Below are 57,671 nucleotides of genomic sequence, written 5' to 3' on the forward strand. Positions count from 1 at the left end.
TTTTAAGCCATGTAGCCACTGTACCTTCTTCCATTGTATCACTTAAACGTGGCATTGTTACAACAATAACACCTTCTGGCAATTCAGTTTTAGCTGGAGTTTCTTCTTTTGCAGGAGACGCTTCTGCAGTTTCTTTTTTATCAGATGCTTCTTCTTTTGGCTTAGAGGCAGTAGCTTCTTTAGGTGCGTTTCCTCCACCATTTAATAAACCTGAAATATCTTCACCTTCTTCACCAATGATGGCTAAAAGCTCATCAACCTTAGTGGTTTCTCCTTCTTGAACTCCAATATGAAGCAATGTACCCTCATGAAACGATTCAAATTCCATGGTTGCCTTATCTGTTTCAATTTCAGCTAAAATATCACCTTCACTAATTTTATCACCAACTTTTTTTAACCAGGTAGCGACCGTTCCTTCTTCCATCGTATCGCTTAAACGCGGCATATTAATAATTTCTGCCATAACTTATATTTTGTGTTTAATAAATGGATAATCTTCTTGTTCGTAAACCATATCATAAAGTTGTTGTGGTTCTGGATACGGAGATTCCTCAGCAAATTTTTCACATTCAGCCACTAAATCTTTCACACGTTTATCAATAACTTTAATGTCATCTTCAGATGCGTATTTCTTTTCTAGAATAATGTCTTTAACCTGAGTAATTGGGTCAATTTTTTTGTATTCTTCAACTTCGTCTTTTGTTCTATAATGTTGAGCATCACTCATAGAATGACCTCTATAACGGTATGTTTTCAATTCTAAGAATGTTGGTCCATCACCACGACGCGCACGCTGAATGGCTTCATCAAACGCTTCTGCTACTTTGATAGGGTTCATACCATCAACAGGACCACATGGCATATTATAACCTAAACCTAATTTCCAAATTTCGGTATGGTTTGCAGTACGCTCTACTGATGTTCCCATGGCATATCCGTTGTTTTCACAAACAAATACTACTGGAAGATTCCAAAGCATCGCTAAATTGAATGTTTCGTGAAGCGACCCTTGTCTTGCAGCACCATCACCAAAGCAACATAAAGTTACCCCATCAACACCGTGATATTTATCACCAAAGGCAATACCAGCACCCAAAGGAATTTGACCACCAACAATACCATGACCACCGTAAAAACGGAATTCTTTAGAAAAAATATGCATAGAACCACCCATACCTTTGGAAGTACCTGTTACTTTTCCATATAATTCTGCCATAACACGTCTAGGATCTTCTCCCATTCCAATTGGTTGTACGTGATTTCTATAAGCAGTAATCATTTTATCTTTAGTCAAATCCATAGCATGTAAAGCACCTGCTAAAACAGCTTCTTGACCATTGTATAAATGAAGAAATCCTCTTACTTTTTGTTGAATGTATACCGCAGCTAGTTTATCTTCAAACTTTCTCCAGAATAACATGTCTTCGTACCATTTGAGGTATACCTCTTTTGTGATTTTTTGCATCGATTCCTATTAAATTTTAATTACGTGAAACATCCATAAAAAAATCTTGTTACCCAAGATATGATTATTTGTATGTACCATGTGTTCATTGAAATAACAAAATTTATTAACACATGAAATACAAAAGTAATACATTGTGGCTTATTGCAAAAATGCAATTCGCTTAAAGTCTAAAAAATATAAAAAAAAACAGCACATTACGTACTTAATTGTTTATTTATCAATTTTTGATAATAAATATTGATGTTTTAAAGATTTCAAACGTTTAAATAATTCGAAAAACTATGAAAATCGCAAAATATTACAATACAGATTTATCAAAAACTAAGGGCAACAAGTTTGCTAAGGAACCAGATTTTGCAATTTTACCTATTTCACCCATAAAATAAATTTCGATGGGCGAATCTTGCTTCACTTCATATTCTGCAATAGCTTGCCTACAAGCACCACAAGGTGGAATAGGATTTGATGTTGGTTTATTTTTTGAAGTTGCTGAAATTGCCATTCGAACCACTTTGGCATTGGGGTATTGGGAACCTGCGTAATAAATAGCGGTACGTTCTGCGCACAAACCAGATGGATAAGAAGCATTTTCCTGATTATTGCCTGTGATTATTTCGCCATTATCTAAAAGTATGGCAGCGCCTACATTGAAATGGGAGTACGGCGCATAAGCTCTATCTCTAGCTTGAAAAGCTTTTTGCATTAAATGAGCCGCTTCAACAGGAAGTTCTTCTATGTTTTCATAGACATATAATGTAGATTCAATTTTTACTTCCTTCATATACTTTCTTTTCAATAAAGTTATAAAACTATTTTAGACAAAAAAACTATTGCGGTTTGCAATAGTTTTTTTTGTGTTCTTTGATTTCACTTTCGGTGTGAAACAACAAGCTTTTATTAATACTCACGGTATGTTCCTGCACCAATATTGAAGGTTAACGAGAAACGTAAGGTATTTTCTAATGGACTTTGCACTTTTGATGCTGAAAATAAATAAGATAAATCGATATTTACCACATTAGCCTTAAAACCAGCTCCTAAGGCTAAAAATTTTCTAGCACCTTTTTCTTCACTTTCATTAAAATAACCTGCTCTAAAGGCAAAAGAGTCTTGATACACATATTCTGCCCCTAAAGACCACGTGAATTCTTTTAATTCTTCACTAAAACCATCGGGTGCATCACCAAATGATTGGAACATGCCCGACAAGAAGCCCACGTCTGGATCTTTACCTTTATAGATAACCACTTCTTCAGTACCTTCATCATAAACACCATCATCATCCGAATCAACAAAACCATAAATTGGAGGCGTTGGCACCAATAATTTAGTAACCTCAGCTGTTACCGCCACTTTATTGTATTGGTCGAAAATAAAATCGAAACCAGCCCCTAAACGCAAATTGGTAGGCTGAAAGTTATCTTCACCACCTTCATCATATTTGAATTTAGGCCCAATATTTTGAAGTGCAAACCCCATTCTCCAACGTCCGTTAAAATCGGAATAAGCTTCTTCTTCACTTTGATAATATCCTGAAATATCAACGCCAAAGGTATTTGCCGCCGAAGTATCTCCACTACCATCGTCTAACCTTAAATCTGAACGCAAATAACGCATGGCAACAGACATAGCGAACTGGTCGCTTAATCGTAAGGCATAAGATGCATCAATAGTAAGTTCGTTTGGCCGTTGTATTAAAGCTTCTGAAAATTCATCATTAACAAATTCAATATCACCTAAAGAAAAATACTTGAAACTTGCTGCAAACGCACTTCTTTCATCTAAACGATTAAAGTAAGTTACGTTTCCTAAAAATATATCATTAACCAATCTACTTAAATAAGGCGTATAACTTACAGCAACTCCCGATTGAGTTTCTGAAAATGCATATTTTGATGGATTCCATTGTTGTGAAAACGCATCAACAGAGGTTGCTACACCCATATCTCCCAAAGAGGCTGCACGGGCATCTGGCGCAATTAGCACAAAAGGAATCCCAGTGGTTATAACTCTTCTTTCTTGACCTGGCAAAGGAATAACTTCTTGCGCACTTAATTTTGATACAAATACAAATGCTATTAATAGTAATAATTGGTTCTTCATGAATTAATTTTTATTTGACAAATATAAATTTTTATTAGAGTATTACAAGTTTCTCTATTTTTTCCACTTTTTTATTCAGAAAGTCAGATTGTACGGTTAGTTTATAAATATAAACCCCTTTACCTATTCTATCTCCAAAGTCGTCTCGACCATCCCAAACAATATCCCTGGACAACGAACTATTGGTTATAGCGCCTCCAGATGTTTGCCCGTTTAAGGTTCTAACCAGTTTACCCGAAACAGTGAATATCTGTATAGAAACGTTTAAAGGTGCCGAACTATTGTGGTTAAACCAAAATTCGGTATAATTTACGAACGGATTTGGGTAATTTAGGACGTTGTTTATTTGCAAAACCTCATCTTTATCGTACACAATAAATTGAATTTCAGCTATTGAGGAATTATTATACACGTCCCAAGCTTTAATGGTTAAGGTATGCAAACCGGGTTCTAAATCTCTAAACGGGAAACTTACCACACCTTTTTGGTAATTATCCACTTCGGTTTGGTAATAATCGTTTAATATATAAGGATTCGTTTCATCTCCATCTAAAATAGCTACGATATCGTGCCCCACGCCACTTGCAGTATTGATACCATTTGCATCTTCCAATTTTGCCAATAAAGTAGGCGATTCATTGGTAATACCACCAGACACGAAGTTCTCATCATTCATATAAAGCGTAATAACGGGCCCTATATTATCCTCTTCGGCATTATTATTTAACCCACCTATTTTAACAGTGTTTACGCTTGCTCCTGCTTGATCGTCCAACAAAGCTTCATTTTCTGAATAAAAACTTACTTTTCCAAAGCCAACGGGAATACTAATATCTTTTGGCACTACAAAATCGAATTCAAACAGACCATTTTTAACCGATGCTTGCCCTCTAAAAATAATTTCACCAAGGGTTTTAAAATCAAGCTTCACCAATTGGCCATTTGAAGTAGTTCCATCGTTGGCTAATGTTTGTCTATCAATATCTTTATCATAAATAGTTACTGAAAGCTTACCATTATAATTCGTGAGCAAATTTCCTGAAATATCGGTTACTTCTCCAGCCAATTTTACATAGCTTAAGGCTTTTAAAGTATCGGTTGATTGTGTAATAGGAACGTCGTTAATTTTTGTAAGTTGAATATTTGGTTTCGGAAATGCCAATTTCATGGCAGGGTCTCCTATGAAAAAGATGAGTCGGTTTTGACTTTGACTAGCTAATGAAGGGTTATTTTTTGTTAACCTTAGTGCTTCTGCCATTGAGGGGTACTCATAATCTTCATAGTCATCATCATCACTATATGAAAACAGATACTGCCCTAATAGATTATTAAACGAAATAGCAAAATTCACAAATATTTGTCTCGTAGTAGTAATTAATCCAATGGCACCTGCTTGTTTACTCCAATAGGTAAATTCACCCGCAGTCTCTCTATATGGATTATCAAATTTTGTAAACTCGCATGTTACGGTTACAAAGCAGTTAAACTTATTATAATTACGGAACCCTTCTATATCTGGCTTTAATAAAATACGCTCTTGGGCCAACCCATCTTCACCACCATGACCAAAATAATTCACTACCAACGCACCATTATCGATAGCATTTACAAACTCGGTAGTCACCTGCGGATATCTATTCCCACCCGCTGAAGTTTCTTGTTTGTAAGCATCTGAATGGATTTTTACCACATTCATAAAAGGTTTGTTCTCGGTAACCAAATTACCCACATTATCGGTAGTTTCTTGCAATGTTCCTTCCCAGTCTTTATCAACATCATCAGAAACAACTACAAAATTATTGCGCCAACTTCCAAAGGATGCTTTTGCATAATACGATTCTACTTTATCCACCAATTCTTTGGCACGTTGTGGTGTATCAGCTAAAACCCTACCCACAGCCACATCCAATCTATCGCTTGATGCCATGGTACCCTCGTTGGCATCCATCATACCATAAAAATCGTCAGAAACAAATGAACTTGTTAAATTAAAGCTACTAAAAGAATGCCATGAAGGCACTATATTGGTGTTATTAGGCACTCTATTTTTATAATCGAATGAACCATCGCCAAATAAGCACAGGTATTTTATTCTTTTCTCTGGTGAACTTGCATTATCATATACATATTTCACCAAATTTCTTATGGCCCCTATATCTTGATTGCCCGTACTGAATTCATTATAAATTTCGTCTAAACCGTAAACTTTCACATTCAAGCTGTATTGGTTTCTATTTATCTGCGCCAATCGTTCTGCTTGTGTAAGCATATTATCGGGTGCTACAATAATATAATCAACATCTTGAAATTCACCTTGATTATTTAAAAACACCGTACCCTTTATATTCTGATTGCTTAATGTTGTTTTTGAATCGAATTTAGGTTCGAAATAATCTTGGGACGTTACGGCTACATAGGTTTTTAAAACCCCCATTGCTGCAGTAAAACTTAAACTTGAAGAAGCGTTTGTATTTAAAGTATTCGATACATTATAAATATCGGTTACATCCCAAACCTCTGAAATCTGTGATGCATTAGTAATAACATATTGACCAATACCGGATGCCGATGACACGGAACTATTTTTAAATTGGAATTGCTTATTATTAAAATTTAGAGCCCGAGTTGCCTCAATAGAAATAAAATCCAAATACCCTAAAGCACTTGGGTTCCCTTGCTTGTCGTAATTTAAACCTACAGCTATTTTAGGTGTGGTAACAGTAACCGTGTTATTATAAACAGATTCACTTGCCAAACTGGGGCTTGAAGCTCCCGCCATAGAGAGTGTAGATATCGCAGCACCATTCACCGTAAGTTTCATTGAAGTTTGCGTTGTTGAAGCTGCTGCTACATAAACCTTTAACCGAACAGGTATTGTGGTTACTAAATCTGGAAAATCAAAATTAAATGTTTTGTTGGTACTAACATCAAATCGGTTTCCAAACCAACGTCTTCCTAAAAAGGCGATGTTGTATTGATCGACTTCATGAAACTTGTAATCTTCAAACGTATTAATTACTAAATCGACATTGCCAATGGGCTGTACAAATGGTTGAATGCGCTTTCCTGCACCAGAACTAACATTTATGTAATAATAAGTTTTATCAGTATAACAATTAATATTGGTAATACTTTCAGCATTGTAACCCTTAGGTCCTTGAGCGTAAAATAAAATATAATCCTCATTGTTAAAAACACCATCTGCTTCACCAATAAATTTGATAGCATTTTCTTGAACATCAAAAGGATAGGCAATGGCATTGGAATAAGGTATCATGCTTCCTCCATTACCATATACCTTAATGGTTCTGGGGTCTACATCATTCACTTTCACACCCAAACGCTGTAAAAAACTTTTCGACAACTTGAAAACACCCGTTGTATCTACATAAAACCGAAACCACTCCCCTGTACTCAACACAGAGTTTGTAACGGCATTTGTGTTACTTATTTTATTTAATGAAGAAATTCTGTTGGAACTACCACCTGTTAAATAATTAATTTGAAAAGAGGTTACTTTTTTAAAAGAACCATTTGGTTCCTTAACAATAGGCGATAATTGAAAAACAGCAAATTGTTCATCTCTTGCTGAAGCGTTTTTTAAACTGAATGTTAATTGACTTGGAATGGTATTAACATCCAAATCCTTTAATTCATTCTTAGAAATAGATGCGTACGAAACATTACTTACTGCAACTGAAGATTCGTTTACGGCATTTGAAATAGCCCATTGTGCAACAAACTGCAAACCATCATCAAAACTAAAACTGAAATGCTCTTTGTTAAACGACGGAATTTCTAAAGTATAAGTACCATCGGAAATCTTTTGAGAAGACTCCCAATTAACCGTAAACTTTTGTTGTTGCGCAAACACGACAGAACAACTAATACATAGTAAAAGTAAAATTTTCTCTTTCATGTGTTTAAATCTATTGCATTACAATGGACACATGGCACATCCATATAATTATTTTCCATAGGCCTCAAATTTAGTTATGGATGTTTCATTGCTAAAATAACGTCTTTACAGTCGTGTTATTATTAAAAAAATAACAAAATGTAGAACCAATGCAAAAATACAATAATAAATTAGTAAATCGCACGTTAATATATTTCAAACGACCTATGAAAAGTGGTAAAAAACAACAAAAACATCGTTGTAATGACCTAAAAATAGGGTGAAATACACTTTTTTTTAGATAAAATGAAAAAAATAGCTTGTGGTGTTCGGTTTAATTCTTATATTGCACCACCAAAAATATTATTAGCTTACTTAAACGTATGGATATGAAAAAAGTAGTAGCATTCAAGGTTTTATTAGTTTTAGCGTTAACTATAGCTGCAACTGGTTGTAAAAAATCTTCGAGTTCAAAGAATAGTTCTAGAGCTACCGGATGGGATATTAATTCCAGAGAAGGTGGTTTTCAGTACAACACTGACTTTAAAGAACAAGAAACCTCTCCAGGATTGGTATTTATTGAAGGGGGGACTTTCACAAAAGGTCGCGTTCAAGATGACGTGATGCATGATTGGAACAATACACCTAACCAACAACATGTTCAGTCTTTTTACATGGACGAAACAGAGGTTACCAATGCTATGTACATGGAGTATTTAGATTGGATCAAACGTGTTTATCCACCATCGGACGAAAATTTTAGAGCCATTTATCATGGCGCTTTACCAGACACACTTGTTTGGAGAAACCGATTGGGTTACAACGAGGTTATGACAGAAAACTATTTACGTCACCCAGGTTATGGTGAATATCCTGTAGTGGGCGTAAGCTGGATTCAAGCTGTAGAATTTGCAAATTGGAGATCAGATCGTGTTAACGAATACAACTTAGAAAAAGCAGGCTATTTAAAAAGAGATGCTAAAGTAGTTGACGTAAACCCAGAATCTACTTTCAGTACAGATACCTATATTAATGCCCCTACCTTAACTTATGGTGGAAACGAAGAAGTTATCAACCCAGAGCGTGGTAATAAAAGATATGTTAGAACAGATGCTGATGGCAATGAATCTAACATCTATGCAACCAGAGAAACAGGGATTATTACACCGAAGTACAGACTCCCAACCGAAACAGAATGGGAATATGCCGCTTTAGGATTAAGTGAGATAAGAAGCTACAATTTATACCGTGGTCGTAAAAAATACCCATGGGATGGACAATATACACGTAATGGTTCACGCAAATACAGAGGTGACCAATTAGCAAACTTTAAACAAGGCAAAGGTGATTACGGCGGAATTGCAGGATGGTCTGACGATGGAGCCGACATTACGAATGCTGTTAAATCTTACGCACCAAACGATTTTGGTCTATATGATATGGCTGGTAACGTTGCAGAATGGGTTGCCGATGTTTACAGACCTATAGTTGATGATGAATTCAATGATTTTAACTACTACCGTGGTAACGTTTACACTAAAAACGCTATTAACGAAGATGGTTCTGTAAAAGTAGTTACAGTTGATGATATTGTTTATGACACCTTATCAAATGGAAAAATAGTAGCAAGAAACTTACCTGGTGAAATATTACAAGTTCCTATTGATGAAAATGAAACTTATTTACGTACTAACTTTGATAAAAGTGACGAAATAAACTTTAGAGATGGAGATAAAAGATCATCACGTCGTTTTGAAAGTTTCAATGAAGAGGATGAAAACGGCAATGCTTCACATACAAGAAAAATGTACAACTCGCCTAAAAACATCATTACTAGAGATTCTGCAGGAAACATAATTAGACAATATGATAAATCCAACAATAGATCTTCTTTAATTAACGATGAAGTAAGGGTTTATAAAGGTGGTTCTTGGAAAGATAGAGAGTATTGGTTAGATCCTGCTCAAAGACGCTATTTCCCTCAAGATATGGCTACCGATTATATTGGGTTTAGATGCGCTATGTCTCGTGTGGGCTCAAAATCTAAAAGCACAAGTAAAAAGAAGAATTAATAACTTTCTTTAAATAATTAAAAAAGTCCTGACAAATGTTAGGACTTTTTTAATACATTTAATTCTGAAAACAATTGCGGCTTTCAAAATTTATGATGCTTTGTAATTTTTACCTTTATATTAAAATATCCAATCTTGAAAATAGAACAACTCCATAAACTTTTCTTAGAATGCCAAAGTGCATGTACAGATACAAGAAAAATAAAACCCAACGATATGTTTTTCGCACTTAAAGGCGATAATTTTAATGGGAATACCTATGCTGTAAAAGCTATAGAAAGTGGTGCAAAATATTGTATAGTTGATGAAGCTGAATTCAACACATCCCCTCAAACTATTTTAGTAACCAATGTACTAGAAACGCTTCAGGAGTTAGCATCATTTCATCGAACATATTTAAATATTCCCATTATAGCACTTACAGGCAGTAATGGAAAAACAACCACTAAAGAACTCATTAACGCTACACTATCCCAAAAATATAGAACAACCGCAACTGTGGGCAATTTAAACAATCACATAGGGGTTCCCTTAACATTACTTTCAATGACCAAAAACACTGAAATAGGCATTGTTGAAATGGGCGCTAATCATTTAAAAGAAATTGAATTTTTGAGCAATATTGCAAAACCAGATTATGGCTATATAACAAACTTTGGAAAAGCACATTTAGAAGGTTTTGGAAGTGTTGAAGGTGTTATTAAAGGGAAAAGTGAGTTATACCAATTTTTAAACGAAAACAATAAAACCATTTTTGTAAACGGAAATGATGCTATTCAGTTAGAAAAAACAAAACAATCCAATACTATTGTATTTGGTAAAAACACGGGTTTTGATGTTCAAGTTAGTTTTATTGAAGCACAGCCAAATGTAAGCGTCAACTATAATGGTTTAACCATTCAAAGCCATTTAATAGGTGAATACAACTTCTTTAATATTGCTGCTGCCATAACCATTGCTAATTATTTTAAAGTAGATGACAAGCTCATAAAAACTGGTATTGAAAACTACATCCCAAGCAATAACCGCTCTCAAGTTTTAACAAAAGGCTCCAATAAAATTATTTTAGACGCCTACAACGCCAATCCTACTAGTATGCAGGCGGCATTATTAAATTTTGAAAAACTTAACGATGGAAACAAGATTGCTTTTTTAGGCGATATGTTTGAATTGGGTAATGATGCAGAACAGGAACATCACAACATAATAGGCCTCATAGAGGCCTTAAACTTTCAAGCAGTATTGATTGGTGAAAATTTTAATAAAACAACCAGCAACTCAAACAAAGTAACCACTTTTGAAAGCTTTGATGATTTCAAGAATAAATTCGAAACTTCAAAATTAACAAACAGCACTTTACTCATTAAAGGCTCAAGAGGTATGGCTATGGAGCGGATTTTGGATTTATTATAATTATCTTTTTAATTTGTTTAGTATTTTATTTTTAAACTACCTTCTTATCAAATTTCCTATAAATAGGTATTTTAAGTCCAAAATAAATATCGGCAGATTTTGAATTGCTTGATAATAAATTTGTTAAAACAGAACCAGAACCTACTGTTAAAGGCCCTAAACGTAAACCTGCACCCCAAGCAACATCTCCATATTGTCTAAAGCTTATAGGGCTATAAATACTTAACCAACTAATTTCTAAACGGGGCGCAATGGTAACCGTATTAATAATACTATTAGTTGTTGCGGTATTACTTAACGACATTGAACTTGCAAAGCTTGTAAATAGTTTACCTGTAATATTATAATCGATTAAAAGATTTAATGCTGTTGGTAATTTTATTCTATTACTGCCCAATGTAGTAACACTACTGTAATTATCATCCAGTATTTCCTCAAACGATTTATCGTTGTTTTCATCATCAAAATCGTCTACATCTATCGTATTATTTAAATCATATGTTGTTTTTTTACCTTCCTTATAATTTATAGATCCTATATCGGTAATGGATGCTCCAATTTTTAACTTGTATTTGGTATATCTTTTAATAGTAGAATCGTCTGTTTTGTTTTTATTCTTATCATTCCATTGATAAACAAAACCAATATCTGCCCCAAATCCCGCAGTAATGATTCTTGTAATGTCTATATCTTCAGAATCAAATTCCTCACTGCTTAACCCATAATTTAGATTACCAGAAGTTGTAAGTGTATTTGCAGATGCATCATAAAAACCAGTAATGGATGGTGCATTAAAAAAAGCACCTCCAGCCCCTTGCAAATATTTTAATGTGAAGCCTCCTTTTAATAAATGTTTTTCATTATTCATTAAAATTCTACCATATGTTAAACCAATTTCTCCAAAAACATGTACAGTACCCTTAAAATCTTTTAAGTTAAATTCAAAATCTTCGGTATCATCAAACTCATCGGCGAGACTCTCGTACAACTGCCCGTTTATGTTATGGACATTTAAAAAAGCTCGCAATCTGGTAGTTATGCCTAAACTGCTTTTTTTACTTAAATTGAACATAAATGAAGGTAATAAAACATCCATATTTAAAAAGAAATTATTATCATTTTTTGCGGACTTTTGTGCGTCTAAATCAAAGTCAAAACCACCTTCTGATTTTATAATATCTTGGATATTGACACCCAAATAATCACTCCCCGCAAACAAACTACCTGAAATGATGTTTATATCGGTTTTAAAAGGAGAATCTACAACATTGGCGGGGTTAAGTGTTAGCCCATGAATACCTGAGTAATTATCAAAAGTGTACCCAAAGTAGCTTTGAGACTTTATTGTGTTATTTACTGCAAATACTACAACTAATAAAAGCAATAGTTTCTTCATAATGGGGTTGGTTTTTTGGCTGGTTATTATTAATTTATTGGTGATGCTTTTTACTTTTTTTGAAATTAACAGGGCTTCCATTCTTAAGTTTCAAAAAATACAATCCGTTTGGTAAATTTTGAATATGCCTTTTTTATAGTTGCTTAATCAAGACTGTAACACCGTCTTCCGGATATACAGGAGTTGATATTGTTAAAGTATCACCGTTTAATATCCCAATAATTTCTTCTGTAAACTCCTCTCCATATACTTGTTGAGAAGGAAATGTAACAACATTGCCAAGAACTGTTCCATAATATGAATGTTCGGGTTCAACTTCATCCCAATCAAAATAACCATCATCATTTCTATCAAATCCTGCGTACCTAAATGTCCATAACACCTTATCAACACCCAAATAAGTAATAAAACAATACCCCTCAATAGACCCATTTGGATAGGTTGGGTTTACTTCCTTATATGCCCCAACAAATTTCCAGGATTCACCGTGTAAAGTTCCACTAACATGGGCATAATTAGATACAGGTACAGATAACATCTCTGCTGTACTTGTAATTGTATAATCTGTACTTCCCAACGGATCTATCTCTGTTTTTAAGAAATAAGACTGCCCCCAATAGATTCCATTAGTAAAAACACCAGACACAGCTTTACCTCCACCAATCTGCAAGTCTAATAATCCATTTTGATTTGTTTGCGAAGTATGTGTTTCAACATATACAGCTGATCCATTAACATTTCCTTGAAGGATTGATATTTTTACTCCTACTTGGCTATTTTGAACTAAAGTATTCAAACCATTACGTATTACTGCCTGATAACTTATTGTTTGTGGTGCAGTACCTAATTGAGCAAAAACACTAGAAACTGTAATTATTGCCATTAAGATTGTGAAATTTTTTTTCATCCTTTTTGTTTTTTAATAATTTTAATAGTTTTAATTTCTCTATTCTTTTGGTAAATTTTTAAGAAATAGGTAGCAGTAACAAAATCACGTACTTCAATCTTTGTTTCATTAACCAAAACTTTTTTGTTTGATAAAAGTCGACCACTAGTATCAAAAATTTGATACGACAATTCATTATTAAAATCATTGTCAACTTTTAAGATAAAAAAATCAGTAGTTGGGTTAGGATATACATAAAGATTCATGCTTTTACCCCTAAATTCTTTTAAACCTAATACATTGTAAATTTCAAAAGGTAGTTGTATTCCATTTGTTATTGAACCATTTGAAACATAATTGGTATTAAAAAGCAATTGTCCCACTGTATAACTCACAGACCCTGAATTACTGGAAGCGTTTCCACCTAATGTAATAATTGCCACTTGCGCTTCAACAGTTGCTAGCCCAATACATAACATTAGAATAATACTTAATTTTATTTTTTGGTTTTTCATATTATATTTAATGCTTTAGAGTAAGTAAAAAAATTATTATTCATTATGCATACCAACTATTTCAAAGTATAATATTCATCAATAAGAGAAAAATGCAGGTACGAATGTTTATAATCAAATTTTAGCAAGCAGCATTTTGTTTTCAAACTCTCCTTTATTTTTAATTAGTAACATGGTAAAGCTATACCAAAGGAGAATTATATGAAATACCTAATTTTAAGTATTTTTCAAACAACTCAGAAAATATATTAACTACAAAATGCTTCTATATAATAATTCGTAAGAAAAAATTAAATACATTAGTGATATCATTTTTATATGCTTGTTATATACAACACTAGTGGAATTTTAATCAGTTCTAAACCCATAAAAATATGGACAACAATGATGGCGCAAAAGTTTTTAGTGTTTGGAGCAAAGAGAATGACATAAAACTACCTAAAAAGAAAGAGCTTATTTTAGAAATAATAGATCAAATTGCATCTTGCTTTGCTGCTGGAAGTTTTTATTATTTTATTCTGAATTTTGAAAATATCACTATGGATTTCGTTCATGAGGGTCTCCGCGACGTTTTAGGCATGGAACCTGAAGAGTTTACAATGGAAAAGTGCTTTGAAAGAATGCACCCAGAAGATTTAGCTTCAATGAATGAAAAAGAAACTCTTGTATTAGACTTTTTTTTTAATAAAATTCCAAAGGAAGACTTTTTCTCTTATAAATCCGTGTATGTTATGCGAATAAAACATAATGATGGGACTTATAAAACTCTTTTACACCAAGCCTCCGTTTTTAATGCATCTAATGATGGTAAAATTGAACAATCGTTGTGTGTACATACAGATATTACTCATTTAAATATACCGATTAACCACAATGTTTCTTTTATTAGCACAAAAAAACAATCTTATCATTATGCAAAAAACGATAAAGGCTATACCATCATCAATCGAGAAAACAACTCATTAAAAACCATATTATTTAAAGATATTTTTTCTAAACGAGAAAAAGAAATCATTGAAATACTGTCCCAAGGCAAGACATTTAATGAAATTGCTAAACTATTATTTATATCTCCTCACACCATTAACACTCATAAAAGGAATATTTTAAGTAAATCTGGATGTAAAAATACCCCTGAATTAATAGCCAAATACTACATAAATGGACTTTTCCAAAATACCAGATAGGTCATCACAATTTTTGAATCACCGAAAAAACTTGATTTAAAAAAGTCCCATAATCGTATATTATGTTTAAAAAGTAAAAAACGGAAATTATTCTGCTTCAAGATTCCTTACAATTCCCGCATAAGCCTAACAATTAGACATTTCAAATTTTAGTTTTGCATCACAAAAAAGCACCTAACTTGTTATTAATTTTAAATTAAAAACAATAGGTGCTTTTTATTAATTCTCCCTAAGAACTAATTTAATAGCATATCAAATTTGCACTATTAATACTAGGTTCGCAATACTCAATTTGAGTATTTAAGTTAAATTTTCGATAAAATACATTCATACTCTTTAACATCTTAACTTTGTAGCTGTATAAAACAGTTTATAAAAAAGTTAAATGATACTTGAATTCATCTTAAGCATCGCTATTAATTCACCCGTTGAAGAAATATTTAGTTTTTTAAGAATGTTACGACGATGGGTATCAACCGTATTTGAGCTAATATTCAATTTTTCGGCAATTGTTTTACTAGAATGGTTTAAAACAAGTAATCTTATAACATCACGTTCCCTATTGCTTACAATATCAGACAATCGTTTTTGAGAAAAATTATTAAAATACTTGGTTTCATATTCATTATTGTCATTCAATAATTTTGCCGATGCACAAATTTCCATTTTTATTCTAGAATCAAGTGCGGTATAATGTGCTAAACCAATAATAGGTTTATCATTACTATCAAACTCAATCGGCGTTGTATTTTGAATGATATTCACATACTCATCATCTGCATTTTTAATCCGATAATTCCAAGTGTAACTCATTCTACTTCTATCTTCAATATCTATTTCACTTAATGTGAAATCCATTAAATCGTTCAAAGCCTGCAACCACAGCTCAATGTCTTCTGGGTGCATTCTACCCCAAAAATACCGCATACCCTGCTTTATAAATAAATCTTTATTTAACCCTAAACAAGCAGGCATATTTTTACTAATGTATTCAAAGGTTAAGTCTCTTGTGTTGGTAATACAGAAAAAAGTAGAATTATAAGGCAGGTAAGCATCTAGTTCAATAATTTTTTGAACATGATCTTCCAAAGAAGGATGGTCGTACGACTTGAAAACCTCTTTATAAATACCTTTTATATCACTAATTTCCATGAACAAAGTAATTTTCCAGTTATAGAAACTTAATAGAAACTTAAGTGAAGATACTATTTTATAAAAAAAAGAGCAAACTATGAAACAAAAACTGTTAAAAACAAAAAATCCTAAAGCTTTCACTTTAGGATTTTTTTTGTGGGCAATGAGGGATTCGAACCCCCGACCCTCTCGGTGTAAACGAGATGCTCTGAACCAACTGAGCTAATTGCCCTTGTTATCGGTGTGCAAATATAAGCTAGATTTTCAATCTGCAAAAACTTTTTTAAAAAAAAATCAAATTATTTCAGCTACAACAAAAGTGCTACCCCCTATAAAAATAAAATCACTGGCAGACGCACTATTTAAAGCAGCGTTATATGCTTCATTAACAGAGTTATAAGCCTTACCTTTTAACCCGTGCGTAGCTAAAGATTTTTTAAGTTCGTTAGCTTCTAATCCACGCGGAATATCGGGTTTACAAAAATAATAAGTTGCTTTTTTAGGCAATACATCTATTATAGAGGTTAAATCTTTATCATTAACAACTCCAAAAACGATATGTAAAGCATCAAATATTTCATTTGACAACTGTTCCATAACATAATTCAATCCATCTCTGTTATGCCCCGTATCGCAAACCACTTTAGGATTGAGTTGTAACGTTTGCCAACGCCCCATCAATCCCGTATTTTTCACAACACGCAACAACCCTTTTTTTATGTTTTGATGGGGTATATTAAAACCTTTTTCTTGAAGCTCTTTTATTGCATTTACAACCGTAACGATATTTTTAGATTGATAAATTCCAGTTAAATCTGAAACAAAAGCCTCCGTAACTTCATTATCTGCAAAAACAATTTTAGAGTTGTTTTTTTTAGCCAATTCTATAAAAACAGGTGTTGTTTCTTTTTGGGTTTCACCAATCACTATTGGAACATTCGGCTTTATGATGCCTCCTTTTTCAAAAGCAATCGCTTCTAACGTGGTGCCGAGAAACTGCGTATGGTCCAATCCTATATTGGTTATAACGGAAACTTCAGGTGTTATAATATTTGTAGAATCCAATCTGCCTCCCATCCCAACTTCAATAACCACAATATCCACCTCTTGCTTTGAAAAATACTCGAATGCCATTCCTACGGTCATTTCAAAAAAGGACAGTGAGTTTTCTTCAAAAAATGCCTTGTGTTGTTCTATAAAGCCTGTAACAAATTGTTTGCTAACAACTTTGCCATTAATTTTTATACGTTCTCTAAAGTCCTTTAAATGGGGAGAAGTATACAAACCTACTTCATAACCTGCTTCTTGTAAAATAGATGCCAGCATGTGGCTTGTAGAACCTTTTCCATTAGTGCCAGCAACATGGATACTTTTAAAATTGTTTTCCGGATGTTTTAATCTTTCGATTAATTTTATGGTATTGGATAAATCTTTTCTGAATGCCGATTGACCCTGTCTTTGATACATTGGCAGTTGAGAAAACATCCAATTTAATGTATCTTGATACGTCATGTTACTGCCCTAATTTGAAGTTTACTTTCACAAAACCTATTTGTTTTGTAGGTGCGTTAGGGTCTGGTCGCCATTTGTGTGATAAAGCTATTTTTTTTGCAGGTTCCAACAAACAAGCTGCCGTATTAGTGGTTCCTCGCACACCTGGCTCTGCTTCAATAACATTACCTGCTCTGTTTACAACAATTCTAACAATCACCATTCCAGATTCGTTACAATCTTGTTTTAACGTTTGATATGATGCACTACCACGGCCATTTAACCCATAGCCTACACCACCGCTTCCGGCACCGCCAGAACCAAAATAACTTGGTGCATAAGGATCTCCATCCAATTGCCCTTTATCACCTGCTTTATTATCATCGCCTTCCCCTCCAGAAGCAGTCCCTTCCGACTTACTAACACCTCCAATTAAAGCGTCCAGCTTCTTCTTTTTTTCATCAAGCTCGCGCTTTTCTTTAGCTACCCTTTCAGCTTCTGCTTTTGCTTTAGCATCGGCATCAGCTTTTGCCTTTGCTTCTATGGCTTTTTGTTTTTTAATAGCTATTTCCTCTGAGTTGTCAGAAGTTAAAACTTCTTCTTTAGTTTCGGCAGCTTTTGTAGGTTCTGCCTTAGTAGGTTCAACCTCCGCTGGTTTATTAATATTGACAGGCTCTGACTTGATTGGTTTTAAAGGTTGTACTGTACCCGAACCAAAATCGGTAGTCCCAAAATTTACCTCCATACCATATTCCTCTGGCGGATCCATATATTTGGTACCAACAACAAACAATAACAGCAAAATAATAACAGAAATTAATGCTGTTAATTTTGCTGAATCTCTTTCATGTTTGGTTTCAAAATACTTCATTGAGGCTTAAAATTTCTTGAATTAGTACAGTCTAAAATCGTGCCGTTTTCCGCGAAAGCGAATTATTCAGGCTTTACAGCTAAAATAACTTTTAGCTTATTTCTATTGGCGATGTCCATAACTTTTACAACATTTTCAATAGGCACCGATTTTTCAGCTCTTAAAACAATGGTTGGTTTTTCTTCTGAAGCTAATGCAGCTAATAATTCGGTTTCTAAAACACTCTCACCTACACGCCTTTGATCTATATAATACGTTAGATCTTCCTTTATACTTACCGCAATAGATTTTTTATTTTCGGTTTTTCCACTGGCTTTTGGCAATAAAATATCAATAGCGTTTGTGGTTACCAATGTAGAAGCTAGCATGAAGAAAATCAATAACAGAAACACAATATCTGTCATAGATGCCATACTAAACTCTGGCGTTACTTTATTTCTTCCTTTTAAGTTCATTTTTTATGTAGGTTCATTTAAATGATCTAAAAACTCTAATGAGTTCGCCTCCATTTGATATACTACTTTATCGGTTTTAACCACTAAATGGTTGTAAGTCATATAAGCAACAATGCCCACAATTAAACCCGCCACTGTGGTTGTCATAGCCGTATACAAACCATCGGCAAGTAATTTTATATCTATTTGCCCTCCAGAATTTGCAATTTCAAAAATGGAAAGAATCATACCTATTACAGTTCCTAAAAACCCAATCATAGGAGCTGCTCCAGAAATGGTTGCTAGAATACTTACGTTTTTTTCCAAACCATAAACTTCTAACCTACCTGCGTTTTCAATAGCGGTATTAATGTCGGCTAAAGGTTTTCCTATTCTAGAAATGCCTTTACCTATTAATCTGGAAACTGGAGAATTTACCTGCGCACAAAGTATTTGAGCAGAATCAATTTTACCATGCGACACGTGATCTTTAATTTGGTTCATGAAATTTGCATCAATTTTTGATGCCGCTTTTATAGCAAACAAACGTTCAAAGTAAATGTAAATAGCGCCCACCAACATAAGGAAAAGTAAAGCGATAATAACTTGTCCTGCAACACCACCACTACTAATTAATTCTATAATGGAAAGTGTTTTTTCTACAGGCTCAGTATCGGTTAGCAACTCTGCGCCTTCTTGTGTATTTTGTAATAATGTATTCAACATAAAAAATATATTTCTTGAACAGTATAACGATTCTTTTTGTGTTTAAGTATATAAAACTACTTTTTGCTTAAATTCTTTCAAACTTAAGAACAAAACTTTATTAAAATAATGTTCTTGTAACCATAAATGCTGCCGACCCCACAAGGAAACCAATTGCCGCAAGCCATGAAATCTTTTTTAGGTACCAGAAGAAATCGATTTTTTCCATTCCCATAGCAACAACTCCTGCTGCAGAACCTATAATTAACATACTTCCTCCTGTACCTGCAGAAAATGCTACGAAATGCCAAAGTTCGTGGTCCATAGGCTCAGAGAACATCCCTAAACTAGCTGCTACTAATGGCACGTTATCAATAACTGCCGAACCAACTCCTAATAGAATCATCACTAAATCGGAAACACCTTTGCCTACTTCATTAGGATAATGTAATTCTGTTCCAAGCATAGGCATACCTTCTTTCAACGAATCTGCAAATTGAAACAAAATACCTAAAGATTCTAAAGATGCAACCGCCATTAAAATTCCTAAGAAGAATAAAATACTTGGCAATTCGATTTTAGATAATGAACTGTGAACTGGACTATGGTGTGCATGTGCTTCACTTTCTTCTGCATCATTGTAATCGCTCAAACTAAATTTTGAAGAACTGTATATTTCAGCAAAAACAGCCACAACACCTAAAGACAACATCATGCCTACATAAGGAGGTAAATGTGTTACCATTTTAAATATGGGAACAAACACGATAGCTCCTAAACCTAAATACAACATAGTGCTGCTGTATTTTGATTTTTTTTGTTCCTCAACCTCTTCTATTTCTAAATCGCCTTTGAAAACTGGTAAAAAGGTAGCAATTAAAAATGGTACCGCCATACATAAGAACGATGGCACTAATAAATAACCCATTAAATGCCCTGTTGAAACTTTCTTACCAATCCAAAGCATGGTAGTTGTAACGTCTCCAATTGGAGACCAAGCACCTCCAGCATTTGCAGCTATAATGATTAAACCAGCATACCAAATACGAATATCTCTGTCCTTTACTATTTTTTGAAGAATAGAAATTAGCACGATGGTAGCCGTAAGGTTATCTATAATTGCCGATAAAATGAACGCTAAAAAGCCAAAAAGCCACAAAATTTTTGTTTTCTTTTTGGTTTTTACAAAGTCTTTTATAGTTGAAAACCCATCAAAATAATCAATAATTTCAACAATGGTCATCGCACCTAAAAGGAACACCAATATTTCAGCTGTTTTTCCAAGGTGATGCAAAAGGGTTTCTTCCATTAAATGCATTTTCTCTTCGGGTGCAAACCCTGCAAAACCTTGTACCAAACCATGTTTTGCTGAATCGAACCAATTAGGAAAACTCTCTAAACCTAAAGATATTAATGCCCAACAGATAGCCATCATAACTAAAGCGGGGATAAGTTTATCTATTTTTAGGTTATGTTCTAGCGTGATTGCTAAATAACCTATTACAAATACTAAAATAATTGCTGCTTCCATAAAAAAAATTAAAATTATATAAGTTGGCTTAGCGCAATTTCAAAAGCAGTTGCGCTAATGCCAGTTTTAGATTGGTTTTTATTATATACGTTTTCTATTGCTTCTCTAATTCTGTTAGATGTATCATTAAATATAGCTTCATCTGTCATTTGCACACGACGCTCCATAAAATAGGCGAATACGCGTGCCATTCCACAGTTTGAAATAAAATCTGGCATTAAACTCACCCTGTAATCGGTATGTTCCATAATGGGTCCAAAGAAAATTTCTTTATCGGCAAAAGGTACATTGGCACCACAGGAAATAACTTCCAAACCGCTATCTATCATTTCATCTATTTGATGGATAGTAATTAAACGCGATGCTGCACATGGCGCAAATATCTCCGTTTTAATAGTCCAGATTTTTTGATTAATCTCTTCAAAAGGAATTAAATTTTCACTTACCAATGTGTTTCCAGATTTAGCCAAAAACAAGTTTGTAACCTCTTCAAAAGTAAAACCTTTCTCATTAATTAAACCGCCTGCAATATCGATAATTCCAACCACTTTTGCACCCATTTGGGACAAATAAAATGCTGCGGCTGCTCCAACATTTCCAAATCCTTGAATTACAGCGCGTTTACCCTTTATCGATCCACCGTAAATATGATAGTATTGCTTAACGGCTTCAGCAACACCAAAGCCCGTAATCATATCGGCAACCGTATATTTTCTTGAAACATTTGGAGAATAAACAGGGTTTTCAATTACTTTAACAACCCCTTGCCTTAACTGCCCAATGCGGTTTATTTTATCGGCTTCCGTTGGTTTAAAATGCCCATTGAAAACACCTTCTTGAGGATGCCAAACCCCACTCTCTTCGGTAATTGGAATCACTTCATGTATTTCATCTACATTTAAATCGCCACCTGTACCGTAATAACTTTTAAGTAAGGGCGACACCACTTTATACCAACGCTCTAAAACACCTTTTTTTCTCGGGTCTTTTGGATCGAAATTTATACCAGATTTAGCACCACCAATGGCAGGCCCAGAAACCGTAAATTTAATTTCCATGGTTTTAGCCAAGGATAATACTTCATTCATATCAAGTCCTTTGCGCATACGTGTTCCCCCTCCGGCAGCACCACCTCGTAACGAATTTATAACCACCCAACCTTCGGCTTCGGTTTCAGAATCCTTCCAATTAAAAATAATTTCAGGAGATTTATCTTCGTACTTCTTTAATAATTCTTTCATGTTTTTGTTTAATGAATCAATGATTCTTTTAAGCTAATTTATTTCACCGTTAGTTTATTTTCCATCTAACTAGCATAGCTATAATTGAGTCATTTTTATGAAAGTATATTTAATTATTGTAACAAATATAAAAAACTAAAATCCGTGAAGGTTAATTTTATATTATTTTTAAGGCAAATATATTTTACCTGAACTGTGATTTTCGCTTGCGCCTGTAACGCTTTTCAAACAATTTACCTCGTTACGCAACTTCAAAACTCCTAAAAAAGCAAAAATTAAAGCTTCTTTAAATTCTATGATGGATTTAGTAGGAATAACAATGTTGTTTTGAGTATAGGCCCTCAACCTTTCCACTAAATAGGTGTTATACACACCGCCGCCTGTCACCAAAACCGAAGCATTGTTTTTTTTGTTTATTTCTGAAGCAAGTTGAACAGCAATATGTTCTACAAATGTTTTTAAAATATCTTTAATTTCTAATTGAGAAGAATTTATTAAAGGAAAAATATTTTTATCTACCCACTCCAAACCTAGCGACTTGGGATATGCGGCTTTATAAAACTCTAAATTATTGAGTTCAGTAAGTAAATCTACATTTATGGTTCCCGTTGAAGCAATTTGTCCTTTATCATCATAATCAAACCCCAATTGTTTTACGTAGTGGTTCAAAACAATGTTTACTGGACAAATATCATAAGCAATGCGTTCAAAATTAAATTCGGTAGAAATGTTTGCAAAACCACCTAAATTCAAACAAAAATCATATTCAGAAAACAACAACTTATCGCCAATTGGCACTAGCGGCGCACCTTGACCGCCCAATTCAACATCTTGAACCCTAAAATCGCAAACAACCTTTTCCTCTAACAAAACCGCCAAATGTGGCATATTACCTATTTGGTAAGTAAGTCCTTTTTCTGGTTGATGCAAAGCTGTGTGCCCATGTGAACAGATAGCATCAACATCTTCAATTTCATATGTATCCATAAAAGCTTTGATGCGCATGGATAAGAAATTGGTGTAATTATTATCCATTTCCTTGAGGCCATCCAAATTATAAGAAACCAAGCCTTTTAAGTTTTCTACCCATTGAGAAGTATATGGTATCGTTTCAGAATGCACTATTTTAAAATGCCATGTATCATCAAATTGAAATGTTACGTAAACAAAGTCTATCCCATCCAATGATGTTCCAGACATAACACCTATAACCTTATATTCGCTTTTCATCATATGGAACAAAAATAACAATCCCAATTGAATAATTAATACTAAAAAGCTATATTTGTACATATTTTTTAATGAATCATCGTCTTAATTGAGAATTATGAATTTTAACCTTTCCGAAGAACACATTATGATACGCGATGCTGCTCGCGATTTTGCTCAAACCGAACTACTCCCTGGCGTTATAGAACGGGATGAAAACCAACATTTCCCCAAAGAATTGGTTAAAAAAATGGGCGATTTAGGATTCCTCGGTATTATGGTAGACCCTAAATATGGCGGTAGCGGAATGGATACCTTATCTTATGTGTTAATCATGGAAGAATTATCAAAAATTGATGCTTCGGCTTCGGTTATTGTTTCGGTTAACAATTCATTGGTTTGTTATGGATTGGAAGCTTTTGGAACCGAAGAACAAAAGCAAAAATATTTAACTAAATTAGCTACAGGCGAGTTTGTTGGTGCGTTCTGTTTAAGCGAACCAGAAGCTGGAAGTGATGCCACGTCACAAAAAACCTCAGCCATAGATAAAGGTGACCATTACTTATTAAACGGCACTAAAAACTGGATTACGAATGGCGGACGCGCCGATGTATACTTAGTAATAGCACAAACTGATAGAGATAAAGGGTCTCATGGCATTAACGCTTTTATTGTTGAAAAAGGAACAGAAGGTTTTCATGTTGGACCAAAAGAAAATAAATTAGGCATCCGCGGCAGCGACACGCATACATTACAATTTAACGATGTAAAAGTACCAAAGGAAAACCGTATTGGAGATGATGGTTCTGGTTTCCGCTTTGCCATGAAAACACTTTCTGGCGGCAGAATTGGTATTGCTTCTCAAGCTTTAGGGATTGCTTCTGGTGCCTATGAATTAGCGTTAAAATACAGTAAAGAACGAAAATCTTTTGGCACCGAAATATGCAACCACCAAGCCATTGCATTCAAATTGGCCGATATGTATGTTGATATTGAAGCAGCACGTTATTTAGTAATGAAAGCCGCTTGGGATAAAGATCAAGGCAATAACTACGATGTATCGAGTGCTATGGCAAAATTATACGCATCTAAAGTAGCTATGGAACATACGGTTGAAGCAGTTCAAATACATGGTGGTAATGGTTTTGTAAAAGATTACCATGTGGAACGTTTAATGCGCGACGCCAAAATTACACAGATTTACGAAGGCACTTCCGAAATTCAGAAAATTGTGATTTCCAGAAGCTTAATCAAGCAATAGGATTTTTCTAAAATTCTTAAAATCAACATAACTTCCAAAGTTCATTATTTACAAAACTAAATAATGAACTTTTTTTGTTAAGTAAATGATAAGCTTCCGACTTAAAACCAATAGATTTTTATCTTTAGAAAAAAATACTTTATGCAAAAAACATATTACGATCCAGCCGATTTAAAAAAGTTTGGGAAAATCTCTGAATGGAATGAAGAATTAGGTGCTAAATTTTTTGACTACTACGGAAAGGTTTTTGAAGAAGGCGCACTTACCGAAAGAGAAAAATCGTTAATCGCATTAGCGGTTTCGCACACCATTCAATGTCCTTATTGTATTGATGCTTACACAGGCGATGGCTTGCAACGAGGCATCACCAAAGAAGAAATGATGGAAGCATTGCATGTAGCAGCAGCTATTCGTGGTGGCGCATCGTTGGTACATGGTGTTCAAATGATGAATAAAGTGAATAAGTTAGACATGTAAACTGAATTACGAATTGAGAATTACGAATTACGATTGAAAGAAAAATCAAAATTCGTAATTCGTAATTCTCAATTCGTAACTCCAAAATCAGCATATGATTAAATCCCTACATAAACGCGAAAGCGAATTAGCTAATAGCAAACGGCAATTAGAAATTTTATCAAACGGTATTTTCCAAAAAGGCGCATTACCAACTTTTAAGGAAAAAATATCGGAAACAAATCAATTTCCCCTAAAAGCCAAAAAACTTGAAATTTTACAAATAAACGTTGGTTACATGTGCAACCAAGTTTGTTCGCATTGCCATGTAGATGCGGGACCTGACCGAAAAGAAATTATGACGCGCGAAACCATGCAACAATGTTTAGACGTTATAAAAACTACAGGCGCCCACACACTGGATTTAACAGGAGGCGCACCCGAAATGAATCCCGATTTTCGTTGGTTTGTTGAAGAAGCTTCCAAAGTAGGTATTAAGGATTTTATTGTCCGTTCCAATTTAACCATCATTACAGCCAACAAAAAATACCACGATCTACCCGAATTTTTCAAAAAACACAACGTACACGTGGTAAGCTCTATGCCACATTGGACCAAAGGCAAAACAGACAAACAAAGGGGCGATGGGGTTTTTAATGCCTCTATTGAAGCTTTAAAAATGCTTAACGCTGTTGGTTACGGCATGCCAGAAAGCAACTTGCGATTAGATTTGGTTTACAATCCATCTGGTGCATTTTTACCTAGCAATCAAAAATCCATGGAAAAAGATTTTAAAAAAGGGCTTTTGGAAGAATTCAATGTGCAATTCCACAATTTATTCGCGATAACCAATTTACCAATTAGCCGTTTTTTAGATTACTTAATTGCTTCTGAAAATTACGAAGACTATATGTACAATTTGGTAGAGGCCTACAACCCTTCTGCAGTAAAAAATGTGATGTGCACCAATACCCTTTCGGTAAGTTGGAATGGTTTTTTGTACGATTGTGATTTCAACCAAATGCTAGAACTCCCTGTAAATAGCAAGGCTAAACACATTTCAGACTATAATGAAGATTTATTAGAAGGCAGAAACATAGTAATTTCCCAACATTGTTATGGTTGTACTGCAGGTGCAGGAAGCAGTTGCCAAGGCAGTGTTATTTAAACGTTATTTATTAAATGAAACAGCTCTTTCTAATTTTAATAGCACTTACAGCATCTGCTGGTTTTAGTCAAAATTCCCTATCTGATTTACTAAACAAATACAACAAAAAAAACATTGCTTATATATCTGTTCAAGAACTGACAATGCCAAAAACAAATGCAGTAATATTAGATGCAAGGGAAACTAATGAATTTAATACAAGTCATATTAAAAACGCTATTCATGTTGGCTATAATCATTTCAATATTGAAAGTATTCAAACCTTAATTCCAGATAAAACCACTCCAATAGTTGTATATTGTTCTATAGGAATACGATCGGAAACCATTGCTCACAAACTAAAAAAACAGGGCTATGCCCATGTTTCAAATCTATATGGAGGTATTTTTGAATGGAAAAAAAATGATTTCCCTGTTTATGATTCCGAAGAAAAATTAACGGATGAAGTTCATGTGTTTTCCAAAGAATGGGGCAAATGGCTAACCAAAGGTAAACAGGTCTATTAAATGGGATTAATTAGCACAAAGGATACCGAGAATGATAATGAAATAACTTTTCATTTTCCAACCTCAAAAAAGGCATTGATTGTTTTTACAAGAAACCCAGAATTGGGCAAATGCAAAACCCGACTTGCCAAAACTGTTGGCGACAAATCTGCTTTAGAAATTTACAAGCATCTTTTAAAATACACCGCCAACATTGCAAAAAACACCAATGCCGATAAGTATGTGTTTTATTCTGAAACCATTCAAAAAAACGATCTTTGGGATGCTTCCATTTTTAGAAAAAAATTGCAGGAAGGCCCAGATTTAGGAGAAAAAATGCAAAATGCCTTTTCTTATGTTTTTTCATTAGGCTACCAAAAAGTTATTATTATTGGTAGCGATTTGCTCGATTTAACTCCAAAACACATTCAATTGGCTTTTGAAGCTTTAGATAAAAACAACGTTGTTATAGGTCCAGCAAAAGACGGCGGCTACTACCTTCTAGGGATGACATCCATAAACCAAAACCTTTTTAAAAACAAAGCTTGGGGAACCTCAACGGTATTAAAAGACACCTTAAACGAACTACAAAAAAGTAACGTTTTCTTATTAGAAGAATTAAACGATATTGATACCTTTGAAGATATGGAACACTATCAAGAATTAGAAAAATATTATAAAAATGATTAAATATATAGATGAAACCGTATCCTATTTACAAAACAAAGGATTCGAAAACCCTGAAATTGGTATCATATTAGGCACAGGACTCGGGCAATTAATAAATGAAATCGACATACTAAAAGAAGTTAGCTATAACCACATCCCTAACTTCCCAACAGCCACGGTTGAGTTCCACAAAGGCAAACTCATTTACGGCACTTTAGAAGGCAAAAAAGTAGTGGTTATGCAAGGGCGTTTTCATATTTACGAAGGCTACACCCTACAAGATGTTACATACCCCGTTCGCATTATGGAAAAATTGGGCATCAAAACCCTATTGGTTTCCAACGCATCGGGCGCCATCAATTTAAACTTCAAAAAAGGAGAACTCATGCTTATTGAGGATCATATTAATCTTCAAGGCAGTTCGCCATTGGCATTTAAAGGTGTCGAACTTTTGGGCGAACGTTTTACCGACATGAGCGCACCTTACGATGCTGAAATCAACTCAAAATTTAAAACCATTGCAAAAACCAACAACATCACTTTACACGAAGGCGTTTATGCCAGTGTTGTGGGGCCGCAATTGGAAACCCGTGCTGAATACCGCATGCTAAAAACCATTGGCGCCGATGCTGTGGGCATGAGCACCGTTCCCGAAATTATTGTAGCAAACCATTTAAAATTAAAAGTAGCCGCGGTGTCAGTTCTCACCGATGAATGCGACCCAAATAACCTAAAACCTGTAGACATTGCCGAAATTATAGCCATGGCAGAAAAAGCAGAACCAAACATGATTACATTATTTAAAGAATTGATAAAAACATTATAGCATTTGGGCGTTACCACAAGGGTCGGGCTTTCGGCTATATCTTTTGGTTTTTTTGTCATTCCTGCGAAAGCAGGAATCCACAATTAAAATTAAATCTTTCTTTTTAAGGTCATTTCCTTGTCAAAAGAAAACCAAAAGGATGTCGCCTCAATCCCTAACGCAAAACAAGACCTCACAGGTTTTAAAAACCTGTGAGGTCTAAAAAACAGAAAAAAAATGAGCTATTTAGAAACCACACACAACGTTTACAAAGAAGCAGCATTAACCCCAGATGTTGGCTTATGCTGCACAACCAATCCTATTTGGGAGTTACCAGGATTAAAAATTCCGAAAATAATGCAGGAAATGAACTATGGCTGTGGTTCTACAGTACATGCACGCGATTTAACCAACAACCCAAAAATGCTCTATGTTGGCGTTGGCGGCGGTATGGAATTACTGCAATTCGCTTATTTCAATCGTCAAAAAAGCGGGGTCATAGGTATTGATGTGGTAGATGAAATGTTGGAAGCATCACGCAAAAACTTTATAGAAGCCGAAGTATTGAACCCTTGGTTTAAAAGCGATTTTATTGACCTTAAAAAAGGCGATGCCATGAATCTTCCTGTAGAAGATAACAGTATTGATGTAGCAGCACAAAACTGCTTGTTCAATATTTTTAAAGCAGACGATTTAAAACAGGCCATTGCCGAAATGTACCGCGTACTAAAACCACATGGTAAACTGGTAATGAGCGACCCTACCTGCGAACAAGAAATGAACGACACCTTAAGAAACGACGAACGTTTACGTGCACTTTGCCTAAGCGGAAGTTTACCAATTGCCGACTATGTAAAAGCACTAACCGATGCCGGTTTTGGCACCATTGAAATTAGAGCCAGAAAACCATACAGAATCTTAGACCCAAAACATTATCCAACAAGCGAACTTATTTATATAGAATCTATTGAAGTAGCCGCTATAAAAGATCCGATGCCAAATGATGGCCCTTGTATATTTACAGGAAAAGCAGCTATTTACTACGGAGAAAACGATTATTTTGATGACAAAAAAGGACACGTTTTATTAAAAAATCAACCATTAGCTATTTGTGACAAAACCGCAGGGGCTTTAGCATCCTTAAACAGAGATGATATTTTTATTAGCGAATCCACTTATCATTATGATGGTGGCGGGTGTTGTTAAGTTCCTGCGAAAGCAGGAATCTCAAAAATAAGATTAAAAAAAAGGAAACTAAAAAAGATTCCTGCCTTCGCAGGAATTCAGCATGGAAAAATACATAGACATCATAAAAAAATCATATTCTGGTTATTGGAATTACTTAAAGCAAGAGTTAATTTCAATCAACCATTGGGATAACTTTTTTTATGGCTTAATTATTATTTCCTTAGTGGTTTGGCTTTTGGAAATCATATTCCCATGGCGAAAAAACCAATCTATTTTTAGGAAAGATTTTTGGCTGGACACCTTTTACATGTTTTTCAACTTCTTCCTTTTAAATTTAATTGTGCTCATGGCTCTATCAAATACCGCCGCCCAATTATTGGACGATGGTTTAAAAACCATAGGACTCTCGGTTGCAAAACTTCAATTGTTTGATGTTGATGATTTACCCAAATGGTTAGGCTTATTTATTTTCTTTATCGTCTCCGATTTTGTTCAATGGAATACCCACCGACTATTACACCGTATACCTTTTCTGTGGAATTTCCATAAAGTACATCATTCCGTAAAAGAAATGGGGTTTGCTGCACACTTGCGTTACCATTGGATGGAACCTGTGGTTTACAAATCATTACTCTACATTCCCATCGCTATAATCGGTGGTTTTGATGCACAAGATGTGGCTATCGTGTATTTTTTCACCATTGCCGTTGGTCATCTAAACCACGCCAATTTAGGTTGGGATTATGGTTTTTTAAAATACGTGTTCAACAACCCTAAAATGCATATTTGGCACCATGCAAAAAAACTTCCAAATCACGCAAGGTATGGTGTTAACTACGGACTCACCTTAAGCCTTTGGGATTATATTTTTAAAACAGATTATATTCCGTACAACGGAAAAGACATCGAGCTTGGTTTTGAAGGCGATGAAACCTTTCCGAAAGATTTTATTAGTCAGGAAATTTACCCACTTAACGAAAAATCATGAAAAAATACTATTACGTTATTATTGTTTTGCTTTTAAGTTTTTCAGGAACTTCGCAAAATTCCAACCATGATGCTTGGGATAAACTTTTGAAAAAACATGTTTCAAACGATGGCCTTGTAAATTATAAAACCTTCAAAACCGATAATAAAGCTTTAAATAATTACATAACATCTTTAAGTGAGCACACACCTAATGATGCTACTTCAAAAGAAGAAAAATTAACCTATTGGATAAACGCCTACAACGCCTTAACCATCGATTTGATTTTACGCCATTACCCCACAAAGAGCATCAAAGACATTAAAGACCCGTGGGACCAACGCCTTTGGAAATTGGGCAGAACATGGTATAATTTAAACGATATAGAACACAAAATTTTACGTAAAATGAATGAACCGCGCATTCATTTAGCTATTGTTTGCGCATCCGTTTCTTGTCCAAAATTATCAAACGAGGCCTTTTCTACTGTAAGTTTAGAACAACAACTTACTAAAGCTACCAAAGATTTTTTAACCGATACTAGTAAAAATTCCATTTCAGAAGACACTTTGGAACTTTCTAAAATATTTCAATGGTTCGCTAAAGATTTCAAACAAAATGGCGATTTAATTGATTTCTTAAATAAATATTCAAGCATTAAAATTTCTGGGAAAGCCAAAATAAATTATAAAGATTACAATTGGGGTTTGAATGAATAAGTTAAATGTCATGCTGAAATTGTTTCAGTATCTCCTACACAATTATGAATAAAATCACCATCATAATTCCCATATTCAATGAAGCGAAAAACATTGAAATTCTGCTTAATTATTTATTAGAAAATTCTCTAGAAAAAAACATTTCTGAAATTATTGTTGTTGATGGTGGTAGTACCGATGGTTCCCAAAACATTATTGCCAACTTTCTGTTTGGTCGAACGCAGTCGAGACCTACAAACAACCTCTCGACTTGGCTCGATGAGACATCAATAATAGTATTAAATTCCAAAAAAGGTCGTGCCAAACAAATGAATTTGGGTGCACAACATGCCACGGGCAACATTCTATATTTTCTACATGCCGATTCATTTCCTCCCAAAAATTTCGATCAATTCATTAGTGATGAAGTTACAAAAGGTAATCTTGCTGGATGCTTTAGAATGCAATTTAACAGCAAGCATTGGTGGCTAAAATTAGCTGGTTGGTTCACACAATTTAGTTGGCGCGCTTGCCGTGGCGGCGACCAAAGTCAGTTTATAACCAAAAATCTGTTTCAAGAAATTGGCGGTTTTAACGAGGACTATAGTACATATGAAGACAACATGCTCATCAATGCTTTATACCAAAAAAAGCAATTTGTGGTTATCAATAAAAAACTTAAAACTTCAGCCAGATTGTACCAAAAACATGGTGTTTTTAAGGTTCAGTACCATTTCTATATCATATATTTAAAAAAGTGGTTAGGTGCTTCAGCCGAAGAACTATATATTTATTACGCAAAGCATCTATCTTAATATTTTTTTCGTATTTTCAAGCCATTCTTTAAATATTCCTTTCTATAAAAGAACCAACTTTAAACTACTTCATCTATATGAAAATCAAAAAAGTACTTGTAGCAAACAGAGGCGAAATTGCCATTAGAATTTTTAGAGCTTGCACAGAAATCAGCATTAAAACCGTTGGTGTTTACACTTTTGAAGACAGGTACTCGCTACATAGATACAAAGCTGATGAATCATACCAGATTGGTGAAGATCATGAGCCTTTAAAGCCATACTTAAACATGGACGCTATTATAAAAGTAGCTTTAGATAGTGGTGCCGATGCCATACATCCAGGATATGGTTTTCTTTCTGAAAATGCCACCTTTGCTCAAAAATGTGAAGATAACGGAATCATTTTTGTCGGACCAAAAGTATCTGTTTTAAAATCTTTAGGCGATAAAATTACGGCTAAAGAAGTTGCTTTGGCCAACAACATTCCCATCATTAGAAGTAACGAAAAACCATTAACGGATATTACAGTGGCTTTAAGTGAAGCTAAAAAAATTGGTTACCCTATCATGCTAAAAGCAGCTTCAGGTGGTGGTGGTAGAGGCATGCGTGTTATTAGAGAAGAAGCCGAACTTAAAGGCGCCTACAATGAAAGTAAGCGCGAAGCTTTAAATGCGTTTGGTGATGACACCGTATTTTTGGAAAAATTTGTAGAAAACCCCAAACATATTGAAATTCAAATTGTTGCTGATAATTACGGTCATACGGTTCATTTATTTGAACGCGATTGTTCTGTACAACGTCGCTACCAAAAAGTAATTGAATTTGCACCTTCATATGGTTTAAAAGATGAAACCAAAAATGCGCTTTACGATTATGCCATAAAAATATGTAAAGCCGTAAATTACAACAATATTGGTACGGTAGAATTTTTGGTAGATGATGATGATTCTATCTATTTCATTGAAGTAAACCCCAGAATACAAGTTGAACATACCGTTACCGAGGTTATAACCAATATCGATTTAGTTAAAACACAATTATTTATAGCTGGTGGTTATAAATTATCTGATGAACAAATTAAAATAGCCAATCAGGAATCCATCCAAATAAATGGCTACGCACTGCAATGTAGAATCACAACAGAAGATCCACAAAACGATTTCAAACCAGATTATGGAACGGTTTTGGCTTACCGTAGTGCTTCTGGTTTTGGTATTCGTTTAGATGCGGGAAGCATCTATCAAGGAGCTAAAATTTCACCTTTTTTCGATTCTATGTTGGTAAAAGTAACTGCTCATGGACGAACACTAGACGGTGCGAGCAGAAAAATACGCCGTGCCTTAGCAGAATTTAGAATTAGAGGCGTAAAAACAAACATGCCTTTTCTCGACAATATTTTAGTGCACGAAACCTTTAGACAAGGAAAGGTTACAGTAAATTTCATAAAATCAAATCCAGATTTATTCAAGTTTAAAGCACCAAGGAATCGAGCAACAAAATTACTAAACTATTTAGGCGAGGTTACGGTAAACGGCAATCCAGACGTTAAAAAAATAGATACCTGTAAAACATTTATAAAACCCAAAGTACCTAAGTTTGATGCTAATGCCAGTTTTCCAGAAGGCACAAAAGATTTGCTAACAAAACTTGGCCCAGAAAAATTTTCGCAATGGTTATTAAATGAAAAGAAAGTTCATTTTACCGATACTACCATGCGTGATGCGCACCAAAGTTTACTAGCAACTAGAATGCGTACGTTTGATATGTTGGCGGTTGCAGAGGGTTACGCCAAGAACCATCCCGATATTTTTAGTATGGAAGTATGGGGCGGTGCTACTTTTGATGTTTGTTTGCGCTTTCTTCAAGAAAACCCCTGGGAACGATTACGTTTGTTGCGTAAAGCGATGCCAAATTTACTTTTACAAATGCTTATTAGAGGTTCTAATGGTGTGGGATACAAAGCCTATTCCGATAATTTAATAGGTGAATTTGTTGAACAATCTTGGGAAAACGGCGTGGATGTTTTTAGAATTTTCGACTCGCTTAACTGGATGAAATCGTTGGCGCCTTGTATCGAACATGTACGCACCCGAACCAAAGGTTTAGCCGAAGGTTCCATCTGCTATACCAATGATATTCTAAATCCTGCAAACAAGAAATACGATTTAAAATATTACATCAATCTTGCCAAAGAAATTGAAGGGGCTGGCGCCCATATTTTAGGGGTTAAGGATATGGCAGGTTTATTAAAACCTTATGCAGCTTTCGAGCTTATTTCAGCTTTAAAATCGGAGTTAAAAATCCCGATTCATTTACATACACACGATACCTCATCCATCCAGTCTGCCACCTATTTAAAAGCTATTGAAGCAGGTGTTGATGTTGTAGATGTGGCTTTGGGAGGTTTGTCCGGGTTAACATCGCAACCTAATTTCAATTCAATTGTTGAGATGATGAAATTTCAAGACAGGGCCAGCAGCATAAATATTGATTCTTTAAATGAATATTCCAATTATTGGGAAACCGTTCGGGAGTATTATTATCCATTTGAGTCTGGTTTAAAAGCAGGTTCAGGTGAAGTTTTCAAACATGAAATTCCGGGTGGGCAATACTCCAACTTAAAACCTCAAGCGAGAGGTTTAGGACTGGAAGAACGCTTTCATGAAATTACCCAAATGTATGGTGATGTGAATATGCTTTTTGGAGATATTGTAAAAGTAACCCCTAGTTCTAAAGTTGTTGGTGATATGGCGCAATACTTGGTCAGCAATAATTTAACCATTCAAGATGTTCTGGAAAAAGGAGACACTTTGTCTTTTCCCCAATCGGTAGTCGACTTTTTTAGAGGCGATTTAGGGCAACCTGTTGGCGGGTTCCCAAAAGGGCTTCAAAAAATAATTTTAAAGGATCAGAAACCGTATACCGATAGACCGAACGCACACATGCCACCGTTAGATCTTGAAAAAGAATACGAAGAATTTAAGAAAATATTTGAACACGATTTAAGTAGAACTATAGAGTACACCGATTTCCTTTCCTATCAATTATACCCTAAAGTGTTTTCAGATGCTTATTACAACCATTTAAGGTACGATAACCTTATGAAATTGCCTACCAAAAATTTCTTTTACGGTATTGATATAGAAGAAGAAATTATTGTGGAGCTGGATAAAGGAAAAAACATACTGATTACTTTAGATTCCATAAGCAAACCGAACAGTGACGGCATAGTTACACTTTATTTTAAACTAAATGGACAAGGACGCTCTGTGGAAGTTAAAGACAAGAGCATTAAAGTTGATAAAGTGGAAAATGTTAAGGCAGATAAAGCAGATCCGCTTCAAATTGGGGCGCCATTACAAGGTATGCTCTCTAATATTTTAGTAAAAAAAGGTGATAAAGTAGTAAGAAACCAACCGCTGTTCATTATTGAAGCCATGAAAATGGAAACCACCATAGCAGCAACCGAAGATGCTACCATAAAACAAGTGGTGTTAAAACCAGGTTTTATGGTAAACGCAGAAGATTTGGTAATTAAGCTAAACTAAACTTTATTCCTACCCTTTTCATTTGGATATAAACCGGGCAAATCATCACTTTGATGAAATGCCTTGGTTTCAATATTCATCGCGGTAATTTTACCCCTAAAGGCAGCACCTGTATCAATATTCCAAACATTATAGGCATGCATTGGTTTGTCATGATTAAAATTGGTAGTTGGCGTATGTCCAATAAAGATTTCTTTATAGTGTTTTAAACGATTTGGAAACATGGGCGAATCTTCTTTTATGGAAGATTGCTCCAAAGCCAAAGCCATTTCCCAAAGGGTTCTATCAAAGTAAAATGTTTGTTTGAACACTTCTTTTTCAACACCATGCATGGATGTAAAACCAGCATGAATAAACAATCGGTTTTCGCTATCAATATGATATAAAGGCATTTTTTGGAAAAATTCTAAATGCATTTTCTTTTCTTCATCTGAAAACCCATCATAACTTTCCATGGTTTCTTTACCTCCATGAATATACCAAGTCATATCTACATGCCCGGTGTCCAACCAATTTTCACACCAAACATCATGATTCCCCTTAATAAAAATGCAATTTATTTTTTCTGAAAGTTCGATTAAAAAGGCAATAACTTGTGCCGATTCACTCCAACCATCCACATAATCGCCAACAAAAATCAGGGTATCTTCTTCTTTAACTTCTATCTTATTTAATACTTGTACAAGGGCTTTTAACCCACCGTGAATATCGCCAATAGCATATACGCTCATAAATCCAATAATTTATTGCAAAACTAAAAGATTATAATGAGAATACTAAAAATGAAGATTAAGTTTAGATTAAAAAATGAAAAAAAATAAATTCAATATTTAGAATACTGTGCTTGTATTAAGGCTTCAACTGGTTTGTTTTGGGGTGTGAATCGGTCATCATACAACCCACCAGATTTTTCATGATTATGGAACCATTTCCATACAAAACCACCAGCAAACCAAGGTTCATCCCAAAATTCCTCAAAAAGCACTTGCATGGTATTTGTTTGTGCTTCCAAATTAAGAGCATTCATATCGCGGTCGCTTCTCCAAGGTTCTTTACCAGCAAAATCGACACTTCTATAACCATACTCGGCAAACAAAATGGGTTTATTATACTTTTCTGAAAAGGCTTTTATAGTAGGTTTGTGTTTTAGCCAGCCTTTTCTACAAGCTTCAACAGTTGGAGTTTGTTCATCACTTACCGGAAAATAGGCATCCATACCTATGTAATCCAACTGCTCCCAAAAAGGGGTTCTATCATATTCATTCCAATTGGCAGCGTAGGTTAATTTCCCTTTATAGACTTTTCTAATTTCTGAAATAAGTTGTTTCCAATACTCGGGTCGGTTATCAATAAACGTTTCCAATTCGGTGCCAACACAAAAAATTTCAGCCTTTACTTCTTGGGCTACTTTTGCATATTCTAAAATAAATTGGGAATAGGAAACTTCTAAAACTTTCCAATCGGCTTCCGAAGTCATTTTAATGCCACCCGTAAATTCACCTCTACGTACCCAAATTTGAGGTTTTATCATGATACTTATGTGATGTTTTTTCAAACTTTCAACATATTGTTTCACACCTACTTTTGTTTCACCAAACCATTGTCTGTTTGTGTTAAACATAATCTCGGGATGTGATAATTCCCTAATAAACCCAAAAGGCATAATGGCAGCATAATTCGCATGAATATTAAGAAGCGGTTTTATGTGCGTATCGTTTATGGAGTCTCTCGATGCCACAAAACTAACACCATTTATTTTTTCAGGTTTATTAGGCATCATAGCGCAAGAACATATCATAAAAAACAAACCCACTCTTAAAATAATCTTCATATCTTGTATTTAATCTTAATCTTTAAATTTAAACAAAATAAACAATCCTTTTTAAGGTTTTAGTATATCCTTCGACCTATTAAAAAAATACATTACTATTTATGGAGCATATCGTAATTATTGGCAACGGCATTTCTGGCGTAACTGCAGCTAGACATATTCGAAAACTTTCAGATAAGAAAATCACCATCATTTCTGCCGAAACCGATTATTTTTTCTCTCGTACCGCTTTGATGTATGTGTATATGGGCCATATGAATTTTGAACACACCCAACCTTACGAAAATTGGTTTTGGGAAAAAAACAACATCAACCTTAAAAAAGGCTATGTAAAAACCATAGACACCAATTCCAAAACACTCCATTTTGCTGAAGGCGACACCTTAACTTACAACAAACTTATTATTGCCACAGGAAGCAAACCCAATAAATTTGGTTGGCCGGGGCAAGATCTAAAAGGCGTTATGGGCATGTACCACAAACAAGATTTAGAAAACTTAGAGTTTTATGCGCCCAATAACAAAGTTTGTAAACATGCGGTGATAGTTGGTGGTGGTTTAATTGGTATTGAATTGGCCGAAATGCTAAATTCCCGAAACATCCCTGTTACCTTTTTAGTGCGGGAATCTAGTTTTTGGAACGGTGTTTTACCTGATGGCGAAAGCGAAATGATTAACCGCCATATAAAAAACCATCACATCGATTTACGCTTAGCAACCAATTTAAAAGAAATTATTCCGGATGAAAATGGTAAAGTAAAGTCGGTTATTATAGAAGAAACAGGTGAGGAAATTTTATGCGATTCGGTTGGATTGACCGCTGGCGTAACTCCAAACATCGATTTTATAAAAGACTCCAATATTGAAACCGGTAAAGGGGTTAAAGTAAACCGTTTTCTTGAAACCAACATACCAGATATTTACGCCATTGGCGATTGCGCCGAACAACACGAGGCCATTGGTAACCGAAGACCTATTGAAGCCGTTTGGTATACAGGCAGGATGATGGGCGAAACCATTGCACAAACTATTTGTGGCAACAAAATGCCGTACAATCCTGGACATTGGTTCAATTCTGCCAAATTTTTTGATATTGAATACCAAACCTATGGTTGGGTTCATGGCTCTAAAAACAAACCAGATTATGAGCAACATTTCCATTGGAAACATGATGATGACACCAAATGCATTACCATAGCTTTTGATAAAAATACCAACGCGTTTCTAGGCATTAACACTTTTGGAATTAGAATGCGGCATGAAACTTTTAACACATGGCTTACCGAAAAACGCCCTGTCGATTACGTGATAAATCATTTAGCTGAAGCCAATTTTGACCCCGAGTTTTACAAACGTTATGAAAAGGATGTTTTGAAGGCTTATACCAATCAATTCCAAACTGTATAATATGAGCAATCAAACAACACATAAAAGCATGTCCTTAGTAAAACCAGAAGCTAACGACTTATCAGTAAAACAAAAAATTGCGGTTGCCATAGGTGCTATGGGACTTCTCGTTCTTGCCTTGGCTATTTTCAATACCAATTTCCCAAACAAAACCACATTCTTAACCTTATCGCTTGCCGCTATAGCATTAGGAACTATTTTATTTGCAAACGATGCCTATTTAACAAAATCCGAGGGTATAAAAAACGATGGTGTTTGGTTTAAATCCATCTCATCACGAGGGGTTTTAGCTTGGATAACAGGCATATTACTTACGGGCTTTTACATCATTCTTTATTTTTTTCCGCAGTATTTAGGACAAACACCTAGCGGCGAACCCAATACAGGATTAATATCCCTATTCGACCCACTTAGTTACTTATTAAGCGGAAATCCTGCAAGCCAATGGTTTGTGTATGGCACACTGTATACCGTAGCCATTTTAGTGTTCGGATATAAATTCATGCTTAAATACCGTCACAATCGCTACGAACAATTGCGAACCATTTCGGTTATGTTTTTCCAATTGGGCTTTGCTTTTCTTATTCCAGAATTAATGTCGCGCCTTAATGCAAGTCCCGATTATAATTTACCTTATTACGACTTAAAAAGCATGTGGCCACTTAACTATTATTTATTTGATAGTTGGTCTATAAACGGATTGCTATCATCTGGCGCACTTGGTTTTATCATGTTGATGTTTGGCATCATTTCCATTTTTGTTATTTCTCCTTTTTTAACATATAAATATGGAAAACGCTGGTATTGCTCATGGGTTTGTGGTTGTGGTGGTTTAGCCGAAACCGCTGGCGATTCTTTCCGCCACCTTAGCAGCAAAAAACTTTCCGCTTGGAAACTGGAACGTTGGCTAATCCACACGGTTTTGGTGTTTTCAGTGGTGATGACGACTGCCGTGATCTACACCTATTTAGGAAGCGATCCGAATAAATTTTGGCTTACCCGAAGTGCTTTTCTTTTAGGCGTGGGCATCTTGTTAACCTTGGTTTTTTCTATAACCATGATTTTTAAAAGACATGAATTGGGTAAAGACGCACGCTATGGCGCCATTGGTTATTTTGTATTGATAGCTGCATTATTCATCATGCATTATACCGGAACTTCCGATAAAATATTCTTAATAAAAGCAAGCGCCTTACGTTCTGTTTACGGCTTATATATTGGCTCCATTTTTTCTGGGGTTATTGGTACGGGCTTCTACCCTATTTTGGGCAACCGTGTTTGGTGCCGTTTTGGTTGCCCTATGGCAGCAATTTTAGGGTTTCAACAGCGTATGTTTTCAAAATTCAGAATTACTACTAATGGCGGCCAATGTATTTCTTGTGGCAACTGTTCTACCTACTGCGAAATGGGTATTGATGTGCGCGCCTATGCCCAAAAAGGCGAAAATATTGTACGTTCCAGTTGCGTAGGCTGTGGTATATGTTCTGCCGTTTGCCCTCGTGGGGTTTTAAAATTAGAGAACGATTCCTTGAAAGGGCGCATCAATGCTAATGAAATTCTTCTTGGAAATGATGTTGATTTATTGGACTTAATCAACTCAAAATAATTTATCAAAATAGAAACATTTTTTTAACCAACTAAACAAAAGTATTGTACTTTTGCTCACTGTAAGTTAGTTCTTTATGCACAAAATAAAAGTAATTATACCTGCTTATAACGAAGCAGATTCTATTACCCATGTGATAAACGATATACCCGAATTTGTTGATGAAGTTATTGTTGTTAACAATAATTCCACCGACAAAACTGAAGAAAATGCAAAAAAAGCAGGCGCAACTGTTCTAACCGAAAAAAACAAAGGCTACGGCAATGCCTGTCTTAAAGGTTTAGAATACATTGCAAACACACCTGAAAAACCAAATATTATTGTATTTTTGGATGGCGACTATAGCGATTATCCTGAAGAATTAACCAAAATTGTAGCACCAATTATCGAAAAAGATATCGATTTTGTTATTGGAGCTCGCGTTAAAAGTTTAAGAGAAGCTGGTTCTATGACAATGCCTCAAATTTTCGGCAATTGGTTAGCAACCTCTTTAATGAAACTTTTTTTTCGTGCAACATTTACCGATTTAGGCCCATTTAGAGCCATAAAATACGATAAGTTGCTAAAGTTGAATATGATTGACAAAACCTATGGTTGGACTGTAGAGATGCAACTAAAAGTTTTAAAACATAAATTTACCTATTTGGAAGTGCCTGTAAATTATAGAAACAGAATTGGTGTATCAAAAGTATCAGGAACCATAAAAGGTGCTATATTTGCCGGCGTTAAAATCTTAAGTTGGATTTTTAAATACAGTATTAAAAAATGATTATAGAAACAACAATCATCATTATCTACACCATTTCGCTTTTGCTTATTTTCATGTATGCTTTAGCTCAATTGAATTTATTGTTAAATTATTTAGCTTCCAAAAAAAAGGTAGATAACTCACCAAAATTCGACTTTTCAAAACCAGAAGAAATCCCTTTTGTTACCATTCAACTTCCTGTGTATAACGAGATGTATGTTATGGAACGCCTGTTGGATAACATTGCCAAAATAGACTACCCTTCCGATAAACTGGAAATACAAGTATTGGACGATTCTACCGATGAAACTGTAGAGTCTACCCGTGCCCATGTAGAAAAATTGGCCGCAACAGGTTTAGACATTAAGCACATAACACGCGTAGATAGAACCGGTTTTAAAGCTGGTGCCTTAAAAGAAGGTTTAAAAATAGCCAAAGGCGAATTCATTGCTATTTTCGATTCCGATTTTTTACCAGAACCAGATTGGTTAAAACGTACCGTACCTTATTTTAAGGATGATAAAATTGGCGTGGTACAAACCCGTTGGGGGCATTTAAACCGCAACTATTCCATACTAACAAAAATTCAGGCCTTTGCTCTAGATGCGCATTTTACTTTAGAGCAAGTAGGCAGAAACAGTAAAGGACACTTCATCAATTTCAATGGTACCGCAGGACTTTGGAGAAAAACCTGCATTATAGATGCCGGAAATTGGGAAGGCGACACCCTAACTGAAGATTTGGATTTAAGCTACCGTGCCCAACTAAAAAACTGGAAATTCAAGTATTTAGAAAATGTTGAAACCCCAGCAGAGTTACCTATTGTAATAAGTGCAGCCCGTTCGCAACAATTTAGATGGAACAAAGGTGGTGCCGAAAACTTTAGAAAAATGCTTGGTCGCGTTTTAAAAAGCAAAAACATTTCACCCAAAACAAAATTACACGGTTTACTACATTTATTAAACAGCACCATGTTTTTAAACGTGCTTGTGGTGGCCATACTCAGCATCCCGATGCTTTATATAAAAAATGAGTACACACACTTAAAACCATACTTTTATGTTATGAGTTTCTTTGTGGTAAGCTCTATCATATTTTTTGTATGCTATTGGTTTATGTACAAAAACATTTATGGTGGCGGATTTAAAAACTTCGTTCGTTATATAGGGATGTTTTTCATATTTTTCTCAATCGCCATGGGCTTTTCACTGCATAATTCCATAGCAGTTTTAGAAGGGCATTGGGGTAAGAAAAGTGAATTTGTACGCACACCAAAATTCAACATCAGCTCTATAAAAGACAGCTGGAAGAAAAACAAATACATTAAAAAAACCATATCCATACACGTTATTTTCGAAGGTTTATTAATGGCATATTTTGCATTTGGCATGTATAGCGCCTTTATAGTGGGCAACCAAGGTGGCGATTTCGGGTTGTTCCCATTCCACTTAATGTTGTTCTTAGGTTTTGGTTTCGTATTTGTAAAATCAATCACTTCAAAAGTATAGAGTAACATTCAACATCATAAGAATTAATCAATCTCAAAACGGACTTTACATAGTGGTTTTGAGATTTTTTTTTAGGATGTATTTGGGCGTTACCCTGCGGGTCGCGCTTTCCGCACTACACGGTAGTTTGCTTCAATCACTAACGCGGAAATATTCATGTAATTATTATGGCAACAAAAAAGAAATAATAAGAATACAGTACTCTATTTTATATATGCAAAAGATTGAGGTGGATGTAAATTAAAATCTGTCTTCAAACATTTTGGAACTTTGTATTTTTTCATACTTTTTACTTGAATTGCAAAACCCTTTTCCCTTTCAGAAAAATACTGATAAAAAAAATCCTCAGTAATTCCTGAATATTCTCTAGTTAAAGCCCAAAGAGTTTCAAGATCATTATTGAATATTTTACCAATTTCAAATTCACCGATTACTTTTTGAACAGGAGAAGAAGCATAAACGATTATTGATTTTACATTCTCATTTTTAAAAATAGCTTTTCTAAATTCGAATCGTTTTGTTCCGTCAAAAATTTTATATGCAAATTCAGGTTTAATCGATAAAACTACTTTCATTTTCTTATTTTAGCTTATATGCAAATTTAACCAAACTCTTGAATTGATTATTATCAATTTCAATAAATCCTAATGGCATATTCATTATATCAGGGATAACACCAATTTTATTCAAATCATTAAGTGTTGGTTTTGGTGTAGGAAAAGAATGTGCATAGAGAAATTTAATCACAAAAGGTTTGTATTTCTTTTTATTCCACCATTTTTTTTCTAATTCATCTTTCTTAATCATTGTTCGTCTATTACACGCTTGATAAAAACTCTCAAATGAACTAAAATTTAAAACAACATCTTCCACTATACAAATTGAAGTTACAGTACTGGAATATTTCTTAGGACTTGTATCCCCAATTCGATAAATAACTATGATATCACCTCTTTGAAGATGTCTATCTTTTGAATGAGATATATACACTTTTCCAATCCTATTGCGATGTGGTTCATTCTCTATATACTTTGTCTCATCTTCACGAGTATTGATGCTGTCCGGAAACAATTCTGTATGATATTGCGATTCTATCTTGATTATGTATTTCCTTGTTTTTCTTGAAAAGAAAGGATATGAATATTTAGGGTTATTAATATTTACAGGTAAGTTTTTATCGAAGGGTCTAACAAAAACAATTTCATCTCCATTCTTTGTCGTTTTTATACCATATTCGACAAAACCCCATTCCGTAAGCATATCAATAAGTTGTACCTGTTCCTGTCTTTTATTAAATACAGTTACATAAATTTCCTGTACTTTATATTGAATTGCATTATCAAATACAATTTTCAGAAATCTTTCCCCTATTTTATATCCATTACTTATTACTTTTAGTGTTCCTATTTTCAGCCTCTTCTTGTTCGAAAATACAGGACTTATTTCTGAATAATTTTCTTTTTCGTCCTCAACTTTCACATATAAAAAAGCAGTTAAATTATTATCACTGTAGCATACATAACAAATTTTATCAAACTTTGAAATAAACCAATCATTGAATTCACAATAATCTTCTCTAAAACTATCAAAAAAACTGTCATTTATATCTACCTCAGCAAAATCAACTTTTTTTACTGCCAAAACACTATACTCGACTAAACCAGGGTTCTCTGAAGTGGATTTTTCGAGAAAAGTTTGAATTTTAAATACTTTGCCAGATATACCAAGCCTATTGGCCTTTATATGAATCTTCTTATCCTGAGTAATCAATAAATCTATTCTACCATTATAAACTTCATTAAGTAAATGGCTATCATTAATGTCATTTTCATTAATATCAATCTCTGAGCTAACCTGTTGAACATCTTTTGAAAATGGCAGTGGGTGTTTAATTAGATTATAACTATCCAATTTAATTGAAAAAGTAGCGACTACTTGCTTATTTTTATACGTCTCGATTTCTGAAACTGTAATAGGATGTATATACTTTTCATAATGCAACTTATCTATCCAATTAAAAAGCTGTCCAATTTCATGTTCAATAATTTTATTGGATTCTCTGTGAATTATTATGTTGGTATCTAATAAGACTTTCATTTACCTTAGTTTCATATTTTTATCATTTCGTTAAAAACTCGTGGTGTTTTAATTAAAACCAATTTAGTATTTTTTTCTCACATAAATAATAAGTAAAACCATTTTGTTTACAATACAGTTTTTATAAAAAACACACCATAAAACCACCTCTCTTTTTCACATAATCTGTATCTTTAAAACTGGTAAAGCTTATTAAAAAATGACACCCTACAAACACAAAAACAGACTCACAGCACAAGCCTATATTGATGGAGTTTTAAAGGGCGACCGCGTTATTCTATCCAGAGCCATTACCGTTATAGAAAGCCATTTGGAAAGCGACAAAGTGCTAACTAAAACCATTATTCAATCCATTTTACCCAACTCGGGCAATTCCATTCGTATTGGTATTACCGGTGTTCCGGGTGTGGGCAAAAGCACCTTTATTGAGGCTTTTGGCAAGCATCTTATAAACCAAGGTCATAAAGTAGCCGTTTTATCTATAGACCCCAGTAGTCAACGTTCTAAAGGCAGTATTTTGGGCGATAAAACCCGTATGGAAGCATTGAGCACTTTAGAAAGTGTCTATATACGACCATCGGCTTCCGGGGACACTCTTGGTGGTGTTGCCAACAAAACAGCTGAAAGTATGCTGCTTTGCGAAGCTGCCGGATACGATGTTATTTTAATTGAAACTGTTGGCGTAGGGCAATCTGAAACCGCAGTTCATGGGATGACCGATTTTTTCCTGTTATTAATGTTGGCTGGAGCTGGCGATGAACTTCAAGGTATTAAAAAAGGAATTATGGAAATGGCAGATATGCTAGTCATCAATAAAGCAGACGGTGACAACATTAAAAAAAGCGAACAGGCACGATTGCAGTACCAAAACACCTTGCATATTTTTCCACCTTCGGAATCTGGTTGGGAAACGGTGGTTACCACAGCTTCATCCACCAAAAACACAGGTATTGATACTGTGTGGAATACCATTTTAAACTATCAAGCATTAGTGAATGCAAATGGTTATTTTACAAAAAACAGGCAGCGCCAAAACATCCGTTGGATGTACGACACCATTAACAACGAACTGAAACAACTATTTTACGGTTCTGAAGCCATTACCAAGGAGCTTTCTATTTTGGAAAAAGAGGTGATATCCTCTAAAATATCGCCATTAAAAGCGGCAAACCATGTTATTGAAATGTTTAAAAAACGACTCTAATAACGTTCCATAAGTATTTTTAAACATGTTAAACACAGCCATACTAAAACACAACAAACTTCCATTACTATTAGCGTTTTTAAGTGTACTCTTCTACTTTGCTTTCGCCTATAATTTAGTCCGAACCGACTATATAAAATTGATAACACTTTATACAGCCTTGTTTTTTGTGTTCTACAAATTGGTTCAACTTTTAAAAACACACATAGTATTTTTAACTTGGTTAGCCTTTGTATTTAGGGCTGTTTTTATTTTAGCCATTCCAAACCTATCGCAAGATTTTTACCGTTTTATTTGGGATGGCAGAATGTTTTTAGCTGGTTTTAACCCCTATTTACATAGTGTTGAATCTTTTATCAGCATGGGTGAATTTCCTGTAGCGCAAGCCCAAGAACTACACCAAGGCATGGGCGCATTGAACGCCAGCCACTTTACCAATTACCCACCTATAAACCAATTATGTTTTGTGATGGCTGGTTTATTTGCAGACAAAAGTATTTTAGGTTCGGTGGTGGTGATGCGCCTTCTTATAATTGCTGCCGATTTTGGCACTCTTTATTATGGAAAGAAGCTTTTAGAACGACTGAATATTCCTGTTCATAATATCTTTTGGTATATTTTAAATCCGTTTATTATTATTGAATTAACAGGCAACCTTCATTTTGAAGGCGTGATGATTTTCTTTTTAGTTTGGAGTTTGTATCTCCTGCATTTGGGAAAATGGCAAATGGCCGCTGTTATTTTAGCGTTTTCTATTGCAACAAAACTGGTTCCTTTGATGTTTTTACCTTTGTTTTTTTGGTGGTTTTTAAAACGACCTCTCGACAGCACTCTAGGTGACATAAATAAAACGACTGCGCTAAACCTGACAACCGACGATGAGAAGCTGAAACAAGTTCAGCTTGACAAAACGAAAGGCGTCATTACGAATGAAATGAAGCAATCGCTAGCCTTTGACAAGATTGCTTCGTCGCTTACTCCTCGCAGTAGCGGATTATTAAAATTGACAGGTTTTTACAGTATAGTTGGTATTACAACACTGCTATTGTTTGTTCCGTTTTACTCAAAGCAATTCATAACCAATTATACAAAAACCGTTGGCTTATGGTTTCAAGATTTTGAGTTTAATGCCAGTTTATACTACATAGCACGGGAAATAGGGTATTTGTTTAGAGGTTACAACGAAATTGCCATAATAGGTAAAGCCATCCCGATTCTTGTAATTCTTTTGGTGCTGTGCATCGCTTTACTAAGAAAAAACAATAATACCTTACAGCTTATTACCAGCATGCTTTTGGTATTGTCATTTTACTATTTTACGGCTACTACGGTGCATCCTTGGTACGTGGCAACACTTTTAATACTGTCGGTTTTTACCAATTATAAATTTCCTTTAGTGTGGAGTTTTATAATTATACTAAGCTATTTAGCATACATGAACACGAACAACACCGAAAACTTGTGGATTATTGGATTGGAGTACACCATTGTTTATGGCGTATGTATTTGGGAGGTTTTTACAAACAAAAAAAAGGCTTTTTAAAAAGCCTTTTTAATATCTATTTAAGCGTAATCGAGAACTTCAATAGTTAATTTACACATAGGTTTCGACTGCGCTCAACCAGACATAACATTATTTTTTAAAAATGGATCCTGGGTTTTTAAAACTTTTAAATTCCAACATATAATCGTTTGGGTCCTTTATAAAGAAAGAAACGTGCTCACCAGCTTTACTTTCCAAAAACCTTATTTGGCTAACCATGTCTAGTTTTTGTTGTTTACATTTTTCGTAAATCTGTTCCCAATCTTTTAACTCTACAATAACTCCGAAATGAAACGAGGGCAATATTTTACCTTCGAAAACATAATTAGGACTGTTAAAGTTAAATTTTTCGGCCTTTATAAATGTTATTTGATTGCCAAATAAATCTATATCGACCCAACTTTGTGTTTTCCTTCCTAAGGAAGCGCCAATATTATCCACATAAAAGCTTTCTGTACCTTTTACGCTTAAACAAGGCAACGACATATGAAATGATGCGCCCATAATATAATAGTATTAAAGAGGTTTTAAACTTTCAACTCTGTAAATTACAAAATCTTCGTCATCATCTTCAAAATCTTCAACAAAAGTTATTCTAAAACTTTTATCAACATAACTTTTGTCGTTCTTTAAATCGTATTGCTTTAATACTCTTGGGTGTACTTCCTCGAATACTAATTCTTCTCCATTTTCAAACCAAAACGTAAAATAACCGTTTTTGTAAGACTTAAAAACAGCTGTTCTCATAACACTTACTAACTAAGAATTAATCAATATCATCATCATCGTCTTCATCATCATCGTAGTCTGAATCCGAGTCATCCATATCATCGTCGTCGTCTTCGTCGTCATCCGAACTTGGTTTTTTAACAACCACATCATCGTCTTCATCGTCACCTAAACTCGCGTCGGCATCATCAACTTTAACTTCTTCAAAATCATCATCAGCAACATCGTCTGTATCATCTCCAAAGTCTTCCATAGCTTGTACAAGGCGTTTACCAACTTTTACTAAGTAAATCGTATCATCAGTTCTAACCTCTACAGCTTCAATTATTTCATTTTGTGCATTTCTAAACGAAATCACATCGGTTTCGTCGTATCCATCAGGAAACTTTTCAACAAGAAGATTTAAAATATCTTCATTTAGTTTTTTGTAATCTACAATTTTGCGTAACATTTTTATTTGGGTTGAGTTATTGGTCTAACAAATATGCAAAAATTAATGGAGCAACAATGGTTGCATCACTTTCTATGATGTATTTTGGGGTATCTATATCTAATTTACCCCAAGTAATTTTTTCGTTTGGAACGGCACCTGAGTAGGAACCGTAACTGGTTGTTGAGTCGCTAATTTGGCAAAAATAGCTCCAAAATGGAATATCGTGCATTTCCATATCTTGGTAAAGCATTGGCACCACACATATTGGGAAATCGCCCGCTATACCACCGCCAATTTGGAAGAAACCTACACCTTTTCCACCTGAATTTTTTGGATACCAATCGGCCAACCACATCATATATTCTATACCGCTTTTGGTAGTAGACGCTTTAAATTCACCTTTGATGCAGTACGATGCGAAAATATTACCCATAGTACTATCTTCCCATCCTGGAACTACAATTGGCAAGTTTTTTTCGGCAGCAGCTACCATCCAAGAATCTTTTGGATCGATTTCATAATACTGCTCTAAAACACCTGAATTTATCATTTGATACATAAATTCATGAGGAAAATAACGTTCCCCAGATTTATCTGCTTTGTTCCAAATATCGTATAAATGCGATTGTAAACGTCTAAACGCTTCCTCTTCAGGAATACAGGTATCTGTAACACGATTATAATGGTTTTCCAATAAATCCCACTCTTCTTGTGGCGATAAATCTCTGTAGTTTGGTACTCTTTTGTATGAATTGTGCGCCACTAAATTCATAATATCCTCTTCAAGGTTTGCACCTGTACAAGAAATAATTTGAATTTTATCTTGACGGATCATTTCAGCTAACGATTTGCCTAACTCGGCAGTACTCATCGCTCCTGCTAAAGTAACCATCATTTTACCACCTTCCAGCAAATGGGTTTCGTAACCTTTTGCAGCGTCTACCAAAGCAGCCGCATTAAAGTGTAAATAATTTTTTTCTATAAATTGTGATATGGGTCCTTTAGTACTCATCGTCGTCGTTAAATTTTGAAGCGTTATTTTTTTGTTTCGAATTATCGTAAGCGTTATCGTAATCATCACCTACCTCTTCGTCCATAAATTTATAACTTAACATTTTATAATACAATTTTGCGGCTAAAAAATCGGAAGATTTTTGTTTTTCATTGGGGCATAAATCAACAATATCAAACCCAACTACATTTTTTTCAGCAAAAACTTGTTTTAAGAAATCTAAAGTTTCGTACCAAAACAACCCACCAGGTAAAGGCGAAGCAGTATTTGGCATGATGGATAGATCTAAACCGTTCAAGCTAAAATTGATGAATACGTTATCGGTCATCTGGTCTATAGCAGAATCCATCCATGTATCATCAACCGCCATTTCATGGGCAAAATATGTTTTATCGGTATCTGCAATTGTTTTTTCTTTTGCACTCATAGAGCGAATACCAACTTGAATTAAATTGGTGGTTTGGTTGGCCTCGTTAAGCGCGCACGCATTGTTTAAAGACGACCCGTTATGCGATTTTCTTAAATTGGCATGTGCACCAATGTGCAATACTGTTAAGCTTGGGAACATTTCGTTAAAAGCGCGAATGGTTCCTATAGAAATAGCATGTTCGCCACCAAAAACGGTAACAAACTTATTTTTTTTGATATATTTTTTTGTGGTTTGGTGAACAGCTTCAACCAAAGCTTCTGGCGAATTGTTTACATCAACAGCATCTGTTAAATGGATACCTTGTTGGTACACTTCAGTGTCTGTTTCAATATCATAAAGCTCCATATTGTTTGAAGCGTTTAAAAAGGCTTCTGGCCCTTTACTGGCTCCTTTTTGTATTGTACTTGTTCCATCAAAAGGTACTGGAATTAAAACAATTTTTGATTGCTCCAACTTTGCAAACTCCTCAGGAATTCCAGCATACGTGTTATTTGTCATAACCTAAAATTTTAAGTAAGTCTTCACTTTTTTGTTGTTCGCTAAATAATTTTGTGGTGATGTTTCCATCAGTATCCCTATCTATTAAAATATGCTTTGGTGAGGGGATTAAACAGTGTTGCAATCCTCCAAATCCACCAACGGTTTCTTGGTATGCACCGGTATTAAAAAACCCAATATATAAAGGTTTTTCTTTATTATATTTTGGCAGATAAATAGCATTCATGTGCTGTTCGCTATTGTAATAATCGTCGCTATCGCAAGTTAAACCTCCTAACAATACACGCTCGTAACTTTCGTGCCATCTGTTAATTGGCAACATCACAAAACGTTTATTAATAGCCCAAGTATCGGGCAACGTAGTAATGAACGATGAATTGATCATGTTCCATTTTTCACGGTCGTTTTGTTGTTTTTGGTACAACACTTCATAAATAGCGCCACCACTTTCACCTACTGTAAAACTTCCAAATTCTGTAAAAATATTTGGTACCGGCACTTCTTCTTCTTCACAAACCAGTTGGATTTGATTGATAATTTCACCAACCATATATTCGTAATCAAAATCAAAAGCCAACGAGTTTTTTATAGGGAAACCTCCGCCAATATTCAAACTATCCAAACTTGGGCAAATACGTTTTAAGCTTGTGTAAACCTTTAAACATTTGGTTAACTCGTTCCAGTAATACGCATTGTCTCGAATACCCGTATTAATGAAAAAATGAAGCATTTTAAGTTTCACTTTTTTATTCTCTTTAATCTGGCTTCTGTAAAAAGGTAAAATATTTTTATAGCCAATACCTAAACGCGAGGTATAAAACTCAAATTTTGGTTCTTCTTCCGAAGCAATACGTATACCTATATTGAATTTTCCTTTTATTTCTTTTGAAAGTAAATCTATCTCCTCATAATTATCAATAATCGGAATGCAGTTTTTATGTCCGCTATTAATTAACCTTGCAATATTTTGAATGTATTGATCTCTCTTAAAACCATTACTTATTACATAAGTTTTATCGGTTATTTTTCCTTCGGCTTTTAAGCTTTCAACAATATCGATATCAAAAGCTGATGATGTTTCAATATGAATATCATTCTTTAGAGCTTCGTCAAGAACATGCTTAAAATGCGAACTCTTAGTGCAGTAACAATAGCTATACTTTCCTTTGTATTTATTGGCTTTTATGGCTTTATCAAACCAACCTTTCGCTCTATTAATGTTGTTTGAAATTTGCGGTAAATACGTAAACTTTAAAGGCGCTCCATATTGTTCAACCAAGCCCATTAGGTCTATACCATGAAATTCTAAATGTCTATCTTTTAGATCAAATTCTTCTTGAGGAAAGTAAAAAGATTGATTAATTAAATCAATGTATTTGGTATTCATTCTTTATTTTTTGATGTAATAGTTTAATATTAATTTTTTTAAAGTTAAGAAACATTCGTTTCTAATCAAATAATATCTTCCTATTAATCAAATACGGATTTGGCTCTGTGTAGTTGGAACAAAGCCATATATATGCTGGCTACCAGCAATAACATACGCAGAAGTTAGCTCTAAAATTCGGTTACTTTTTCTGTAAGCTGCTTTTGAAAATAACTTCTCAAATTTCAAAAACCCGAACATATAAACACGTTTCAATTTGTTCAGCAATTACATTACAAATGAAATATAAAAAATTTAATTATGAAGTAATTTAGATTTTTTTTTTGGATTTTTTTTGAAAGCTGTTTTTGGGCGTTACCCACAAGGGGTCGGGCTAGTAGTTTAGCCTGAGCGCAGACGAAGGACTACAAGTCCTCGCTCCTGCGTCGCTGTGGTCTTTTCGCTTCTATCCCTAACGTGGGCATATAGCAAACCAAAAAGTTTTAGTAAAAGAAAAACTAAGCTAAAATCAACCCGTTAAAGATGCTGAAACAAGTTCAGCATGACACTAAGTTGTCAGTTTAGAAATATCCAAAGAGCTTGTCATTCCGAACTTGTTTCGGAATCTAATGGTTTCCACAAGTTATCCCAATTTGGATTCTCTTTTTCTATCAAATTAATTTTCCATTGTCTGTGCCAATTCTTCAATTGTTTTTCTCTTGCAATAGCATCTTCAACATATTGAAATTCTTCATAATAAACCAAATGCTTTAATTTGTATTTTGATGCAAATTTACCGCCTATTTCTTGCATGTGCCTTTCCATTCTATCATCAATTCCTCCAGTCACCCCTATATACAGAACACCATTTGGTTTATTTGTAATAATGTAGACCCAATAGTTATGATAATCGCGTTTCGGCATTTTTGGTTATTTGATTGAAGATGCTGAAACAAGTTCAGCATGACATTAAGCTGGCTTTATAGAAATGCCAAAAGGGCTTGTAATTCCAAACTTGTTTCGGAACCTTTTAAAACCCTAAAGCATCTTCAAATTATTCAACTCTTGCTCTGTTAAATGTTTCCAATGCCCTCGTGGAATGTCTTTTTTGGTAAGTGGCCCAATGGCAACACAATCCAAACTAATAATTTCGTATTTAAAATGATCAAAAATAGTTCGTATCAAAGTATTACCAATATTCTTGATTTTTAAACCTATTTGGTTTTTAGGCTCTCCATCAATATAGCTAATTTCTTCAACCGCTATAAGCTTTCCTTCAACTTTAAAACCTGCTTGAATGGCTTTTAAATCTTCCAGTTTTAAATTTTTATCTAATTCTATTTGAAACAAACGTGGCACACCATTTTTAGAATTGGTGAATTTGGCTGCTATAACATCATCGTTTGTAAATAATAATAAACCTTTAGAGTTTCTACCCAAACGCCCAATAGGCTTTATTCTAGAAGAGGTAGCATTGGCAACCAAATCCATTACAGTTCTTCCTTTACCTTCGCTGGTGGTAGTTGCAAAACCTTTTGGTTTATTCAATAAAACGTATGCTTTCTTTTCTGGGTTGATGCGGGCACCGTCGTAACGCACTTCGTCATCCAACTTTACTTTATAACCCATTTCGGTAATTACTTTTCCGTTTACCGTTACAAGACCGGTGGCAATATGCACATCGGCCTCTCTACGAGAACACATACCCGAATTGGCAACGTATTTGTTCAAACGGATTTCATCCGGATTTGAAGCTTGTTTTTTTGATGGCGGATTTACATTTCGAATAGGCGCATTTCCTCTAGCAATGCTTTTTTTATGGGAACTGGCACCGCCTCTGCTTGCGCTACGACCATTACCGTTTTGCTGTCCTCTAGCTGAAGGTTTCCCTTTTCCACTTGTTCCTTGCGTTCTGCTCATCACTATTATTTTTTGCAAAGATACTTTTAAAATTTACGAATTACGATTTTTGAATTACGATTTTACAAAATCCTATTCAATAACAAATCAATATCAATCAATAAAATACTAAAAACACCTAAAACGATTATGAATTTTAAAATATTGTGCCCTATTAAATAATGCAATTTGGTTTTCGACTTCCACAACAATATCAAAAAAGCCAATATTAAAACAATGCTCAAATAAAAATAGATGTACATGTAACCAATTTCAAATTTAAACAACAACAAATAAATTGGAACAAGTGTTAATAGAGATAATACGGTAAGCATTCGTTTTGAAACCACTTCGCCATAAACAATGGGAATGGTATGGTAATTTTGGGTTAAATCGCCCGTAATGTTTTCCAAATCTTTGGTTAGTTCGCGCATGGAAATAAGCAAAAACAAAAAAATGGCATGTACAAAAATGACCGTTTCAAAATTTTTGTAGTACATAAAAATGGCAAAAAACGGTGTAATGGTTAAAATAGCCGAAACCAAATTACCAATAAACGGCAATTTTTTTAATTTGTGTGAATAAAACCAAATACCGAAAATGTACAATGAAAAGAAAACAACCGCCTTAAAAGACACATAACTTACCATAATAACCGCTAAAAAATTTAGCACGAAATAAAATGAAAGCTTCGTGTTTTGACTCACCAATTTATCTAACCTAGATTTCATTGGTCTGTTGATTAAATCTTTCTCGGAATCGTAAAAATTATTGATGATGTATCCGCCAGCAATGGTGGCTGCCGAAGCTAAAACCAACAGAAATAAATTAACATCAAAAACCACTTTACGTAAGGGTTTATCGTGTGCCAAAATATAAATTGATGCCAAATATTGCGCTAACACTATAACAAGAATATTATAGCCTCTAATTACAGAAAACATGCTGAAAAACTTAAGAAGTATGTGTTTTTGTTTTCTGGAGAACATGAAAATATATTTTGATGAGATTCTGAAACATGTTCAGTACAACAAAAGGACTTTAGAAATTATAAACTACTTCTAATTTATAATCTTTTAACGCGTTTTTTGCTTTCTCAATATCCTCTGTAAAACCAAGAATATAGCCGCCGCCACCAGAACCACAAAGCTTTAAGTAATACTCGTTGGTTTCAATACCTTTTTTCCAAAGTTCATGAAACTGTGCTGGAATCATGGGTTTGAAATGGTTTAACACCACTTTTGAAAGTTGCTTTGTGTTTTTAAATAAAGACTTTACATCACCTTTCAAGAAATCATCCACACAAGCATCGGTATGTTTTATAAATTGGTCTTTAAGCATGTTACGGAATCCTTCCTGCTTCATATTTTCCATAAAAATACTTACCATAGGAGCGGTTTCACCAATAATGCCGCTATCCAGTAAAAACACAGCCCCTTTTCCATCGGCTTTTTGTGATGGAATACCGGTTGCTTCAATATTATCTTTTGAATTGATAAGAATTGGAATGCTCAAATAGCTATTTAAAGGATCTAAACCTGAAGATTTCCCATGAAAAAAAGATTCCATTTCAGAGAAAACAGATTTTAACGTCAGTAACTTTTCACGAGTTAAATTCTCTAAAACCGTTATTTTATTATGCGCATAATTATAGTAAATAGCTGCTACTAAAGCACCACTACTACCTACTCCATAACCTTGCGGAATAGACGAATCGAAATACATGCCTTCATTCACATCATTCTTCAAAGCTTCAATATCAAAAGTTACCAATTCAGGATTGATAGCCTCTAAATACGTAACAAAACGCTTTAAACTTTCGTTTGATTTTATGGCAGCTTCCGATGGATTTTTATCGGTTTTTAGGGCTCCATTATAAAAATTATAAGGAATAGATAATCCTTTAGAATCTTTAATGATTCCATACTCACCAAAGAGTAGAATTTTAGAGTAAAATAATGGTCCTTTCACTTAATTTAATTAAAAATTAATAATGCAAAGTTAATAATTATTCTTTAGATGATTTAACAATACTAATCAATAATCTCAACATTTACTGATATTTACGTTTAAATGCATCAAATCCTGTTTTGTTCAGAAAATTTGCAGCATATTACAAATAATACTTTGGTTTCTATAAATCCTTCATTGTCAATTATCAATTGTCAATTGTTAATTGCTTTGCTCCAAAACCAATTTGGTCGCAAATGTAATGCCCGTTTTGACAATATGCAACCAATTCATTTTTAATGAATTCTAAAATTTTAACCGATTCATTTTTTGGATATAACACATGTACATTAGCCCCTGCATCTAAAGTAAAACTAATATGTAAACCCGTTTTTTGACGGAACATCCATATTTTATTAATGATTTCCAAAGTGTTTGGTTTCATCAAAATAAAATATGGCATACTGGTCATCATCATCGCATGAAGTGTTAAGGCTTCACTTTCTATCAAGGCTATAAATGCATCCAAATCGCCCGATTCTAGAATGGGCTTTAATTTTTCCAAATGATTGTGCGCTTGCTGAAATCGGTTTTTTGCGTATGGGTGGTTATGCATTAAATTATGTCCAACCGTACTGCTTACTTGTTTTTCGCCCTTATCAACTAACAAAATAGTGTCTTGATAGTCTTTAAAATTGTCATGGACTTTATACGGGTATTTTACACCAAACAAATCGCTGCTACCGTCAACCACTTCGTTTTCTCCCCAAACAATTAAATCGCCTTCTATACTTCTACAAGCAGAACCAGAACCTAAACGCGCTAAAAATGATGCTTTTTGGTTGAAATAGTTATCGCTTAAAGACCTTTCGACTGCGCTCAAGGTGACATCTGACAATAATTGTTTTTCAATACTCATTAAACACAATGCCAATGCGCTCATCCCTGATGCAGACGATGCAATTCCAGAGCTGTGCGGAAATGTGTTTTTGGTTTCAATTTTGAACTTATATGCTTTTAAAAAAGGCAAATAAACTTCAACGCGCTTAAAAAACGTTTCAATTTTCGGTTTGAAATCATCTTTCTTTTCGCCATCTAAAAACACATCAAATTCGAAATCAGAAATATTTTCTTTTTTTGAAAAAGTTACCGTTGTGATGGTTTTACAATGATTAAGCGTAAAACTGATGGATGGATTTTCAGGAATTTGGTCTTTCTTTTTCCCCCAATACTTAATCAAAGCAATGTTACTGGGCGATTCCCAAGTGACTTTTCCGCTTTCAACTGTATTGGAATATGTTTTAGGTATAAATTGTTGTTCAGTCATTTCATATGTGCATTTTATTTGCTTTTAAAAGGTCATATGCAATCGCCTTATCTTTATTGGGTTAGTTTGCAAAGTTATTAATAGCGATTTCTTAATTTTCAGCAGACAAAGATAACAGTTTTACCATAGTTTTGTAATTTCTTGAGGTGCCAACAACCTTTAATTTGCGTTCGGAAGTATTCATATTAAATTTTGTACGCCCATAACCTGTTGAACTGTAAAAATAAAGCGCATCTTTTTTTATTATAACTTCTTCGTTTTCATAGGCTATTTTTGCGACTTCATCCACCAAACTGGTATCCGGAATTTTATTCAACATTATAAAATAACTTTCCATTTTCTTTTCTTCTGAAAACGGACAATTATTTAGAATAGCTTGAAGTTCTTTATTGGTTTTTAAAATTACAGAAACTTCAAACCCAAAATGATTTAAAATAAGATTTTGAATGGTTTTCTCTAATTCTGAAGCTTCTGCAGTAGATTGAAAA

Annotated in this window: 52 protein-coding genes and 1 tRNA gene (2 of these 53 only partly in view); 20 read left to right on the top strand and 33 right to left on the bottom strand. The window is 34.5% G+C overall.

Annotation, left to right across the window (positions count from 1 at the left end; all coding sequences use genetic code 11):
* From J8H85_RS06545 to porU, 5 genes are all read right to left on the bottom strand, one after another.
* Positions 1–463, bottom strand: partial view of a pyruvate dehydrogenase complex dihydrolipoamide acetyltransferase gene (locus J8H85_RS06545; protein WP_209653783.1) — the start only. The gene continues 1,190 nt to the left of window position 1, outside the view; only the first 463 of its 1,653 coding nucleotides appear in the window; the start codon lies at positions 461–463; its stop codon lies beyond the left edge, outside the window.
* A 3-nt stretch (positions 464–466) separates the two neighbouring features.
* Entirely contained in the window at positions 467–1,465 is a 999-nt protein-coding gene (pdhA, locus tag J8H85_RS06550) for a pyruvate dehydrogenase (acetyl-transferring) E1 component subunit alpha (protein WP_209653784.1), read from the bottom strand.
* A 301-nt stretch (positions 1,466–1,766) separates the two neighbouring features.
* Positions 1,767–2,249: a cytidine deaminase gene (cdd, locus tag J8H85_RS06555; protein ID WP_209653785.1), complete on the bottom strand. Its 483-nt coding sequence runs from the start codon at positions 2,247–2,249 to the stop codon at positions 1,767–1,769.
* A 116-nt stretch (positions 2,250–2,365) separates the two neighbouring features.
* A complete protein-coding gene (gene porV / locus J8H85_RS06560) occupies positions 2,366–3,571 on the bottom strand; it encodes a type IX secretion system outer membrane channel protein PorV (protein ID WP_209653786.1) in 1,206 nt (401 codons plus the stop codon).
* A gap of 34 nt (positions 3,572–3,605) precedes the next feature.
* Positions 3,606–7,490 carry a type IX secretion system sortase PorU gene (gene porU / locus J8H85_RS06565; protein ID WP_209653787.1) on the bottom strand — a complete coding sequence of 1,295 codons (3,885 nt, stop codon included), beginning with the start codon at positions 7,488–7,490 and terminating at the stop codon, positions 3,606–3,608.
* 362 nt (positions 7,491–7,852) lie between these two features.
* Between porU and gldJ the strand changes: the two genes are divergently transcribed.
* The gene (gene gldJ, locus J8H85_RS06570) at positions 7,853–9,541 is read left to right on the top strand and encodes a gliding motility lipoprotein GldJ (RefSeq protein WP_209653788.1); all 1,689 of its coding nucleotides are present in this window, start codon (positions 7,853–7,855) and stop codon (positions 9,539–9,541) included.
* Between the two features lie 135 nt (positions 9,542–9,676).
* A complete protein-coding gene (locus J8H85_RS06575) occupies positions 9,677–10,954 on the top strand; it encodes a UDP-N-acetylmuramoyl-tripeptide--D-alanyl-D-alanine ligase (RefSeq protein WP_209653789.1) in 1,278 nt (425 codons plus the stop codon).
* A 31-nt stretch (positions 10,955–10,985) separates the two neighbouring features.
* Here J8H85_RS06575 and J8H85_RS06580 read toward each other — a convergent pair whose 3' ends face one another.
* Genes J8H85_RS06580 through J8H85_RS06590 form a run of 3 tightly spaced genes read right to left on the bottom strand, consistent with a single transcriptional unit; the run spans position 10,986 to position 13,751 of the window.
* Positions 10,986–12,431, bottom strand: coding sequence for a DUF5723 family protein (locus J8H85_RS06580; protein WP_245243745.1), 1,446 nt, complete (start codon positions 12,429–12,431; stop codon positions 10,986–10,988).
* A gap of 52 nt (positions 12,432–12,483) precedes the next feature.
* Positions 12,484–13,257, bottom strand: coding sequence for a hypothetical protein (locus tag J8H85_RS06585; protein WP_209653791.1), 774 nt, complete (start codon positions 13,255–13,257; stop codon positions 12,484–12,486).
* On the bottom strand, positions 13,254–13,751 hold the full coding sequence (locus tag J8H85_RS06590; RefSeq protein WP_209653793.1) for a T9SS type A sorting domain-containing protein: 498 nt from the start codon (positions 13,749–13,751) through the stop codon (positions 13,254–13,256). The genes J8H85_RS06585 and J8H85_RS06590 overlap by 4 nt, the downstream gene beginning before the upstream one ends.
* Before the next feature lie 374 nt (positions 13,752–14,125).
* Between J8H85_RS06590 and J8H85_RS06595 the strand changes: the two genes are divergently transcribed.
* Positions 14,126–14,938 carry a LuxR C-terminal-related transcriptional regulator gene (locus tag J8H85_RS06595; RefSeq protein WP_209653794.1) on the top strand — a complete coding sequence of 271 codons (813 nt, stop codon included), beginning with the start codon at positions 14,126–14,128 and terminating at the stop codon, positions 14,936–14,938.
* 381 nt (positions 14,939–15,319) lie between these two features.
* On the opposite strand, the gene J8H85_RS06600 is transcribed toward J8H85_RS06595, so the two are convergent.
* The 9 genes from J8H85_RS06600 to J8H85_RS06640 all read right to left on the bottom strand — a co-directional run bounded on the left by J8H85_RS06600 (position 15,320) and on the right by J8H85_RS06640 (position 23,578).
* Positions 15,320–16,090: a LuxR C-terminal-related transcriptional regulator gene (locus J8H85_RS06600; RefSeq protein WP_209653796.1), complete on the bottom strand. Its 771-nt coding sequence runs from the start codon at positions 16,088–16,090 to the stop codon at positions 15,320–15,322.
* Positions 16,091–16,229: 139 nt separating this feature from the next.
* Positions 16,230–16,304: transfer RNA gene (locus J8H85_RS06605), tRNA-Val, on the bottom strand.
* Positions 16,305–16,366: 62 nt separating this feature from the next.
* On the bottom strand, positions 16,367–17,584 hold the full coding sequence (locus J8H85_RS06610) for a bifunctional folylpolyglutamate synthase/dihydrofolate synthase (RefSeq protein WP_209653798.1): 1,218 nt from the start codon (positions 17,582–17,584) through the stop codon (positions 16,367–16,369).
* Position 17,585: 1 nt separating this feature from the next.
* Positions 17,586–18,434 (bottom strand): energy transducer TonB, encoded by an 849-nt coding sequence (locus tag J8H85_RS06615; RefSeq protein WP_209653800.1) that lies wholly within the window; start codon positions 18,432–18,434, stop codon positions 17,586–17,588.
* A gap of 62 nt (positions 18,435–18,496) precedes the next feature.
* Positions 18,497–18,889, bottom strand: a complete 393-nt coding sequence (locus tag J8H85_RS06620; protein WP_209653802.1) for an ExbD/TolR family protein — start codon at positions 18,887–18,889, stop codon at positions 18,497–18,499.
* A 3-nt stretch (positions 18,890–18,892) separates the two neighbouring features.
* On the bottom strand, positions 18,893–19,594 hold the full coding sequence (locus J8H85_RS06625) for a MotA/TolQ/ExbB proton channel family protein (RefSeq protein ID WP_209653804.1): 702 nt from the start codon (positions 19,592–19,594) through the stop codon (positions 18,893–18,895).
* Between the two features lie 100 nt (positions 19,595–19,694).
* Positions 19,695–21,104 carry a sodium:proton antiporter NhaD gene (gene nhaD, locus J8H85_RS06630; RefSeq protein WP_209653805.1) on the bottom strand — a complete coding sequence of 470 codons (1,410 nt, stop codon included), beginning with the start codon at positions 21,102–21,104 and terminating at the stop codon, positions 19,695–19,697.
* 14 nt (positions 21,105–21,118) lie between these two features.
* The gene (locus J8H85_RS06635) at positions 21,119–22,345 is read right to left on the bottom strand and encodes a Glu/Leu/Phe/Val dehydrogenase dimerization domain-containing protein (protein ID WP_209653806.1); all 1,227 of its coding nucleotides are present in this window, start codon (positions 22,343–22,345) and stop codon (positions 21,119–21,121) included.
* 168 nt (positions 22,346–22,513) lie between these two features.
* Positions 22,514–23,578, bottom strand: coding sequence for an anhydro-N-acetylmuramic acid kinase (locus J8H85_RS06640; RefSeq protein ID WP_209653935.1), 1,065 nt, complete (start codon positions 23,576–23,578; stop codon positions 22,514–22,516).
* Positions 23,579–23,672: 94 nt separating this feature from the next.
* Between J8H85_RS06640 and J8H85_RS06645 the strand changes: the two genes are divergently transcribed.
* The 11 genes from J8H85_RS06645 to J8H85_RS06695 all read left to right on the top strand — a co-directional run bounded on the left by J8H85_RS06645 (position 23,673) and on the right by J8H85_RS06695 (position 35,596).
* A complete protein-coding gene (locus tag J8H85_RS06645) occupies positions 23,673–24,815 on the top strand; it encodes an acyl-CoA dehydrogenase (protein WP_209653807.1) in 1,143 nt (380 codons plus the stop codon).
* Between the two features lie 141 nt (positions 24,816–24,956).
* Positions 24,957–25,292 carry an arsenosugar biosynthesis-associated peroxidase-like protein gene (locus J8H85_RS06650; protein WP_106660819.1) on the top strand — a complete coding sequence of 112 codons (336 nt, stop codon included), beginning with the start codon at positions 24,957–24,959 and terminating at the stop codon, positions 25,290–25,292.
* Between the two features lie 94 nt (positions 25,293–25,386).
* On the top strand, positions 25,387–26,439 hold the full coding sequence (gene arsS, locus J8H85_RS06655) for an arsenosugar biosynthesis radical SAM (seleno)protein ArsS (RefSeq protein WP_209653808.1): 1,053 nt from the start codon (positions 25,387–25,389) through the stop codon (positions 26,437–26,439).
* Positions 26,440–26,453: 14 nt separating this feature from the next.
* Positions 26,454–26,945: a rhodanese-like domain-containing protein gene (locus J8H85_RS06660; RefSeq protein ID WP_209653809.1), complete on the top strand. Its 492-nt coding sequence runs from the start codon at positions 26,454–26,456 to the stop codon at positions 26,943–26,945.
* Positions 26,946–27,614 carry a TIGR04282 family arsenosugar biosynthesis glycosyltransferase gene (locus J8H85_RS06665; protein ID WP_209653810.1) on the top strand — a complete coding sequence of 223 codons (669 nt, stop codon included), beginning with the start codon at positions 26,946–26,948 and terminating at the stop codon, positions 27,612–27,614.
* Entirely contained in the window at positions 27,607–28,419 is an 813-nt protein-coding gene (locus tag J8H85_RS06670; protein WP_209653811.1) for a purine-nucleoside phosphorylase, read from the top strand. Before J8H85_RS06665 ends, J8H85_RS06670 begins: the two co-directional genes overlap by 8 nt.
* A 216-nt stretch (positions 28,420–28,635) precedes the next feature.
* A complete protein-coding gene (gene arsM / locus J8H85_RS06675; RefSeq protein WP_209653812.1) occupies positions 28,636–29,604 on the top strand; it encodes an arsenosugar biosynthesis arsenite methyltransferase ArsM in 969 nt (322 codons plus the stop codon).
* An 82-nt stretch (positions 29,605–29,686) separates the two neighbouring features.
* Positions 29,687–30,574 carry a sterol desaturase family protein gene (locus J8H85_RS06680; RefSeq protein ID WP_209653814.1) on the top strand — a complete coding sequence of 296 codons (888 nt, stop codon included), beginning with the start codon at positions 29,687–29,689 and terminating at the stop codon, positions 30,572–30,574.
* On the top strand, positions 30,571–31,272 hold the full coding sequence (locus J8H85_RS06685) for a DUF547 domain-containing protein (RefSeq protein WP_209653816.1): 702 nt from the start codon (positions 30,571–30,573) through the stop codon (positions 31,270–31,272). The genes J8H85_RS06680 and J8H85_RS06685 overlap by 4 nt, the downstream gene beginning before the upstream one ends.
* Positions 31,273–31,316: 44 nt before the next feature.
* A complete protein-coding gene (locus J8H85_RS06690; RefSeq protein ID WP_209653818.1) occupies positions 31,317–32,066 on the top strand; it encodes a TIGR04283 family arsenosugar biosynthesis glycosyltransferase in 750 nt (249 codons plus the stop codon).
* A gap of 77 nt (positions 32,067–32,143) precedes the next feature.
* Positions 32,144–35,596 carry a pyruvate carboxylase gene (locus J8H85_RS06695; RefSeq protein WP_209653820.1) on the top strand — a complete coding sequence of 1,151 codons (3,453 nt, stop codon included), beginning with the start codon at positions 32,144–32,146 and terminating at the stop codon, positions 35,594–35,596.
* On the opposite strand, the gene J8H85_RS06700 is transcribed toward J8H85_RS06695, so the two are convergent.
* Together J8H85_RS06700 and J8H85_RS06705 are read right to left on the bottom strand one after the other, a co-directional pair.
* Positions 35,593–36,327 carry a metallophosphoesterase family protein gene (locus J8H85_RS06700; protein WP_209653822.1) on the bottom strand — a complete coding sequence of 245 codons (735 nt, stop codon included), beginning with the start codon at positions 36,325–36,327 and terminating at the stop codon, positions 35,593–35,595. The two genes, J8H85_RS06695 and J8H85_RS06700, sit on opposite strands and share 4 nt — an antisense overlap.
* 92 nt (positions 36,328–36,419) lie before the next feature.
* Positions 36,420–37,427 carry a glycoside hydrolase family 113 gene (locus tag J8H85_RS06705; protein ID WP_209653824.1) on the bottom strand — a complete coding sequence of 336 codons (1,008 nt, stop codon included), beginning with the start codon at positions 37,425–37,427 and terminating at the stop codon, positions 36,420–36,422.
* Positions 37,428–37,528: 101 nt separating this feature from the next.
* Between J8H85_RS06705 and J8H85_RS06710 the strand changes: the two genes are divergently transcribed.
* The 4 genes from J8H85_RS06710 (at position 37,529) to J8H85_RS06725 (ending at position 42,695) form a co-directional block, all read left to right on the top strand.
* Complete coding sequence (locus tag J8H85_RS06710; RefSeq protein WP_209653825.1) at positions 37,529–38,833, top strand: NAD(P)/FAD-dependent oxidoreductase; 1,305 nt, start codon at positions 37,529–37,531, stop codon at positions 38,831–38,833.
* 1 nt (position 38,834) lies between these two features.
* On the top strand, positions 38,835–40,439 hold the full coding sequence (locus J8H85_RS06715; RefSeq protein WP_209653827.1) for a 4Fe-4S binding protein: 1,605 nt from the start codon (positions 38,835–38,837) through the stop codon (positions 40,437–40,439).
* A gap of 76 nt (positions 40,440–40,515) precedes the next feature.
* Positions 40,516–41,208, top strand: coding sequence for a glycosyltransferase family 2 protein (locus J8H85_RS06720; protein WP_209653829.1), 693 nt, complete (start codon positions 40,516–40,518; stop codon positions 41,206–41,208).
* Positions 41,205–42,695 carry a cellulose synthase family protein gene (locus J8H85_RS06725; RefSeq protein WP_209653831.1) on the top strand — a complete coding sequence of 497 codons (1,491 nt, stop codon included), beginning with the start codon at positions 41,205–41,207 and terminating at the stop codon, positions 42,693–42,695. Before J8H85_RS06720 ends, J8H85_RS06725 begins: the two co-directional genes overlap by 4 nt.
* A 203-nt stretch (positions 42,696–42,898) precedes the next feature.
* On the opposite strand, the gene J8H85_RS06730 is transcribed toward J8H85_RS06725, so the two are convergent.
* Positions 42,899–43,270 (bottom strand): hypothetical protein, encoded by a 372-nt coding sequence (locus J8H85_RS06730; RefSeq protein WP_209653832.1) that lies wholly within the window; start codon positions 43,268–43,270, stop codon positions 42,899–42,901.
* A 4-nt stretch (positions 43,271–43,274) separates the two neighbouring features.
* Positions 43,275–44,792, bottom strand: coding sequence for a PIN domain-containing protein (locus J8H85_RS06735; protein ID WP_209653834.1), 1,518 nt, complete (start codon positions 44,790–44,792; stop codon positions 43,275–43,277).
* A gap of 199 nt (positions 44,793–44,991) precedes the next feature.
* On the opposite strand from J8H85_RS06735, the gene meaB reads away from it, so the two are divergent.
* Both meaB and J8H85_RS06745 read left to right on the top strand, forming a co-directional pair.
* Positions 44,992–45,996 carry a methylmalonyl Co-A mutase-associated GTPase MeaB gene (meaB, locus tag J8H85_RS06740; protein ID WP_209653836.1) on the top strand — a complete coding sequence of 335 codons (1,005 nt, stop codon included), beginning with the start codon at positions 44,992–44,994 and terminating at the stop codon, positions 45,994–45,996.
* Positions 45,997–46,021: 25 nt separating this feature from the next.
* Positions 46,022–47,539, top strand: coding sequence for a mannosyltransferase (locus J8H85_RS06745; protein ID WP_209653838.1), 1,518 nt, complete (start codon positions 46,022–46,024; stop codon positions 47,537–47,539).
* A 90-nt stretch (positions 47,540–47,629) separates the two neighbouring features.
* On the opposite strand, the gene J8H85_RS06750 is transcribed toward J8H85_RS06745, so the two are convergent.
* The 12 genes from J8H85_RS06750 to J8H85_RS06805 form a co-directional block, all read right to left on the bottom strand.
* Positions 47,630–48,043: a VOC family protein gene (locus tag J8H85_RS06750; RefSeq protein WP_209653840.1), complete on the bottom strand. Its 414-nt coding sequence runs from the start codon at positions 48,041–48,043 to the stop codon at positions 47,630–47,632.
* Between the two features lie 12 nt (positions 48,044–48,055).
* The gene (locus tag J8H85_RS06755) at positions 48,056–48,286 is read right to left on the bottom strand and encodes a hypothetical protein (RefSeq protein ID WP_209653842.1); all 231 of its coding nucleotides are present in this window, start codon (positions 48,284–48,286) and stop codon (positions 48,056–48,058) included.
* Between the two features lie 19 nt (positions 48,287–48,305).
* Positions 48,306–48,719 (bottom strand): DNA primase, encoded by a 414-nt coding sequence (locus J8H85_RS06760; protein WP_209653843.1) that lies wholly within the window; start codon positions 48,717–48,719, stop codon positions 48,306–48,308.
* A 16-nt stretch (positions 48,720–48,735) separates the two neighbouring features.
* The gene (locus J8H85_RS06765) at positions 48,736–49,713 is read right to left on the bottom strand and encodes a deoxyhypusine synthase family protein (RefSeq protein WP_209653845.1); all 978 of its coding nucleotides are present in this window, start codon (positions 49,711–49,713) and stop codon (positions 48,736–48,738) included.
* Positions 49,703–50,641, bottom strand: a complete 939-nt coding sequence (speB, locus tag J8H85_RS06770) for an agmatinase (RefSeq protein WP_209653847.1) — start codon at positions 50,639–50,641, stop codon at positions 49,703–49,705. The genes J8H85_RS06765 and speB overlap by 11 nt, the downstream gene beginning before the upstream one ends.
* Positions 50,631–52,028 carry an arginine decarboxylase gene (locus J8H85_RS06775; protein WP_209653849.1) on the bottom strand — a complete coding sequence of 466 codons (1,398 nt, stop codon included), beginning with the start codon at positions 52,026–52,028 and terminating at the stop codon, positions 50,631–50,633. The genes speB and J8H85_RS06775 overlap by 11 nt, the downstream gene beginning before the upstream one ends.
* A gap of 582 nt (positions 52,029–52,610) precedes the next feature.
* On the bottom strand, positions 52,611–52,931 hold the full coding sequence (locus tag J8H85_RS06780; RefSeq protein WP_209653851.1) for a GIY-YIG nuclease family protein: 321 nt from the start codon (positions 52,929–52,931) through the stop codon (positions 52,611–52,613).
* A gap of 114 nt (positions 52,932–53,045) precedes the next feature.
* Positions 53,046–53,927, bottom strand: a complete 882-nt coding sequence (locus J8H85_RS06785) for a pseudouridine synthase (RefSeq protein WP_209653853.1) — start codon at positions 53,925–53,927, stop codon at positions 53,046–53,048.
* Between the two features lie 62 nt (positions 53,928–53,989).
* Complete coding sequence (locus tag J8H85_RS06790; RefSeq protein ID WP_209653854.1) at positions 53,990–54,895, bottom strand: geranylgeranylglycerol-phosphate geranylgeranyltransferase; 906 nt, start codon at positions 54,893–54,895, stop codon at positions 53,990–53,992.
* 52 nt (positions 54,896–54,947) lie between these two features.
* Positions 54,948–55,877, bottom strand: coding sequence for a mevalonate kinase family protein (locus J8H85_RS06795; protein ID WP_209653855.1), 930 nt, complete (start codon positions 55,875–55,877; stop codon positions 54,948–54,950).
* 187 nt (positions 55,878–56,064) lie between these two features.
* On the bottom strand, positions 56,065–57,183 hold the full coding sequence (locus J8H85_RS06800) for a diphosphomevalonate/mevalonate 3,5-bisphosphate decarboxylase family protein (protein WP_209653856.1): 1,119 nt from the start codon (positions 57,181–57,183) through the stop codon (positions 56,065–56,067).
* Between the two features lie 91 nt (positions 57,184–57,274).
* A protein-coding gene (locus J8H85_RS06805; RefSeq protein ID WP_209653857.1) for a DUF1697 domain-containing protein crosses the window boundary here: on the bottom strand, positions 57,275–57,671 show its 3' portion. The gene runs 137 nt beyond the window's last position; only the last 397 of its 534 coding nucleotides appear in the window; its start codon lies off the right edge, out of view; its stop codon occupies positions 57,275–57,277.

The organism is Mariniflexile gromovii, from assembly GCF_017814435.1.
Classification (GTDB): domain Bacteria; phylum Bacteroidota; class Bacteroidia; order Flavobacteriales; family Flavobacteriaceae; genus Mariniflexile; species Mariniflexile gromovii.

What these genes read in the sequence shown, in the direction of transcription:
- pdhA (WP_209653784.1), bottom strand. Translation starts at nt 1,465, where the DNA reads ATGCAAAAAATCACAAAAGAGGTATACCTCAAATGGTACGAAGACATG.
- cdd (WP_209653785.1), bottom strand. Translation starts at nt 2,249, where the DNA reads ATGAAGGAAGTAAAAATTGAATCTACATTATATGTCTATGAAAACATA.
- porV (WP_209653786.1), bottom strand. Translation starts at nt 3,571, where the DNA reads ATGAAGAACCAATTATTACTATTAATAGCATTTGTATTTGTATCAAAA.
- porU (WP_209653787.1), bottom strand. Translation starts at nt 7,490, where the DNA reads ATGAAAGAGAAAATTTTACTTTTACTATGTATTAGTTGTTCTGTCGTG.
- gldJ (WP_209653788.1), top strand. Translation starts at nt 7,853, where the DNA reads ATGGATATGAAAAAAGTAGTAGCATTCAAGGTTTTATTAGTTTTAGCG.
- J8H85_RS06580 (WP_245243745.1), bottom strand. Translation starts at nt 12,431, where the DNA reads ATGGAAGCCCTGTTAATTTCAAAAAAAGTAAAAAGCATCACCAATAAA.
- J8H85_RS06585 (WP_209653791.1), bottom strand. Translation starts at nt 13,257, where the DNA reads ATGAAAAAAAATTTCACAATCTTAATGGCAATAATTACAGTTTCTAGT.
- J8H85_RS06590 (WP_209653793.1), bottom strand. Translation starts at nt 13,751, where the DNA reads ATGAAAAACCAAAAAATAAAATTAAGTATTATTCTAATGTTATGTATT.
- J8H85_RS06595 (WP_209653794.1), top strand. Translation starts at nt 14,126, where the DNA reads ATGGACAACAATGATGGCGCAAAAGTTTTTAGTGTTTGGAGCAAAGAG.
- J8H85_RS06600 (WP_209653796.1), bottom strand. Translation starts at nt 16,090, where the DNA reads ATGGAAATTAGTGATATAAAAGGTATTTATAAAGAGGTTTTCAAGTCG.
- J8H85_RS06610 (WP_209653798.1), bottom strand. Translation starts at nt 17,584, where the DNA reads ATGACGTATCAAGATACATTAAATTGGATGTTTTCTCAACTGCCAATG.
- J8H85_RS06615 (WP_209653800.1), bottom strand. Translation starts at nt 18,434, where the DNA reads ATGAAGTATTTTGAAACCAAACATGAAAGAGATTCAGCAAAATTAACA.
- J8H85_RS06620 (WP_209653802.1), bottom strand. Translation starts at nt 18,889, where the DNA reads ATGAACTTAAAAGGAAGAAATAAAGTAACGCCAGAGTTTAGTATGGCA.
- J8H85_RS06625 (WP_209653804.1), bottom strand. Translation starts at nt 19,594, where the DNA reads ATGTTGAATACATTATTACAAAATACACAAGAAGGCGCAGAGTTGCTA.
- nhaD (WP_209653805.1), bottom strand. Translation starts at nt 21,104, where the DNA reads ATGGAAGCAGCAATTATTTTAGTATTTGTAATAGGTTATTTAGCAATC.
- J8H85_RS06635 (WP_209653806.1), bottom strand. Translation starts at nt 22,345, where the DNA reads ATGAAAGAATTATTAAAGAAGTACGAAGATAAATCTCCTGAAATTATT.
- J8H85_RS06640 (WP_209653935.1), bottom strand. Translation starts at nt 23,578, where the DNA reads ATGATGAAAAGCGAATATAAGGTTATAGGTGTTATGTCTGGAACATCA.
- J8H85_RS06645 (WP_209653807.1), top strand. Translation starts at nt 23,673, where the DNA reads ATGAATTTTAACCTTTCCGAAGAACACATTATGATACGCGATGCTGCT.
- J8H85_RS06650 (WP_106660819.1), top strand. Translation starts at nt 24,957, where the DNA reads ATGCAAAAAACATATTACGATCCAGCCGATTTAAAAAAGTTTGGGAAA.
- arsS (WP_209653808.1), top strand. Translation starts at nt 25,387, where the DNA reads ATGATTAAATCCCTACATAAACGCGAAAGCGAATTAGCTAATAGCAAA.
- J8H85_RS06660 (WP_209653809.1), top strand. Translation starts at nt 26,454, where the DNA reads ATGAAACAGCTCTTTCTAATTTTAATAGCACTTACAGCATCTGCTGGT.
- J8H85_RS06665 (WP_209653810.1), top strand. Translation starts at nt 26,946, where the DNA reads ATGGGATTAATTAGCACAAAGGATACCGAGAATGATAATGAAATAACT.
- J8H85_RS06670 (WP_209653811.1), top strand. Translation starts at nt 27,607, where the DNA reads ATGATTAAATATATAGATGAAACCGTATCCTATTTACAAAACAAAGGA.
- arsM (WP_209653812.1), top strand. Translation starts at nt 28,636, where the DNA reads ATGAGCTATTTAGAAACCACACACAACGTTTACAAAGAAGCAGCATTA.
- J8H85_RS06680 (WP_209653814.1), top strand. Translation starts at nt 29,687, where the DNA reads ATGGAAAAATACATAGACATCATAAAAAAATCATATTCTGGTTATTGG.
- J8H85_RS06685 (WP_209653816.1), top strand. Translation starts at nt 30,571, where the DNA reads ATGAAAAAATACTATTACGTTATTATTGTTTTGCTTTTAAGTTTTTCA.
- J8H85_RS06690 (WP_209653818.1), top strand. Translation starts at nt 31,317, where the DNA reads ATGAATAAAATCACCATCATAATTCCCATATTCAATGAAGCGAAAAAC.
- J8H85_RS06695 (WP_209653820.1), top strand. Translation starts at nt 32,144, where the DNA reads ATGAAAATCAAAAAAGTACTTGTAGCAAACAGAGGCGAAATTGCCATT.
- J8H85_RS06700 (WP_209653822.1), bottom strand. Translation starts at nt 36,327, where the DNA reads ATGAGCGTATATGCTATTGGCGATATTCACGGTGGGTTAAAAGCCCTT.
- J8H85_RS06705 (WP_209653824.1), bottom strand. Translation starts at nt 37,427, where the DNA reads ATGAAGATTATTTTAAGAGTGGGTTTGTTTTTTATGATATGTTCTTGC.
- J8H85_RS06710 (WP_209653825.1), top strand. Translation starts at nt 37,529, where the DNA reads ATGGAGCATATCGTAATTATTGGCAACGGCATTTCTGGCGTAACTGCA.
- J8H85_RS06715 (WP_209653827.1), top strand. Translation starts at nt 38,835, where the DNA reads ATGAGCAATCAAACAACACATAAAAGCATGTCCTTAGTAAAACCAGAA.
- J8H85_RS06720 (WP_209653829.1), top strand. Translation starts at nt 40,516, where the DNA reads ATGCACAAAATAAAAGTAATTATACCTGCTTATAACGAAGCAGATTCT.
- J8H85_RS06725 (WP_209653831.1), top strand. Translation starts at nt 41,205, where the DNA reads ATGATTATAGAAACAACAATCATCATTATCTACACCATTTCGCTTTTG.
- J8H85_RS06730 (WP_209653832.1), bottom strand. Translation starts at nt 43,270, where the DNA reads ATGAAAGTAGTTTTATCGATTAAACCTGAATTTGCATATAAAATTTTT.
- J8H85_RS06735 (WP_209653834.1), bottom strand. Translation starts at nt 44,792, where the DNA reads ATGAAAGTCTTATTAGATACCAACATAATAATTCACAGAGAATCCAAT.
- meaB (WP_209653836.1), top strand. Translation starts at nt 44,992, where the DNA reads ATGACACCCTACAAACACAAAAACAGACTCACAGCACAAGCCTATATT.
- J8H85_RS06745 (WP_209653838.1), top strand. Translation starts at nt 46,022, where the DNA reads ATGTTAAACACAGCCATACTAAAACACAACAAACTTCCATTACTATTA.
- J8H85_RS06750 (WP_209653840.1), bottom strand. Translation starts at nt 48,043, where the DNA reads ATGGGCGCATCATTTCATATGTCGTTGCCTTGTTTAAGCGTAAAAGGT.
- J8H85_RS06755 (WP_209653842.1), bottom strand. Translation starts at nt 48,286, where the DNA reads ATGAGAACAGCTGTTTTTAAGTCTTACAAAAACGGTTATTTTACGTTT.
- J8H85_RS06760 (WP_209653843.1), bottom strand. Translation starts at nt 48,719, where the DNA reads ATGTTACGCAAAATTGTAGATTACAAAAAACTAAATGAAGATATTTTA.
- J8H85_RS06765 (WP_209653845.1), bottom strand. Translation starts at nt 49,713, where the DNA reads ATGAGTACTAAAGGACCCATATCACAATTTATAGAAAAAAATTATTTA.
- speB (WP_209653847.1), bottom strand. Translation starts at nt 50,641, where the DNA reads ATGACAAATAACACGTATGCTGGAATTCCTGAGGAGTTTGCAAAGTTG.
- J8H85_RS06775 (WP_209653849.1), bottom strand. Translation starts at nt 52,028, where the DNA reads ATGAATACCAAATACATTGATTTAATTAATCAATCTTTTTACTTTCCT.
- J8H85_RS06780 (WP_209653851.1), bottom strand. Translation starts at nt 52,931, where the DNA reads ATGCCGAAACGCGATTATCATAACTATTGGGTCTACATTATTACAAAT.
- J8H85_RS06785 (WP_209653853.1), bottom strand. Translation starts at nt 53,927, where the DNA reads ATGAGCAGAACGCAAGGAACAAGTGGAAAAGGGAAACCTTCAGCTAGA.
- J8H85_RS06790 (WP_209653854.1), bottom strand. Translation starts at nt 54,895, where the DNA reads ATGTTCTCCAGAAAACAAAAACACATACTTCTTAAGTTTTTCAGCATG.
- J8H85_RS06800 (WP_209653856.1), bottom strand. Translation starts at nt 57,183, where the DNA reads ATGACTGAACAACAATTTATACCTAAAACATATTCCAATACAGTTGAA.